This is a genomic window from Streptomyces marinisediminis (genome assembly GCF_026262575.1).
Taxonomy (GTDB): Bacteria; Actinomycetota; Actinomycetes; order Streptomycetales; family Streptomycetaceae; genus Streptomyces; species Streptomyces marinisediminis.
Window position 1 is genome coordinate 1 of record NZ_JAPKFL010000022.1, and the last position, 56228, is coordinate 56228.

Below are 56228 nucleotides of genomic sequence, written 5' to 3' on the forward strand. Positions count from 1 at the left end.
ACCTCGTCGTAGGTGAGCTCGATCTCGGCCCCGTACTTCTCGGCCAGCTCCCGGCCCGCCGGGGACTCGGCGTCCGGCGCGCCGTCCTTGAGGGTGACGATGTACTGGTTCTTGATCGTGCCCGGTGCGCCCGCGTTGGCGATCACGCCCACAGGCTCCTCGGCCGCGACCGCCGGGTAGGCGGCGCCGGCGCCCAGCGCGACTGCCACCGCGGAGGTGACCGCGACGGCGGACCATCTGCGCTTGGGGGAACGCATCACTGCCATGGAGAGATCCTTCTCTTGGTGGTGCGCGGAGTGGGGAAACGGTGGTCGCGAACATGACATTGGCAACCACTGGCCGAAACCCTTCACCGCGGAATCGGATGAGCGCAAGAGGTCTGCGGGAATTTCCTGAACTCCCGTACCACACCCATCACCTGGTGTCCGGACGGCCCTTGGCCCCGGATGAGCCATCCCTACGGATACGCAGAAAACAGGAACACGGAGCACCCGAGAGAAAAGTCTCCGCGCGTTGACCCGTTGCCCATGGCCGGTTTTCCCTTTTCCTCCTCCGGGAAAACGCGACGACGCCTCATGTCACCCGCGTCACGGATACGCAACTAACTCCGCACACGCCCCTGTTGCCCGCCCCGGGCGCGAGCGGACCCGCGCGCTCCCCCCGGCGCCGCACCCGCGCCCCGCGGCCGTCCGCCCGGCGGGCGCCGCGGGGTCTCAGTCGGCGGCTGAGGGCGACGGGGAGTCGGAGGGCGAGGGCTCCGGCTCGGTCGGGGTGGGCGCGGGCTCCTCGGGGGGCTCGGTGGGGCCCGGCTCCGGGGTGCGGCCCTGGCCCTCGACGGTGATGACCGCGCCGGCGGGGGCGAGGTGGATGTGGGCCGTCCACGGCCCGCTGGGCTCGGTGTCCGCGTCCACGGTGACCGTGATCGTCGTCGACTCGCCCGGGGCGAGCGTGCCGGACGCGTGACTGAGCCGCAGCCACGGCGCGTCGGCGGCCGCGGACCAGGTGACGGGCGAACCGCCCGAGGCGGTGAGCGTGACGTGGGTCGCGTCACCGCTCGTCGCGGCCTCCACCTCCACGCGGCCGGGGGCCGGGGCGGTGGTGGCGCCGCCGGCGGGCGGCGGCGTGACCGTCCGGTCGGCGGGCGGCCGGCCGGGGCGCTCGTCGTCCCGGCCGGGCTCCGCCTGGGCCGTCACCGAGACGCCGACGCGGCTCTCGGCATCCTCCCCGGACACCGGGCCGTGGTCCCCGTGGGAGCGCTGGCCGCCCTCGGGGGCGGCGCCGTCGGGCGTGCCGTCGGCGTCCTCGGACTCCACGGCGGCCACCGAGGCGCCCTCGCGCGCCTCACCGGTCAGCGGCGCGCCCCGGTAGGCCGCCCACACGGCGAGGACGGGCGCCGCGATGACGGTGGCGACGACGGTGGTGGTGACGGCGCGGCTGCGCAGGCGCTCGCGGCGCGCGGCCCGGTCGCGGTCGGTGACCGGGAAACCCCGCCGGTCGAAGCGCGGGGTGTGCAGCATGCGGGCGCGCAGCGCGCCGCGCAGGGCGGCGTGGACGGCCGCCCGGGGCGCGGCCAGCACGGGCAGCGTGCCGGAGCCCGTGGGCGCGGTGCCGGGCCAGGGCTGCCCGGCCGTGGAGCGCTCGGCGGCACGGCGGCACAGCGGGCACGCGTCGACGTGCCGGACGAGCTCGCGGCACAGCGCGGTGCCCAGCAGCACCTCGTGGTCCGCGGCGATGCGGGCGACGGTGGGGCAGCCGCCGGTGGCGACGACGGCGAGCGCGGCCCGGGTGCGCTCGACCTCGCAGGCGCCGCTGGACAGCAGGGCGCGGGCGGCGTCCTCGCTCTTGCCCAGCACGGCGGCCACCTCGTGCACGGGAAGCTGGTGGCGCACGGCCAGCTCCAGCGCCTCGCGCTGCTCGGGCGCGGTGCCCGCGGCCTCCGGCCAGGCCAGCGCGCCCAGTTCGCGGCGGCGCTGGTCGGCGGCGGGCCCGGACAGCGGCGGCCCCTCGGCACGCGGCGGAGTACCCGCGGACAGCCGGCGCAGGCACGACCAGCGGGTCAGCGCGTACAGCCAGGGCCGGTGGGCGGCCGGGTCGGCGGGGGCGCGGTCGCGCAGCCGCTGCCGCTCGGCGACGGCCAGTGCCTCGCCGAGCGCGGCGATGGCGGCGTCGTGGTCGCACATGACCGACAGACAGTAGGAGAACAGCCCGTCGAGGTAGGCGTCGAAGTGGGCGGGCGGGCGCTCCTCGGAGTGCCCGGGACGCCGGCCGCTCCCGCCGGAGCGGCCGGAGGCGCGGTGCATGCCGGTGCCGGAGCCCGCGCCGTGCCGTGCGGAGTGCTTGGCGGAGTGCTTCGCCGGCTGCCTCGCCGTCTGTTTCGCCGCCTGTTTCGCCGCCTGCTTCTTCGCCGCCTGCTTCGCGGATCGTTTCGCCTGGCCGGCGGCCCGGCGGTCACCGCCGGGCTCGCCCGCGGCGGCAGCCTGCGTGCCGGCGCGCGGCGCGGCCCGGCGCGCTCGGTGGGCGCCGGTGCGGTCGGGGAGCTGCTCGCGCCTGGTCATCACTGGGTGACGGTAGGCGGCACACCGACGCGATCCACCGGTCACCGACCCGGGTTAACCCGGACGGGTGACGCCTTCTCACTCGGAAGAGGACACGTCGGAGCGCGCCGCTGCCGTCGGCGCCTCACCCGCGCGGGGCGCCGACGCCCCGGTGGTGGCGAGGCGCCCGTCACCCCGCGGGGGCGAGGCGCCGCCCGTGCTGTCGGCGCCCGCCGCTACCGTGAGCGCCATGGCTGCCCGCAAGTCGTCCGCGAAGGACCGTCCCTCCTACCGCTGCTCCGACTGCGGTTGGTCCACCCCCAAGTGGCTGGGCCGCTGCTCCGAGTGCCACGCGTGGAACACCATCGAGGAGCAGGGCGGCCCCGGCGTGCGGACGACGGCGCCGGGCCGGGTGACGGCCCCCGCCCTGCCGATCGGCCAGGTGGACGCCCGGCAGGCGGCCGCCCGCCCCACCGGCGTCCCCGAGCTGGACCGGGTGCTCGGCGGGGGCCTGGTGCCCGGCGCCGTGGTGCTGCTGGCCGGGGAGCCGGGCGTGGGCAAGTCCACCCTGCTGCTGGACGTGGCGGCGAAGGCGGCCGACGAGGCCCGGCCGACGCTCTACATCACCGGGGAGGAGTCGGCCGGCCAGGTGCGCATGCGGGCCGACCGCATCGGCGCGCTCAGCGAGCACCTCTACCTCGCGGCCGAGACGGACCTCGCGGCGGTGCTCGGCCACCTCGACGACATCAAGCCCGCCCTGCTGGTGCTGGACTCGGTGCAGACGGTCGCCTCCCCGGAGATCGACGGCGCGCCCGGGGGCATGGCGCAGGTGCGCGAGGTGGCCGGGGCGCTGATCCGGGCGTCCAAGGAGCGCGGCATGTCCACGCTGCTGGTCGGCCACGTCACCAAGGACGGCGCCATCGCCGGGCCGCGCCTGCTGGAGCATTTGGTGGACGTGGTGCTGCACTTCGAGGGGGACCGGCACGCCCGGCTGCGCCTGGTGCGCGGCGTGAAGAACCGCTACGGCGCGACGGACGAGGTGGGCTGCTTCGAGCTGCACGACGAGGGGATCACGGGCCTGGCCGACCCGTCGGGCCTCTTCCTCACCCGGCGTGACGCGCCGGTGCCCGGCACCTGCCTGACGGTGACGCTGGAGGGGCGGCGCCCGCTCGTGGCCGAGGTGCAGGCGCTCACCGTCGACACGCAGATCCCCTCGCCCCGGCGCACCACCTCCGGCCTGGAGACCTCGCGGGTGTCGATGATGCTGGCGGTGCTGGAGCAGCGCGGCCGGATCAACGCGCTGGGCAAGCGCGACATCTACAGCGCCACGGTCGGCGGGGTGCGGCTGTCGGAGCCGGCCGCCGACCTGGCCGTGGCCCTGGCCCTGGCCAGCGCCGCGATCGACACCCCGCTGCCGAAGAACCTGGTGGCGATCGGCGAGGTGGGGCTGGCCGGCGAGGTGCGCCGGGTGACCGGCGTGCAGCGGCGGCTGAGCGAGGCCGCGCGCCTGGGATTCACCCACGCCCTGGTGCCCACGGACCCGGGCCGGGTGCCCGACGGCATGCGCGTACTGGAGGTCGCCGACATAGGGGACGCGCTGCGCGCGCTGCCCCCGCGCAGCGCGCGGGCCTGAGCCCCGGCGCCGCCGGTAGACTTTGCCCTGGTCTCGCCCGTACGTACGCACGACCCCTCGCCGGAACCAGGCACGACCGAAGGAGCGCCGTGGCACCCATCGACCGGGCAGGAGCCGCTGACAAGCTGATGCGCGCCTCACTCAGCGCGGTCGCCCCCGGCACCGCGCTGCGCGACGGCCTGGAGCGCGTCCTGCGCGGGAACACCGGTGGGCTGATCGTCCTCGGCATGGACCGCACGGTGGAGCCGCTGTGCAGCGGCGGCTTCGTGCTGGACGTCGAGTTCAGCGCGACGCGCCTGCGTGAGCTGTGCAAGCTCGACGGCGCGCTCGTGCTGGACAAGGACATCACCAAGATCGTGCGCGCCGGCGTACAACTGGTGCCCGACGCCTCGATCCCCACGGAGGAGACCGGCACCCGGCACCGCACCGCGCAGCGGGTGTCCATCCAGACCGGCTTCCCGGTCGTCTCCGTCAGCCAGTCGATGCGGCTGATCGCCCTGTACGTCAACGGCCACCGGCGGGTGCTGGAGGACTCCGCGGCGATCCTCTCCCGCGCGAACCAGGCCCTGGCCACCCTGGAGCGGTACAAGCTGCGCCTGGACGAAGTGGCGGGAACGCTCTCCGCGCTGGAGATCGAGGACCTCGTCACGGTGCGCGACGTCTCGGCGGTGGCGCAGCGCCTGGAGATGGTGCGCCGCATCGCCACGGAGATCGCCGAGTACGTGGTGGAGCTGGGCACCGACGGGCGGCTGCTCTCGCTCCAGCTCGACGAGCTGATCGCGGGCGTGGAGCCGGAGCGGGAGCTGGTCGCGCGGGACTACGTGCCGCAGCCCTCGGGCAAGCGCGGCCGCACGGTGGGCAGCGCCCTCACCGAGCTGGACCGGCTCAGCCACTCCGAACTCCTGGAACTGGCCACCGTGGCACGGGCCCTGGGCTACAGCGGCGCCCCCGAGACGCTCGACTCGGCCGTCTCCCCGCGCGGGTTCCGGCTGCTGGCCAAGGTACCGCGGCTGCCGAACACGGTCATCGAGCGGCTGGTCGAGCACTTCGGCGGGCTGCAGAAGCTGCTCGCCGCCAGCGTGGACGACCTCCAGACGGTCGACGGCGTCGGCGAGGCCCGCGCCCGCTCGGTCCGCGAGGGCCTGTCCCGCCTGGCGGAGTCCTCGATCCTGGAACGCTACGTCTGACCCTCCCCCGCCCCGCCACGGCGCGCGGCGCCACGCGACGCCCCGGGCACCGCGACGGCTCACCGCCCCGCGTCCCGCACCGCGCGCGACGGCGCCACCCACCGGCGACCCGTGCGCCACGGCCCCGTGACGCGCGGCGGACGACGGCCCGGGGCACCCCCACGGCGCGCCGCGGCGGACGACGCCGCCCGGGCGTGCCCGGCCCCGGGGCGCAGCGTCCGGCGGGCTCGCGCGCGGTGGTTCCGGCCGGAGTGCGGCGCCGCACCGGCCCCGGCCGGCCGCGCGCGCCGGGGGACGAGCCGTCAGTCCTTGGCGAGCACGAAGGAGATCTGCGCGGTGCCGAGCCCGGGGACGGCGACCTCGGCCAGATACGTGCCCGGGGCGGCGGCGTCGCGCGCGCTCTTCGGGCAGTCGGGGGCGCTGCCCTGCCGGTCCCACCGGACGGTGTGCGTGGCGGTGCCGCCCGCGGGGACCGCCAGGGCGGCCGCGTCGCCCGGCTCGGCGCAGTGCTCGGAGGACCACACGGTGTCGTCGTCCGCCTCCGAGATGGTCAGGACCGCCTGGCGGGGGCCCACGCCCACCCGGCAGGCCGCGTCCCCGGTGTTCTCCACGGTGATCCGCAGCTCGGGCCGCTCGCCGGGGGCGTAGGTGTTCTCCGCGCTCTCCAGCCGCAGTTCCGCCGCGCCGGACGCGCACGCGGGCAGCCCGTCCGGGTCACCGCCGCCGGGCCCGCCCGAGCCCCCGGAGGCGCCCGCCGCGCCGCCGGAGCCGGACGCGCCGCCTCCCCCGGCACCGCCTGACCGGCCGTCGCCGGCGTCCGAACCGCCGTCACCGCCGTCACCGCCGCCCGCGCCGGCACCGCCGGTGTCGTCGCCCGCCCCGCCCGCGTCCGCGTCGCCCTCCGCGCCCGCGTCGGCCTCCTCGCGGCCTCCGGGGCGGTCGTCGGGCAGCGAGCCGGTCGGGGTGGGGCCCGGCGTGATGGGGCTCGACGCCCCCCGGCCGTCGTCCGGGCCGTCGCCCGCCTGGCCGCGCCGGTCGCCGTCACCGCCGAAGCCGGTGAACAGCCACACCACGAGCGCGGTCAGGAGCAGGAGGAAGCCCAGCGCAACGGCCCTCCGACGCCAGTAGATGGAGGAGGGAAGCGGCCCGATCGGATTGCGCAGTGATCCCACGCGGAAACCTTACGAGACTTCGGCCACTCGTCCGGCCTCACCCGCCGGGCCGAACGTCAACTTTTCCGATCTAAGACCGCCGTGCGCCCCGTTCGCGCTCCGCCGCCTGCCGCAACGGCACCGCGCGGGCGACGGTAACCCAGCGCGGCGTTTCCGCCTCACCGCCCGGCGTGCCAGGATCGTAGGGCCATGACTGTCACGACCGAAACCGCGATCCGGGAGCACGACGCCTCCGCGCTCCACGGCCCCGTCATCGACTGGTTCGACGCCCACGCCAGGGATCTGCCCTGGCGCCGCCCCGAGGCGGGCGCGTGGGGCGTCATGGTCAGCGAGTTCATGCTCCAGCAGACGCCGGTCAACCGCGTGCTGCCGGTGTACGAGGCGTGGTTGGCCCGCTGGCCGCGCCCCGCCGACCTGGCCGCCGAGCCGCCCGGTGAGGCGGTCCGCGCCTGGGGCCGGCTCGGCTACCCGCGCCGCGCGCTGCGGCTGCACGGGGCGGCCGTCGCCATAGCGGAACGGCACGGCGGTGACGTCCCGGCCGAGCACGCGCAGCTCCTGGCGCTGCCGGGGGTCGGCGAGTACACGGCCGCCGCGGTGGCCTCCTTCGCCTACGGCAAGCGCCACGCGGTGCTCGACACCAACGTGCGCCGCGTCTTCGCCCGCGCCCTGACCGGCACCCAGTACCCGCCGAACGCGACGACGGCGGCCGAACGCCGCCTGGCGCGGGCGGTCCTGCCCGCGGGCGAGGCCACGGCGGCCCGCTGGGCGGCGGCGACGATGGAGCTGGGCGCCCTGGTGTGCACGGCCCGCTCGCCGGAGTGCGCACGCTGTCCGATCGCCGCGCGGTGCGCCTGGCGGCTGGCCGGGTCCCCGCCGCACGCGGGCCCGCCGCGCCGGGGCCAGACGTACGCGGGCACCGACCGCCAGGTGCGCGGCAAGCTGCTCGCCGTCCTGCGGGACGCCGAAGGGCCGGTGCCGCGCACCGCGCTGGACGCCGTCTGGGGTGACGCGGTGCAGCGGGCCCGGGCGCTGGACGGCCTGGTGGCGGACGGGCTGGTCGAGCCGCTCCCCGACGCCCACTACCGCTTGCCGGGATGACCGCCTTGCCGGGCGAGCGCGTCCGGCGGGACGGCGCGGCACCCCGGGCGCGCTGAGCGCCCGGGGCCGCCCGGCGGCTCCCGCGCCGGCGCCGGTACGGAGCGCGGCGACCGGCGAGCACCACGCCCCGGGCCCGCGGCCGGACCGGACGACGCACCGCCGCCCCGGGCGCGCGGTGCGATCCGGCGCCCGCGGCCACCCCGGCGCGCGGCGCAGCCGGGGCGGACGCCGCCGAGGGGGCGTGCGCCGGGCGGGCCGGGCGTGCGCGGGGCGGCCTGTTACACAACCGATGGCATTCCGCCGGACGGCCGTGCCGTCCGCGCCGGTGTCGCCGCAACACCGCGTCCCTACCGTCGTCGGCGTACGGACGAGGCCGCATCGGCGAGCCAAGGGGAGGCGAACCAGTGACGCCGCACGAGAACCTGACCAGTTTCGAGTCCTTCGAAACCTACGTGCGCAGCCGCCAGGAGGCGCTGCTGCGCAGTGCGCGGCGCCTGGTCCCCGATCCCACCGACGCCCAGGACCTCCTGCAGACGGCACTCGTGCGCACGTATGGAAAATGGGACGGTATCGAGGACAAGTCGCTGGCCGACGCCTACCTCCGGCGCGTGATGATCAACACGCGCACCGAGTGGTGGCGCTCGCGGCGCCTCCAGGAGCTGCCGACCGACACACTGCCCGAGGTGGCCAGCGAGGAGGACCGCTTCGGCCAGTACGCCGACCGCGCCCTCCTGGTCGACGTCCTGAGCGTGCTCGCGCCCAAGCAGCGCAGCGTGGTCGTGCTGCGCCACTGGGAGCAGATGAGCACCGAGGAGACGGCCGAGGCGCTCGGCATGTCCACGGGCACCGTGAAGAGCACGCTGCACCGGGCGCTGGCCCGGCTGCGGGAGGAGCTGGAGAGCAGGGAGCTGTGCGAGCAGTCAGCGGAGCGCGGGCGCGGGCCCACCGGCGGCCCGCGCCCGGGCGTGCCGCGCACCCGGGCCGCCGCGCCGCGGACCACCGCGCCGCGGACCACCGCGCCGCGGACCACCGCGCCGGGGGCCGCCGCGCCGGGGGCGAGCGCGCCGCGCGCCGGCGCACCGCGCGCGGGTGGCCGGCGGCCGGAGCGGAACCCCGCGGCGTGCGCCGTGTGACGCTGCCGGGGGCCCGCCTGGCGGCGCCGGCGCTCTGGGCGCTCGTCACGCTCGTGCTCCTGGCGTTCGTGCTGAGCGGCTGCTCGGCCGGGGACGGCGTGCGGGTCGAGCAGTCGGCCGGCGCCGCCGAGGACCCCGGCGCCCGGGCCACGCCGCTGCCCGCCGCCACGCCCTCGCCCGAGTCCGGGCACGAGGGCGTCGCGGGGGGCGCCGCCCCGGCCGAGCCGAGGCCGCCGACCGAGGGCGGCCGGTCGATGACGGCCGCGGCTCCCGTCTCCCCGCCCGGCGCGGCGAAGGAGGTGGAGGTCGTCTCGCTGCTCAAGGGCGACCCGGCGGTCAGCCAGGACGTGAAGGAGGGCCTGAGCCCGTGCGTGCGCGACGCCTGGCCCGTGCACGTCGCGTACGGCCGCCTGACCGGCAACGGCGGCACGGCCGACCTGGTGGTCAACGTCTCCGCCTGCGCCGACGGCAACGGGCTCGGCTCCTACGTGTACCGGCAGCGGGCACCGGGCGAGTGGGAGAGCGTCTTCGCCCACGAGGGCTCCGCCGTCTACGCGGAGGTCGGGCGGGACGCGCTGCTGCTGCACCAGCAGATCTACCTGCCGGGCGACGCCGTGTGCTGCCCCTCCGGCGAGGACGTGGTGACCTACTCCTGGCGGGACGGCGGCTTCCGCGAGCGGGACCGCGTCTACCAGGAGTACCCCGAGCCCACGGAGACCGAGCCCGGGTCCGCGGACCCGGGCGGGGAGGACTGAGCAGGCCGTGGCCGAGACACACGTGCTGTTCGTCGAGGACGACGACGTCATCCGCGAGGCGCTGCAACTGACCCTGGAGCGGGACGGCTTCGCGGTGACGGCCGCCCCGGACGGCCTGGCGGGCCTGGCGGCGTTCCGCGCCGACCGCCCGGACGTGGCGCTGCTGGACGTCATGGTGCCGGGGCTGGACGGGGTGAGCCTGTGCCGCCGCATCCGGGACGAGTCGACCGTGCCCGTCATCATGCTCTCCGCGCGTGCCGACCCCATCGACGTGGTGCTCGGTCTGGAGGCGGGCGCCGACGACTACGTCACCAAGCCGTTCGACGGCGCGGTGCTCGTCGCCCGCATCCGGGCCGTGCTGCGCCGCTTCGAGCACTCCCGGGCCGCCGCCGGGCCCGACCCCGGTCCGGGCGCGGAAGCGCCGGCCGGGCCGGGGGCGTCCGGTTCCGTGCTGCGCTTCGGGGACCTGGAGGTGGACACCGACGGCATGGAGGTGCGCCGCGACGGGGCGCCGGTGCCGCTGACGCCCACCGAGATGCGGCTGCTGCTGGAGTTCTCCGCCGCGCCCGGCAGCGTGCTCTCGCGCGACCGGCTGCTGGAGCGGGTGTGGGACTACGGCTGGGGCGGCGACACCCGCGTCGTGGACGTCCACGTCCAGCGGCTGCGCACCAAGATCGGGCAGCACCGGATCGAGACGGTCCGCGGGTTCGGCTACAAGCTGAGGGGCTGAGCGGCGGCGGTGCGAGCGTTCCGGGTCGGGCTGCGGTGGAAGCTGAGCTGCGCCATCGCCGCCGTCAGCGCGCTGGTGGCGCTGCTGCTGAGCCTCATCGTGCACAACGCCGCCCGGGTGACGATGATCAGCAACAGCCGCGACGTGCAGGACGAGCGGCTGCGCTCGGCCGAGCGGATCTACGAGTCCAACGAGCGGCTGGCGCTGGGCGCGGCGCTCGACGACCCCGAGCTGCCCGAGCCGCTGCGGGAGGCCGTCGCCGCGGGCGAGCGGGCCACCTACGTCAGCGAGAACGCCGACCACGCCCCGGACGTGTGGGCCGCCGCCCCGCTGCCCGGCGGCGGCGTCCTCTCCCTGCACGCGCGCTTCACCGACCGCTACTCGGTCCTGGCCGACCTCGACCGCACGCTGGTGATCGGCTCCGGCTCCGTCGTCGTGGGCAGCTCGGCGCTGGGCGTGCTCATCGGCGGGCGGCTGTCGCGGCGGCTGCGCAAGGCGGCCGCGGCCGCCGGGCGGGTCGCGGCGGGCGACGCGGACGTGCGGGTGCGCGAGGCCATCGGCGGCCGCGCCCAGGACGAGGCCGACGAGCTGGCCCGGGCCATCGACGCCATGGCCGACGCGCTCCAGGCCCGCCTGGACGCCGAGCGCCGCGTGACCGCCGACATCGCGCACGAGCTGCGCACCCCGGTCACCGGCCTGGTGACGGCGGCCGGGCTGCTGCCCGACGGACGCCCGGCGGAGCTGGTGCGCGACCGGGCGCAGGTGCTGTGCACGCTGGTGGAGGACATCCTGGAGGTCGCCCGGCTGGACGGCGCGGCCGAGCGCGCGGAGCTCCAGGAGGTGGCGCTCGGCGAGTTCGTCGCCCGCCGGGTGCGGGCGCTGGACCCGGCGGCCACCGTCCGCGTCAGCGGAGCCGACGCCCTGGTCACCACCGACCCGCGCCGGCTGGAGCGCATCCTCGGCAACCTGCTGGCGAACGCGGCCCGGCACGGCGCGCCGCCGATCGAGGTCACCGTCGCCGAGCGCGAGCTGAGCGTGCGCGACCACGGCCCCGGCTTCCCCGCCGCCCTGCTGGCCGAGGGTCCCAGCCGCTTCCGCACCGGCTCCGCCGACCGCGCCGGACGGGGACACGGGCTGGGCCTGACCATCGCCGTCGGCCAGGCCCGCGTGCTGGGCGCCGCCCTCACCTTCACCAACGCCGACCCCGGCGCCACCGCCACCCTCCGCCTGCCCCCCTCGGCCCCCTCCGCGTGAGCCGTGCCGGCCGCCAACTCCCGGGTGGGTGCGGGCGCTTAGGCTGAGGGCATGGAACCGAGCGCGCTGGGGATGCGGTTGGCGGCGGGCGCGGTGCGGCCGCTGGTGCAGAAGGTCCTGGTGAGCCGGGGGCCCGGCGCGGGGCTGGTGGACGCGCCGGTGCGGGTGGGCGGCTGGCTGAGCTTCCGCGGGGAGAAGCGCACGCTGCACGAGGGCGACCTGCACCGCCTGGCCACCGAGACCGTCGCCCGGTACGCGCGGGCGCTCGGGCCCCACGAGGCGCCCACCGGACCCGTCCGCGCCGAGGTCGCCGACGCCCTGGTGCGCGCCCTGCGCCACCTGGGCGAGCTGGACATGGACGACGTCCAGGCCGTCCGCCTGGGCCCCGAGCGGCTGGCCGCGCGGCTGCCCCGGCCCACCGCGCTCTCCGCGGACGCCGACGCCGCGTACACCACCCTGCTGCGCACCCTGTGCCTGCACGTGCTGAACTTCTTCACCCAGCACTCCACCTTCGTCGCCCGCACGCTGCTGGAGCAGTCGTCGGAGCTGGAGCGGGTGCTGACCACCGTCACCCTGCTCGCCGAGCGCGTGCCCTCGCGCACCGCCCTGGACGCCCGCTTCGAGGAGTCCTACGCGGCCCACGTCGCCCGGCGGCACAGCGAGCTGACGATCTACGGGCTGGACGTGCACCACGCCCGGGAGTGGCCGCTGGACACCGCCTACGTCTCCCTGGAGGCCGAGGCGGGCGGCGTGCCGGTGCCCGCCGAGCGGGCACTGCGGGGCAACGAGCGCGTGCTGCTGCGCGGCGGGGCGGGGTCGGGGAAGACGACCCTGGTGCAGTGGCTCGCCGTCACCACCGCGCGCCAGACCTACGACGAGCGGCTGACCCACCTCATCGGCCGGGTGCCGTTCGTGCTGCCGCTGCGCCGCGTGCTGCGCGACGGCGAGCCGCCCACCCCGGACCGGTTCCTGCACGCCGCCGGCTCCGTGCTCGCCGGCGAGCAGCCCGAGGGCTGGGCGACACGGGTGCTGCGCGCCGGGCGCGCCCTGCTGCTCGTGGACGGCATCGACGAGGTGCCCGAGCGCGACCGGGACGCCACCCGGCGCTGGCTGCGCGACCTCATGGGCGACTTCCCCGGCAACCTGTGGCTCGTCACCTCCCGGCCGTCCGCCGTGCGCGGCGACTGGCTGGCCCGCGAGGGGTTCACCGAGCTGACCCTCTCCCCGATGGGCCGCGCGGACGTCGCCGCGTTCGTCCGCCGCTGGCACGCGGCCGCCGAGGCCGGCACCGAGCTGGCCGACGCCCTGCTGGAGCAGCTCCGCTCCGTCGGCGACCTCTCCCGGCTGGCGGTCAACCCGCTCATGTGCGGCCTGCTGTGCGCGCTGCACCGCGAGCGGCACGGCTTCCTGCCGCACAGCCGCAGGGATCTCTACGAGGCGGCCCTGGCCATGCTGCTGGAACGCCGCGACGTCGAACGGGCCGTGCTGGACACGGGGCTGCGGCTGTCCAAGGAGACCTCCGTCACCCTGCTGCAGAAGCTCGCGCACTGGATGCTCCGCAACGACCGCGCGGAGATGGACCGCACCGACGCGGTGGCCCAGCTCGCCCGCGCCCTGCCGCTGATGGCCCACATCCCGGCGGACCCGGAGGGGGTCTACCGCCACCTGCGCGACCGCTCCGGGCTGCTCCTGGAGCCCGCCGAGGGCCGCGTCGCCTTCGTCCACCGCACCTTCCAGGACTACCTGGCCGCCAAGGCCGCCGTCGAGGAGGGCGACTTCCCGCTGCTGACCGACCACGCGGAGCAGACCCAGTGGGAGGACGTGCTGCGCATGGCCGTGGCGCACGCCCGGCCCGCCGAGCGGGCGCGCCTGCTGCGCGGCGTGCTGGGGGACGACGCGGACGGCGTCTCCTACCGGCGCGTGCTGGTGGCCGCGTCCTGCCTGGCCCACGCCACCGAGCTGGACCCGGCGCTGCGGCGGGACATCGAGACGCTGCTCACCTCCCTCGTGCCGCCGGGCAGCGCCTCCCGGGCCCGGGAGCTGGCGGCGGTCGGCGGCACCCTGGTGCTCGGGCTGCTGCCCGGTCCCGAGGGGCTGAGCGACGAGACCGCCCGCCACGTCGTCCTCACCGCCACGCAGATCCCCGACGACGCGGCCGTGCCGCTGCTCGCCCGCTACCGCGACCACCCCTCGCTCGGCGTGCGGCGGCAGCTCAGCTGGGCCTGGCACCGCTTCGACACCGCGCTGTACGCCGAGGAGATCATCGCGCATCTGCGGCAGGACAAGCTGTACTTCACCGTCGCGGACACCGAGCACCTGCGCGCCCTGCGGGCCCTGGGCGGCCGCGACCGGGTGCACGTCGCCCACCCCTGCGACCCGGCGGAGCTGCTGGCGCTCCTGCCGGCCGAGCGCCTGACGCACCTGTGGCTGGCCGACGGCTACCGCACGCACCGCGGGCGGTCCTGGCTGGAGGCGTTCCCGAACCTGCGCACCCTGATCCTCCCCGACCGCCACGCCGTCACCGGGGCGGACACGATCCCGGCCCACCTGAAGATCAAGACGGCGTACAACGAGTCCCCCGTGACCCGCGGGCAGGCGTCCGTGTGACAGTGGAGGGGCAGCACGACGGTTGGAGGCGCGTCGCATGGACAGTCGTACCGGGCTGGTCGAGGACCTGATGGACCGGTTCCCGCAGGTACCGCGGGAGGCGGTGATCAAGGAGGACCTGCTGCGCGGCGGGATCGCGTTCGACGACTCCGCCCTCAGCGGCAACGAGGGCGGCGACGTCAAGCCGAAGTCGTACTTCATCTTCTCCTTCGACCACCGCACGCTCCCCGAGCTGGGGGAGGCTGCGCTGCGGCGCCCGCCGGAGGAGATCGTGCTCACCGGAGGCCCCTACGAGCTGCGCCGCACGGTGGTCTCGGTGCGCGTCAACCCCGCCTCGCCCTACCGCGTGCGGTCCGGCGACGACGGCACCCTCGGCCTCTACCTCGACGGCGCGCGCATCGCCGACGTGGGCCTGCCCCCGATGCCGGACTACTACCGGCACACCCTCGCGAACGGCAAGTCGGTGATGGAGGTGGCGCCCACCATCCAGTGGGGCTACCTGATCTACCTGACCGTCTTCCGGGTGTGCCAGTACTTCGGCGCCAAGGAGGAGTGCCAGTACTGCGACATCAACCACAACTGGCGCCAGCACAAGGCCGCGGGCCGCCCCTACACGGGCGTCAAGCCGGTCGAGGAGGTGCTGGAGGCGCTGGAGATCATCGACCGGCACGACACCGCGCGCGCCTCCACCGCCTACACCCTCACCGGCGGGTCGATCACCTCCCACGTCGGCGGCCGCGACGAGGCCGACTTCTACGGCCGGTACGCGCAGGCCATCGAGGAGCGCTTCCCCGGCCGCTGGATCGGCAAGGTGGTGGCGCAGGCCCTGCCCCGGGCGGACGTGCAGCGCTTCCACGACTACGGCGTGCGCATCTACCACCCCAACTACGAGGTGTGGGACGAGCGGCTGTTCCAGCTCTACTGCCCGGGCAAGGAGCGCTACGTCGGCCGGGACGAGTGGCACCGCCGCATCCTGGACTCCGCCGAGGTGTTCGGCCCCCGCAACGTCATCCCCAACTTCGTCGCCGGGGTGGAGATGGCCGAACCGTTCGGCTTCACCACGGTCGACGCGGCGATCGACTCCACGGCCGAGGGCCTGCACTACTTCATGTCCCGCGGCATCACGCCCCGGTTCACCACCTGGTGCCCGGAGCCCACGACGCCGCTGGGCAAGGCCAACCCGCTCGGCGCCCCGCTGGAGTACCACATCCGCCTGCTCCAGACCTACCGGGCGACGATGGAGGAGTACGGCCTGACCTCCCCACCCGGCTACGGCCCGCCCGGCCCCGGCCGCGCCGTCTTCTCCGTCAGCTCCTTCATGGACAGCCTCCCCCTGGAGGACACCCCCGCCCCCGTCCCCACCCACACCCCCTGACCCCACCCACGCGCCCCGGCGGGCGGCGACCGGGCCACACCGGCGGGCGGCACACCCCGCCCGCCGGTGCCCGCGGCGCTGCCCCCGGCGCCCGGAGCCGCCCCGGGCCCGACGCGCCGCACGACCTGCTCGACGCCGCCCGCCCCCCGCCGTGACGCTCCCCACCGGAGTGGCGGTCAGGTTCACGGTGACGGAGGGGGAAGGGCGGCCAGCGCACGGTGCCAGGGGTAGGCGCTCGCGTCCCCCTGTTTCGGGGGGTGCGGTGGGTAGCCGTCGGGGCCATCCAGCACACGGACGCCCTGTTCCCGCAGCGTCGCGAGCGCACGGCCGACGGCGGGCTGCGCTCCCAACGCGGTGCTCCAGAACGGCATGGCCGCCACCGGCACCCCCAAGTGCACGCCCTCGGCAGGCACCCCGAGCGCCACGGTGTCCGTGATGCCGGCGGCCCACTTGCACGCACTCGTCGTCGTCATCGGCGCCACCAGCATCGCCGTGGCCCGGGGCAGCGCGTCCCGCTCGCCGGGAAGCTTGTACCGGTGGCGGACGACGCGCCCGGTCAGGCGCTCCAGTTCGGCCATGCGCGGCTCCCACCATCGGGCCGCCGTGGGGGTGAGGAGCAGGCAGACGTCCCACCCCGCGTCCTGTGCGGCGCGCACGCCCGCGTCGACGTACTGCGTAGGCCCCGCGGCGCAGGCGATCAGGTACAGCACGGATCGCGTCATGCGCGCAGTCCACACCGCCCGGCGAGCGCGCGCAACGGGCCGCTGGGCACGGGGCTTACGACCAGCAGGTCCCCGACAAGTGCAAGCACGGAGGGACGGCTCCTCACTTCCTCCGGCGCCAACCGCTCGGCGTTGAGTACAGCGCTTACAGCAGCCTCTTTGCGACGTGTCAAGAGGCTGGCGCGCGCCACTGTAATGAGGTGCTGTGCCTGTCGTTCGCGTGGGAGAACAGCGACTGCCTGGGGCGCCAGGGCGGTGTGCGCGTCGAGCGCGGACCAGCCGTCCTCGACCCGGACCAGGGCATCGACGCGGTGTAGCCCAACGTTGGTGGGGCCGAAGCTTGTCCAGTCGGCGTTCAGGTCCGCTCCCTGCTGCTCCGCCGCGTCCTGCGCCGCAGCGATCAGCGAGTCCATGGCTTGGATGCCGTCGCGGGAACGACCGTTGCCGGTCACTGCGATCGCAGCGGTCAGATAGAGCATGCCAAGCGTGGAAAGGCCCTCCGCGCCGCGCTGCTCAAGCTCAGAGCGAAGCCGATTGGCCGTGTTGACAGCTAACGTGACCGCCGTGTCGGTGCGCCCCTGTTGGGCGAGGCTCTTGGCCACGCGGCGCGAAGCGGCGGCAACGGCTACGGGGTCGGCCGCCAACTCGGCGGTAGCCAGCGCGCGGTCGGCGGCGACGGCCGCTTCAGAGACGGTGGCGGCCCCGAACTTCTGCAAGTAAGAGGCAGCGAGCTGGTAAGTGCGAGAAAGGGTGCCGTACGCCTCACAGCGTGTTTCCAGGCTCGCTGCGGCGGCAGCAGCGCGGGCGCCGATCAGGAGCCCAGGCAACTCACGGGCCAGCGCGGTGTAGTGGCAGGCCTGGAACGTCGTGCAGCAGTAATCGAGTCGTCGCTTCAGTCGCTCGGGCGCGGGGGTCTCTTGAGAAACGACCTCGTGGAAGGCGTCGAGAACAGCCACGGCTTCCTGGGGTGGCCCATCTGGGGGAGAGCCAGGTCGGGGCTCCGACATGAGCTGTTCCAAAGGAATGCGTAGGACATCGGCGGCACGCTCCAGCACGGAAAGCCGAGGGTCGGTCTGCCGTTGGCCCCCTTCTAGGTCCTGTACCCAGCGGCGGCTCTGCCCCATCAGCCGGCCAAAATCCGCTTGCGTGAGGCCTCGTCGCTCACGCCAATAGGCGAGGCGCCGCCCGATACCACCGGCCTGCATGATCACCTCTCGTAACAATGCACGCACTTTGCGTGCGCTACGACCGTTGTACCCCTCCTACGGTGCTCACGACCAGCCGGAAGCAGAGGAAGGACTCGCTCATCGTGGGCATCATCAGCAGTGTGGACGGGCAGACCACCAGGGGGCCCCGCACAGCCCCCCTCCACACGTCCCCCGCCTCGGTAGAAAGTACGCCTGCGGCCCCAAGCGCCACGAACCTGTTCCGCCCGCCGTTCGAGCGGCCAACCGCCATGGACGCCGGAGTGCACTGGGACGCCGTTCGTGTCACGGCCGGTGTCGCCGCGCTCGCGTTGCCAGAGCTGGACGAGCAGGAGTGCGGGGCGGTCATCTGTGACGGCTACAACGCGGTCGTCTACTGGCTGGTCCCGGTCCACGCGGCGGACGGGTGGAACCTGGCCGCCGTACGCGTACTGGGCGCTCGGAGCTGTCTCGTCGTGCCCGCCCCGCAGCGCGTTGCGCCTCCCGGAAACTTCTGGTTGCGGCCCTACGACCGCGAGCGGTACCTGACCGATGCCGACGCCCTCCACCGCGCCCTGGCGGCAGCGAGCGTCACCCTCCGGCCGGAGGCGTCGGGTGGGTAGGCCGCTGACGCAGGGATGTTGCTGGCTGTGGTGTGGCCGCATCGGCGTTCCCGTGCTGTGGCTCGGCCCGATCCAGTGGGACGGGCAGACCGTGCCCCTGATGGCGTGCGAACCCTGTGTCGAACGCCTCAGCGGCATGGCGCTGGCGCAACTGCTGGAACACGACCGTACGCCCGTCACGTAGGACGGCATCGCGGGGATCGGCGCCCCGGTACCCAAACTGGAGTGCAACCCCAACGGCCAATGGGCGTGGCTCGAAGACGCGGCCGGACTGCCGATCACACACGCGATCGCAGACCTGTTGGAGAACGGAGCGAGTCGGCATGAGTGACCCCCTGTCGTCGGAACACCTACGCGCCGGCCTCGCGCGGCGCCTGTCCGATACCGGCGCTTTGCACAGCCGGGAGTGGGAAGCCGCCGTGTCGTCGGTTCCCCGCGAGTCGTTCCTCTCGCGCGGCTGGTTCGAGTACGAAGACGGCGGGTGGTACCGGCCCGCGGCCGGAGATTCCCCGGGCGGACTCGCGCGGGTCTACGAAGACGAAACCCTTGTGACGCAGGTGGCCGGGGGCGTCTTCCCCGATCAGGTTGATGGGCGCATCGCGGCGGCCCCCTCTTCGTCGTCCACCATGCCGGGTCTGGTCGTGCGGATGCTCGAAGACCTGCGGGCGGGCGAGGGGACGCGCGTTCTGGAGATCGGCACGGGGACGGGCTACTCGACGGCGCTGCTGTGCCATGTCGTCGGCGAGGACAACGTGACCACGGTCGAGGTCGACGCTGAGGTGTCCGCCCGTGCCGGAATCGCGCTGGCGGGCACTGGGTACTGGCCTGCCCGCGTGGTCGGTGACGGACTGGCGGGCCACAAGGAGGGCGGCCCGTATGACCGCGTGATCGCCACGTGCGGCGTGCACACCGTGCCGGCCGACTGGCTCGCCCAGACCCGTCCCGGGGGTGAGGTCCTGGTCACGGTCGGCGGATGGATGCACGCGTCCGAACTCGTGCGGCTCACGGTCGCCGACGACGGCACGGCCTGCGGCCCGGTCCTCGGCGGACAGGTCTCGTTCATGCTGGCCCGGCCCCACCTTCCGCCCCCGCTGGGCATCCTGCCGAACCTCGGCGAGGGGGACGCGGTGCCCGCCGAGCTGGGCGCGGACGTGCTCGACGACTGGACCGCCCGGTTCGTCGCGCAGTTCGCCGCGCCGCGCGCACAGCGGCTCACGCTGGAACGTGAGGGCCGGACGGAACACGTCGTGATCGACGTGGACGCCGAGGCGTGGGCGGTCGTCTTCCAGGACGGCGGCCGGTGGATGGTCCGGCAGGGCGGCACGGCGCGCCTGTGGGACGGGATCACCGAGCGCGTCACGCGCTGGCAGGCGGACGGGCGTCCGCCAGCCGACCGTATGCGGCTGCATGTCGGCGCCGACGGGCAACGCCTCGCCTGGGCGTAGCCGCGGACTGCAGCCTCCGTGACGCCCCGTCCGTCGTTTCCCCACCGCGGACGGGCGGGGCTTGCTTGCGCACTCGGGGCGCGCTCCTGCGATACCCGCTCGGGCTTCTGCTCGGCCAGGTACGTACCGTGCCCGTGCACCGCGGGCGTTATCGCCGGGCCATGCGCGGCCACGTGGCCAGTCGTCGTGCGCCACGCGTGCGCGCGGGAAGCACGATCGCGTCATGCGCGCGCGTCCACACCGCCCACCGTGCGCGCAACGGGCCGCTGGGCGCACGGTGGCTCGTCCGTCGGAGGCAGGGGCGCGCGGCGGGAAGGGGCGAGGACGACGAACGGCCCCGGTGTCCGGGGGACACCGGGGCCGCTGGCCGACGGGGGTTCGCGCCCCGGTGTCAGCCTTCCTTCGTCATGTTGGGGCCGCCCGCGGCCTCGACCGGCGGGGCGTCCGGCAGGGGGGCCTTCTCCTCGCCGCGGAAGGTGAACTTGGCCGTGTCGCCCTCGCCCTCGGTGTCGACGACGACGATGTGGCCCGGGCGCAGCTCGCCGAAGAGGATCTTCTCCGAGAGCGCGTCCTCGATCTCCCGCTGGATCGTCCGGCGCAGCGGCCGGGCGCCCATGACCGGGTCGTAGCCGCGCTTGGCCAGGAGCTGCTTGGCCTCGCCGCTGAGCTCGATGCCCATGTCGCGGTCCCGCAGCCGGTCGTCCACCTGGTTGATCATCAGGTCGACGATGCGGATGATGTCCTCCTGCGAGAGCTGGTGGAAGACCACCGTGTCGTCGACACGGTTGAGGAACTCCGGGCGGAAGTGCTGCTTCAGCTCGTCGTTGACCTTGGCCTTCATCCGCTCGTACCCGGTCTTCACGTCGTCCTTGGCGGCGAAGCCGAGGTTGAAGCCCTTGGAGATGTCCCGGGTGCCGAGGTTCGTCGTCATGATGATGACGGTGTTCTTGAAGTCCACGACCCGGCCCTGGGAGTCGGTCAGGCGACCGTCCTCCAGGATCTGCAGCAGGGAGTTGAAGATGTCCGGGTGGGCCTTCTCGACCTCGTCGAACAGGACGACGGAGAACGGCTTGCGGCGCACCTTCTCGGTGAGCTGGCCGCCCTCCTCGTAGCCGACGTAGCCGGGAGGCGAGCCGAACAGCCGGGAGACGGTGTGCTTCTCGCTGAACTCCGACATGTCCAGGGAGATCAGCGCCTCCTCGTCACCGAAGAGGAACTCCGCGAGCGTCTTGGACAGCTCCGTCTTCCCGACCCCGGACGGGCCGGCGAAGATGAACGAGCCGCCGGGGCGCTTGGGGTCCTTCAGGCCCGCACGCGTGCGCCGGATGGCCTGGGAGAGCGCCTTGATGGCGTCCTCCTGGCCGATGACGCGCTTGTGCAGCTCGTCCTCCATGCGCAGCAGCCGCGAGGACTCCTCCTCGGTCAGCTTGAAGACCGGGATGCCGGTGGACGCGGCGAGGACCTCGGCGATCAGCTCCTCGTCGACCTCGGCCACGACGTCCATGTCGCCGGCCTTCCACTCCTTCTCCCGCTTGGCCTTCTGCGCCAGCAACTGCTTCTCGCTGTCCCGCAGGTTGGCGGCCTTCTCGAAGTCCTGCGAGTCGATCGCGGACTCCTTCTCCCGGCGGACGTTCGCGATCTTCTCGTCGAACTCGCGCAGGTCCGGCGGAGCGGTCATACGGCGGATGCGCATCCGCGACCCGGCCTCGTCGATGAGGTCGATCGCCTTGTCCGGCAGGAACCGGTCGGAGATGTAGCGGTCCGCCAGCGTGGCCGCGCCGACCAGGGCGGCGTCGGTGATGGAGACGCGGTGGTGCGCCTCGTAGCGGTCCCGCAGGCCCTTGAGGATCTCGATGGTGTGCGAGAGCGAGGGCTCGGCGACCTGGATCGGCTGGAAGCGGCGCTCCAGGGCGGCGTCCTTCTCCAGGTGCTTGCGGTACTCGTCCAGCGTCGTCGCACCGATGGTCTGCAGCTCGCCGCGCGCCAGCATCGGCTTGAGGATGCTCGCCGCGTCGATCGCGCCCTCGGCCGCGCCCGCGCCGACCAGGGTGTGCAGCTCGTCGATGAACAGGATGATGTCGCCGCGGGTGCGGATCTCCTTGAGCACCTTCTTCAGACGCTCCTCGAAGTCACCGCGGTAGCGCGAGCCGGCGACCAGCGCGCCCAGGTCGAGGGTGTAGAGGTGCTTGTCCTTGAGGGTCTCGGGCACCTCGCCCTTGACGATGGCCTGCGCCAGCCCCTCGACGACGGCCGTCTTGCCGACGCCGGGTTCGCCGATGAGCACCGGGTTGTTCTTGGTGCGGCGCGACAGCACCTGCATGACGCGCTCGATCTCCTTCTCGCGCCCGATCACCGGGTCGAGCTTGGACTCGCGCGCGGCCTGCGTCAGATTGCGGCCGAACTGGTCGAGGACGAGCGACGTCGAGGGGGTGCCCTCGGCGGGGCCGCCCGCGGCGGCCGTCTCCTTGCCACCCGAGTAACCGGAAAGCAACTGGATGACCTGCTGGCGCACGCGGTTCAGATCGGCGCCCAGCTTCACCAGGACCTGGGCGGCCACGCCCTCGCCCTCGCGGATCAGGCCGAGCAGGATGTGCTCGGTGCCGATGTAGTTGTGGCCGAGCTGCAGGGCCTCGCGGAGCGAGAGCTCCAGCACCTTCTTGGCCCGGGGAGTGAAGGGGATGTGGCCGGACGGGGCCTGCTGGCCCTGGCCGATGATCTCCTCCACCTGCTGGCGGACCGCCTCAAGAGAAATCCCGAGGCTCTCCAGTGCTTTGGCGGCGACACCCTCGCCCTCGTGGATCAGACCCAGGAGGATGTGCTCGGTGCCGATGTAGTTGTGGTTGAGCATCCGGGCCTCTTCCTGAGCCAGGACGACAACCCGCCGCGCGCGGTCGGTGAACCTCTCGAACATCGTTAATCGCTCCTCAGAGCGGTCAGTCAGTAAGGGGTAGGTCCCCTCCCTGTCCTTCCGCAGCTTAGTCCCGCAACGGGGGACCGCTCATTCCTACTGCCGACACCCACACCCGGGCTCCTGCCCCGGGCGGGCGACACCAGTGCCAACCCGATGGTGCGAGACGATGTTCCCGCAGGCCAAGCGGATGCACCCGCTTTCAGTACGCCGACGGCGAACGCCTCCCCGTCGACACGCCCGCCCCCGGACGGCGCCCTCCGGAGCCACACCGCCGTGACCACTAGTGATGTCTTACCCCCGGCGGGTGCGGGTCCATGCCCGGGGCGGGGAGGTCATCCGCTATGGGCGAACACCGGCCGGACACCGAGCGGACACCGGCGCGCCCGGACGCGGGCGGTGGGAGCGGCACCCCGTACACGTCTCGTGTGCACGCGTCAACCCTGGGTTACCCGGAGGGGCGACGCGGCGTTGCTCACGGCATGGACGCACGATGCGCGGGAAGCGCCTACGACTACCTGGAGCTGCCGCTCGACGCCGGGGTGGCGCTGCTGCGGCGCGGGGTGCCCAGCGGCGCCGTGGAGTGGGATGCGCCGGGGGCCCGGCTGCGGGTCCGGGTGCCGCCGGGCAGCGCCGAGGAGCTGCCCGGGCTGCTGGAGTGGCTGCAGTGGGGCGGGGTGCGGCTGGAGCTCACCGCCCGGCCCGGGCCGCGCTGCGCGCGGTGCGCCGCCACCGGCGCCGACGCGAGGGCGGGGGGCGCCGGGTGCGGCTCCCGGGGGGCCACCGTGTCGCTGCGGCCCCCCGAGGGAGATGCGGGACGGGACGGCGTCGAGGCCGACCTCGTCCGGCTGGTCAGCGCGGCGGCGACGGAGTGCCACCGGGCCGTGCTGCACCGGAGTGCCTCCGGTCAGCCGTTCGCCTTCTCGTACGCCTCACGGATCTCGGCCGGCACGCGGCCGCGGTCGTTGACGCTGTAGCCGTTCTCCTTGGCCCACGCCCGGATCTTCGCGGTGTCCTGGGTGCCCCCCGAGGAGGACGCCCGGGCCTTTCCGCGACCGCCGCCGGAGGCCTTACCGGTGCGGCGACCGGCCTTGACGAATTCGGCCAGGGATTCCCGGAGCTTCTCCGCGTTCGCGGTGTTGAGGTCGATCTCGTAGGTCTTGCCGTCCAGGGCGAACGTCACCGTCTCGTCCGCCTCGCCGCCGTCGAGGTCGTCGACAAGAAGTACTTGAACCTTCTGTGCCACCAGTCTGCTCCCCATCGCACTTCCGCGCCTGATCACACGGACTGGGCGCGATAACCGAATACTGATATCGACAACGACAGCAAACAGCTTTTCCGGGGAAAACACAAACCCTCGGCCGAGTTTGCCCGCGGGAGCGCGTGGATTGCCGGGAGGATTCGGACATAGGGGCCACGGTCGTGACGGCGTCGTGATGCCTTCGTGACAAGGCCGACGGCCACCCGCTGAGTACCGCCGACTACGCGGAAGCACCCGGCGGGACACGCGGGGCCGGTTACCCCGCCGCGCGGAAACCCGGTTACCCGGACCGCGGCACTCCGGCGGCGGTCGTCACCACAGGTGCAGCAGCATGCGGCTGTTGCCCAGGGTGTTCGGCTTGACGCGTTCCAGGCCGAGGAACTCCGCGACGCCCTCGTCATAGGAGCGCAGCAGCTCGCTGTAGACATCGCCGTCGACGGGCGTGTCCCCGATCTCGGCGAATCCGTGCTTGGCGAAGAAGTCGACTTCGAACGTCAGGCAGAAAATGCGCCGCACGCCCAGCCGCCGGGCGGTTTCCAGCAGCTTCTCCAGGAGCAGCCTGCCGACGCCGGTGCCGCGCGCGGCCGGGTCCACCGCCAGGGTGCGCACTTCCGCCAGGTCCTCCCACATCACGTGCAGGGCGCCGCAGCCGACCACCGCGCCGTCCCCGGCCCGCTCGGCCACCCAGAACTCCTGGATGTCCTCGTAAAGCGTCACGGTGGCTTTGTCGAGCAGGATCCGGTCGCGGGCGTAGGCGTCGATCAGGCGGCGCACGGTACGCACATCGCCCGTCCGCGCGCGCCGGATCGTGACGGCGTTCTTCCCGCTTATCTCTTCTGCCATGCCCGCACGCTATCGCTCGTCGGCGTCGGTCAGCCGCACGCCATTGAGTTGCACCACGCGCAGGGCGTCGCGCAGGGCGTCGGCCTGTTCCGGCGACAACATGCCGAAGAAGGCGACGAGAGTGGCGGCGGCGTTGTCACTGCGCGACCACGCCTCGTTCATGAGGGCCGCCGCGTAGGCCGCCCGGGTGGAGACGGGCTCATAACGATAGGCGCGGCCCTCCTGCGCGCGCCGGAGCCAACCCTTCTGGTGAAGGTTGTCCATTACCGTCATGACGGTCGTGTAGGCGATCCGCCGTTCCCGCTGCAGATCCTCGAGAACTTCCCGCACGGTGACCGGGCGGTTCCACCGCCATACCCGGGTCATGACGGCGTCTTCCAGCTCACCCAAAGGTCGGGGCACGTCTCGATGATAGTCACGGGCACGAAAAAGAGGCGGAGCCATGGGCTCCGCCTGGTGTGTTCCGCCGTATCGCGATGGCCGGCGCCGCCGCGCTGCGCGGCCCCGGGCTCAGGCGCGGGCGTCCGGCTCGGCGGTCTCCGCGCGGGCGTACGCCGCGTCCACCGCGGCGTCTTCCTTGGCTTTGTTGGCCCCGCCCTGGCTCTTGACGATCGTCACGATGAGGGCGGTGAAGGCCACAGCCATCACCGCGGAGGGGGTCAGTGCGGCGATGTACTCCATACCTGGCTCCTCGATCTTCTGCACGTTCCTCCAGAGTAGAGCCTGCCCCCTTATCAGATTCGTCCCCGCCGCCTCCACCCCGTGTGGTCTTCCCCACGTCGCGCCGGGAGCCACCGCTCGCACCGGACGCCGGGGCCCGCGCCGCGGGGGCCCGGCGCGCCCGCGGTGGCTCCCGGGCGCGTCAGGCCGTCAGGGCGTGGGACTCCTCGGGGCGCCGGGGCCCGCGGCGCGGCGGGAAGACCTCGCCGGGAGTGGGGACGGGGCGGCGGGCGGGGCGCTCGCGTGCGGGCTCGGGTGACGCGGGCGGCGGCGCCGGCACCGGTCCGGGCGCGGGCTTCTTGCGCGGCTCCCGCTCCTCCTCGGCCTCGGCCTCGGCCAGCCCGCCCGGCAGGGCCAGCAGACGCCGCCGGGCCACGGGCAGGGCCGCGCGGACGAGCAGCTCCATGCGGCGCGCGGACTCCTGGGCGCCGGTGCGGTCGGCGCACAGGCGGCGCAGCGCGGTGACGTCCTCGTCGGCCGGGACGTAGCCGGCGTCCAGCGCGCCGCGCAGCCGGGCGAGGTAGCCGGTGGCCGAGCCGGGCAGCGCGTCGCGGTAGCGGGCCACGTCGTCGAAGAGGAAGTCGCGCAGGCGCCGCCCCTCGCGGGTCGCGTCGTCCACGGCCAGGGCGAGGTGGAGGCACTCCCGGATCTCCTGGGCCGGGAGTGCGGCGGACTGGAGGGCACAGGCGAGGGCACGGCGGAGCACGCACAGCTCCTCCGCGCTGAACGCCATGCCGCCTCGGGAACCATGTGGCGTGGGCATAGTGCGACTTTAAGTGCTAAACGGACGAAATGCCCCGACGGCGCGCCCGTGCGGCCCCACTCCGCCCCGGCCACCTCGCCCGGAGCCGCGCCGAGCCCCGTTCCGGGCCGGCGCCCGCCGCGCCCAAGGCCGCGTCCGCCCGGACGGGGCCCGGCTCACAGGCGGGAGGCGTTGCGCTCGTAGACCAGCCGCAGGCCGACGAGGGTGAGCCAGGGCTCGTGCTCGTCGATGACCGAGGACTCCCCCAGCACCATGGGCGCGAGCCCGCCGGTGGCGATGACGGTGACGTCGTCCGGGTCGCCGCCGGGCGCCGTCAGCTCCCGGGCCATGCGCTCGGCGACGGCGTCCACCTGGCCCGCGAAGCCGTACAGGATGCCGGACTGCATCGCCTCGACCGTGTTCTTGCCGATCACCGAGCGCGGGCGGGCCAGCTCGATCTTGCGCAGTTGCGCCCCGCGCACGCCGAGCGCCTCGACGCTGATCTCGATGCCGGGGGCGATGACGCCGCCGACGTACTCGCCGCGCGCGGAGACCGCGTCGAACGTCGTCGCGGTGCCGAAGTCCACCACCACGCACGGGCCGCCGTACAGCTCCACGGCGGCGACGGAGTTGACGATGCGGTCGGCGCCGACCTCCTTGGGGTGGTCGGTGAGCACCGGCACGCCGGTCTTCACGCCGGGCTCGACCAGGACGGCGGGGATGTCGCCGTAGTAGCGCCGGGTGACCTCGCGCAGCTCGTGCAGCACCGAGGGGACGGTGGAGCAGATGGCGATGCCCTCGATGCCCTCGCCCAGCTCCATGCCCAGCAGCGGGTGCATGCCCATCAGTCCCTGGAGCAGCACCGCCAGCTCGTCCGCGGTGCGGCGGGCGTCGGTGGAGATGCGCCAGTGCTCGACGATCTCCTCACCGTCGAAGAGGCCGAGGACGGTGTGGGTGTTCCCGACGTCGATCGTCAGCAGCATGGCTCACTCCCCGGTTCCGTCGCGCAGGTCCAGGCCGATGTCGAGGATGGGGGCGGAGTGGGTGAGCGCGCCGACGGCCAGGTAGTCCACGCCCGTGGCGGCGTAGGCGGCGGCGTTGTCCAGCGTCAGCCGCCCGGAGGACTCCAGCGCGGCCCGGCCCGCGACGAGGGCGACGGCCTCGGCGGTCCGCTCGGGGTCGAAGTTGTCCAGCAGGATCAGGTCGGCGCCCTCGGCGAGCACCGGTTCGAGCTGGTCCAGGCGGTCGACCTCGACCTCGATCGGCAGGTTGGGGAACTCCTCGCGCACGGCCCGGAAGGCGGCGGCGACGCCGCCCGCCGCGACGACGTGGTTGTCCTTGATCAGCGCGGCGTCCGACAGCGAGAACCGGTGGTTGACGCCGCCGCCGCAGCGCACGGCGTACTTCTCCAGCGCGCGCAGCCCCGGCGTCGTCTTGCGGGTGTCGCGGACCCGGGCCCGCGTGCCGGCCAGCGCGTCGGCCCACGCGCGGGTGGCGGTGGCGATGCCCGAGAGCCGGCACAGCAGGTTCAGCGCGCTGCGCTCGCCGGTGAGCAGGTCGCGGGTGCGGGTGCGCACCGTCAGCAGCTTCGTGCCCGCCGCCACCCGGTCGCCGTCCTCGACGTGCCGCTCGACCTCGAACGCGTCGGTGCAGACCACCGAGAGCACCGCCTCGGCGACCCGCAGGCCCGCGACGACGCCCGCCTCGCGCGCGGTGAAGTCGCCCGCGGCCACCGCGTCCTCGGGGATGGTGGCGACGGTGGTGACGTCCACACCGTGGTCGAGGTCCTCCTCGATGGCCAGGTGCGCGATGTCCTCCACCTGCACGGGGTCGAGGCCGGCGGCGGTCAGCAGCGCGGCGAGGTCGGGGTCCAGGCCGCACTCCAGCGGGTCGAGTCCGGCCTCCCCGGCGGACTCGTCGGACTCGGCGAAGGACGCGTCGCCGCAGCCGCAGCCGTCTCCGCAGCCGCCGCCGGCGTCGGGGCCGCCGATCTGGAGGAGCGGCAGGTCTACGGTCGTGCGGGGGTCGTCGGGGGCTGTCACGGCTACTCCTGGAGGGCGGCGGGGTCGACCGGCGGGAAACCGGTCGTGTCGGTGGGGCGGAGGGTGAGGGCGGGCGCGGCGTCGGCTCCGGCGGCGCCGGGGCGGGCGTCGGGGTCGAGGGTGACGACGAGGTGGCGGGCCCAGTGGGCGTCGTCGCGGTCGGGGTGGTCCTCGCGCCAGTGACAGCCGCGGGTCTCCGCGCGCCGCCGGGCGGCCGCGACGAGCACGGAGGCCACCAGGTGGAGGTTGGTGGCCTCCCACGCCTCCGTGCCCGGGGCGGCGGGCTCGTCGGCGGCGGCGCGGGGCAGCGCGGCCAGCGCGTCGGCGGCCTCCGCGAGACTGGCCGCCGAGCGCAGGACGCCCGCGCCGCGGGTCATGACGCGCTGCACCGCGGTGCGGGCGCCGGGCGGCAGCAGCGGCGTCGTGCGGTGGGCGACGGTCAGCGGACCCGGGTGCCCGTCCCCGGCGGCGCCGCCCGCGGGAGCCGCCGCGGGAGCCGCCGTGTCGGGGGCCGTGATCGCCTCCGCGATGCGCTCGGCGAAGACCAGGCCCTCCAGCAGCGAGTTGGACGCGAGCCGGTTGGCGCCGTGCACGCCGGTGCAGGCGGCCTCCCCGCACGCGTACAGGCCCGGCACCGTGGTGCGCCCGCGCAGGTCGGTGCGGACGCCGCCGGAGGCGTAGTGCGCGGCCGGGGCGACCGGGATCGGCCGCGTCACCGGGTCGATGCCGTGGGCGCGGCAGGCGGCGAGGATGGTGGGGAAGCGCTCGCCCCACATCGCCGCGCCGAAGTGCCGGGCGTCGAGGAACACGTGGTCGGTGCCGCGCTCCCGGCAGCGGCGCATGATGCCCTTGGCGACGATGTCGCGCGGCGCGAGCTCGCCCAGCTCGTGCTGCCCGGTCATGAACCGCACGCCGTCGGCGTCCACCAGGTGGGCGCCCTCGCCGCGCACCGCCTCCGAGATCAGCGGCTGCTGGCCGCGCGCGCCCGGCCCCAGGTAGAGCACGGTGGGGTGGAACTGGACGAACTCCAGGTCGCTGACCTCCGCGCCGGCGCGCAGCGCGAGGGCCACGCCGTCGCCGGTGGAGACGGCCGGGTTGGTGGTGGCCGAGAAGACCTGGCCCATGCCCCCGGTGGCGAGCACCACGGCCGGGGCGTGCACGGCGCCGACCCCGTCGTGCCGGCCCTCGCCCATCACGTGCAGGGTGACGCCGGCGGCGCGCCCCGCGGCGTCCCGCAGCAGGTCCAGCACGAGCGCGTGGTCGACGGTGCGGATGCCGGCGGCGCGGACGGCGTCCAGCAGGGCGCGGGAGATCTCCGCGCCGGTGGCGTCGCCGCCCGCGTGCGCGATGCGGCGCCGGTGGTGGCCGCCCTCGCGGGTCAGCGCGATCCGCCCGGTCTCCGGCGCGGTGTCGAAGACGGCTCCGGCGGCGATGAGGCGGCGCACGGCGGCCGGGCCCTCGGTGACCAGGGTGCGCACGGCGTCCTCGTCGCACAGCCCGGCGCCCGCGGTGAGCGTGTCGGTCAGGTGCTGCTCGGGGCTGTCGCCCTCGCCCAGCGCGGCGGCGATGCCGCCCTGGGCCCACCGGGTGGAGCCTTCGCCCAGGTCGGTCTTGGTGACGATGACGGCGGTGCGGCCCGCGGCGGCGCAGCGCAGGGCCGCCGTCAGTCCGGCCACGCCGGAGCCGACCACGACGACGTCCGCCTCGATCGCCCAGCTCGGCAGCGGGGCGGCCAGGCGTATGCCGGGGGCGTGGGTGGCGGGCGCGAGGTTCATGGGGTCGCTCCGGTAGGGCCCCCGAAGCAGAGGCGGATGTTGTCGATGAGCCGGGTGGTGCCGACCCGGGCGGCGACGGCGAGCACCGCCTCGCCGGTGTGGCCGTCGCCGACGTCGGTGAAGTCCACCGGGTCGACGAGGGCGAGGTAGTCCACCTCCAGCCGGCGGCCGGCCTCCTCCAGCACCGTCCGCGCGGCGGCCAGGGCGGCCGACGGGCGGCCGTGCGCGTGGGCGAGCGCGTGCGCGTCCGCCGACGCGCGCGACTCGCCCACCTTCGCCAGCGCCGCCGCCCGGCCCTGGTGGGCCCCGGCGGCCTCGGCACGGGCCCGCAGCGCGGACTCGGCCGTCATCCGGTCGCGGGCGGCGAACAGCGCGCGCGAGAGCGCCAGCGCGGTGCGGCGCTCGTGCGGGGCGAGGTAGCGGTTGCGGCTGGAGAGCGCCAGCCCGTCCGGCTCGCGCACGGTCGGCACGCCGGCGATCTCCACGGGGAAGTTCAGGTCCCGCACCATGCGGGTGATGAGCGCGAGCTGCTGCGCGTCCTTCTCCCCGTACAGCGCGACGTCGGGCGCGGTCAGGTGCAGCAGCTTCGCGACGACGGTGAGCATGCCGTCGAAGTGGCCGGGCCGGTGCGCGCCCTCCAGCCGCTCCCCCGTCGGGCCCGCGGAGATCCGCACCCGCGGCTCCCCGCCGGGGTAGACCTCGGCCACGGACGGGGCGAAGACCACGTCGGCGCCCGCCGCCGCCGCGACCTCCAGGTCGGCGTCCAGGGTGCGCGGGTAGCGGTCCAGGTCCTCGCCCGCGCCGAACTGCAGCGGGTTGACGAACACCGTCACCACCACCTGCCCGGCCGGGCCCACCCGCGCCCGCGCGGCGCGGACGAGCTCGGCGTGCCCGGCGTGCAGGGCGCCCATCGTCATGACGACGGCGCGCCGGGCGCCCGGGCGGGGCTCGGCGCCCGGGCGGGGCTCGGCGCGCAGCTCGGCGGCGGTGCGCAGTAGGCGGGGCCCGGCGGGCGGGGGGCTGGGCGTCATCGGGGTCCTCCGTCGGTTCCGGCCGCTCCCGGCGCGGCGTCCGACAGGACGTCCAGCAGGTCCTCGGCCAGCTCCGGCCTGAGCAGCCCGTGGGCCAGCGCCCGGTCGGCGGTGGTGCGGGCCATCGCCACGTAGCCGGAGACCATGTGCGGGGCGTGGCGGCGCAGCTCGGCCAGGTGGGCGGCCACGGTCCGCGCGTCGCCCCGGGCGACGGGCCCGGTGAGCGCGGCGTCCCCGGAGCGCAGCGCGTTGTCCAGCGCGGCGCCCAGCAGCGGCCCGAGCATCCGGTCGGGGGCGGCGACGCCGGACGCGCGCAGCAGCTCCTCGGCCTGCGCGACCAGCGTCACCAGGTAGTTCGCGCCCAGGGCCAGCCCCGCGTGGTACAGCGGCCGAGCCTCCTCGGCCACCCACTCCGGCTCGCCGCCCATCTCGATCACCAGCGCCTCGGCCGCCAGCCGCAGCTCCTCGGGCGCCGTCACGCCGAACGCGCACCCCGCCAGCCGCTGCACGTCCACGCCGGTGCCGGTGAACGTCATCACCGGGTGCAGCGCGAGCGGCAGGGCGCCCGCGCGCAGCGCCGGGTCCAGCACGGCCGTGCCGTACCGCCCGGAGGTGTGCACGAGGAGCTGGCCGGGGCGGACGGCGCCGGTCTCCGCGAGCCCCGCGACGAGGCCGGGGAGGGCGTCGTCCGGGACGGTGAGCAGCACCAGTTCGGCGCGGGCGAGCACGTCGGCCGGGTCGAGCAGGGGCACGCCGGGCAGCAGTTCGGCGGCGCGACGCCGGGAGGCGTCCGACACCCCGGAGGCGGCGACCGGGCGGTGTCCGGCCAGCGCGAGGGCGGCGGCGAGCGCGGGGCCCACGCGGCCGGCGCCGACCACGCCCACGCGCAGTCGCGCGGGGCGCTCCTGGGCGCCGCGCGGAGCGGGCTGTTCGTTCACGGGCTTTCGTGCCTTCCGTTCCAGTCCGCGGGTTCGGTACCGGACGTCGCCTCTCATGCTAGACGCTGGCGCCGCGCGCCCCGGCGGAAGCGCCCGGATCGTGGACCGGAGCCCCGTCGCGCCGAGGGGCGGACGGCGGCGGCGGGCGGGTGTGAGGATGCCGGGATGAGTGACGACGCGAGCGACGACAGCGCGAGGGCCGACGAGGCGAGGGCCGACGAGGCGGTGGATGCCGGGACGGACGCCGGGACGGACGCCGGGACGGATGCCGGGACGGACGCCGGGACGGATGCCGAAGCGATGGCCGAGCGGCGGCTGGCGGCCTGGCGGGCGGCGGGGCGCAAGCTGTCCGCCGGGCTGGTGCGGCCGCTGGCGGAGCGGCTGGCGGACGTGGGCGCCGCGCTGGAGGCCGCCGGGGTGGCCGAGGGGTGGACGGACCTCTACGGGAACGGGGTGGTCGAAGCCGTCGAGGAGCGGGTCGCCGGTCTGCTGGGCAAGCCCGCCGCCGTCTGGTTCCCCACGGGGACGATGGCCCAGCAGGCGGTGCTGCGCTGCTGGGCGGGCCGGACCGGCAGCCTCGCCGTCGGCCTGCACCCGCTGGCCCACCCGGTGCGGCACGAGCGGGACGCGCTGAGCCGGCTGAGCGGCCTGCACCCCGTGCCGGTGGGCGGCGGCGAGCGGCCGGTCACGGCGGAGGACGTGCGGGCGGTGCCGGAGCCCTTCGGCACGCTCGCGCTGGAGCTCCCGCTGCGCGACGCCGGGTTCCGGCTGCCGACGTGGGAGGAGCTGACGGACACGGTGGCCGCCGCCCGCGAGCGGGACGCCGTGGTGCACGTCGACGGGGCGCGGCTGTGGGAGTGCGCGACGTGGTTCGGGCGTCCGCTGGCGGAGATCGCGGAGCTCGCCGACTCGGTGTACGTGTCGTTCTACAAGTCGCTGGGCGGCCTGTCCGGGGCCGCCGTCGCCGGGCCGGAGGACGTCGCCGCCGAGGCCCGGGTGTGGCGGCACCGGTACGGCGGCCAGCTCTTCCAGCAGTGGCCGGCCGCCGTCACCGCGCTGGCCGGGCTGGAGCGCGAGCTGCCGCGGCTGCCCGCGTACGTGGCGCAGGCCAGACGGGTGGCGGCCGCGCTGCACACCGCGTTCGGGGCGGCCGGTGGACCGCCCTGGTACGCGGTGCTGCCCGAGGAGCCGCACACCCACCAGTTCCAGGTGTGGCTGCCCTACCCGGCCGACGTGCTCGACGAGGCCTCGGTGCGCCAGGCCGAGGAGAGCGGCACGGCCCTGTTCGGCCGCTGGCGGGACCGGGACGGCGTGCCCGGCGCGGCGATGACCGAGTGCACCGTCGACGCCCCCGGCCTCGCCTGGACGGAGGCCGACGTCCACTCCGCCGTCACCGACTTCCTCACCCGCCTGTGACCCGCCCCCCGTCCTGACCGGCCCGGCCCGCGCCCCGCGCACCCGGGGCGCCGGGTCCGGCCAGGGGGTCGGGGATGGCGACGGGCTCGCTCAGCCAGTGGTGGGCGCCCAGGCCCGTGGCGTCCAGCAGCTCGGCCGCCTCGCCGGCGCGGGCGAGCGCCCGCACGTACCCGGCCGGGTCGGTGCGGGCCAGCGCGAGCGGCGGACGCCCGGCGGCCACCCCCAGCCGGGTGAGCGCCGTGCGCTGGGACAGCAGCAGCGCGCCGGGGCCCGCGCAGGCGTCGAGCGCGACGTGGGCGGTGACGTCGCGGGAGCCGTCCGGCACCGGGGGCACCGCCCGCCCGGCGCGGTAGCCGGTGAGCGTGCCGAACGGCGGCCGGTCGGCGGCGGTGTGCGCGTAGTCGACGGCGACGGCGAGCCCGGCGTCGAGCGCGCCGACCGCGCGGCGCCAGGCGGCGTCCCGGGGCCGTCCGATCTCCGCGCGCAGCCCCGGCTCCGGGCCCGCGGGCCACCAGCGCGCCAGCCACCGCGCGTCCGCCCCGGCCACCGGCGGCCCGAGCCGCTCGGCGCCGTCGGCGCGGACGAGCACACGGCGCCAGCGCCCGTCGGAGTCGGTCTCGGCCACCTCGCAGGCCACGTTGTCCAGCCACTCGTTGGCGAAGAGCAGCCCGCGCAGGCCCCGGGGCACCCGCGCGCGCCACCGCACCCGGGGGTCGAGTCCGGCCGGGCGGGCCGCGCGCTCGACGGCGACCGGGCGGACCCGCCGGGCGACGTCGGCGGGCAGGGCGGCCAGCACACCGGTCAGCAGCTCGCCGCGGCCCGCGCCGACGTCCACCAGCGCCAGCGGCGCGGGGCGGCCGAGCGCGGCGTCCACCCGGCACAGCAGTGCGGCGACGGCCTCGGCGTACCGCGGCGAGGCGTGCACGGAGGTGCGGAAGTGCGCGCCGGGCGCCTCATGCACGAAGAAGCCGTCCGGCCCGTACAGCGCGCGCTCGGTGGCCTCCCGCCAGCCGGTGAAGCCGCCGGGGGCCGGGCCGCAGCGGCCGGCCCCACCGCCGGTCCCGCCGCCGTGGCCGCCGCCCGGGCCGCCGCCGTGGCCGCCGTCCGGGCCGCCGTCGTGGCCGCCGTCCGGGCCGCCGTCGAAGTGCTCGCTCACGCCGCCCACGGTAGGCCCGTCGCGACCTGGTCCCACCCCGCGTCCACCCTGGGGACTAGGCGGACCGCGCACGGATCGGCCCTCCGGTTGACCCGAAGGGCGCAACATCTGTTTACGCTGGGTTACGTGCACCGGCTCTACGAGTTCCTCCGCAGACATCCCATGTGGGTGGACGGCTTCTGGGCCGCCTGCCTGCTGCTGATGTCCGCGCTGTGGCTGGTGAGCGAGGCGTCGGCGGGCCCGTACACCCGCCTGGAGCGCTGGCAGGTGCTCTCCGCCGTGCCGATCTCGATGACCCTGTGCGCGGTGGTGTGGCTGCGGCGGCGCTGGCCGGAGTGGATGCTGGTGGCGGCCGGGGCCGCGGGCGTGGCCCAGCTCGCCGTGGGCGTCTTCGCGGTCGTCCCGGACTTCGCGATGCTCGTGATCGTCTTCACCGCCGCCTCCGGGCGGGTGCGCTGGGCGTCGCGCTCGGCCCTGGTGGGCGCCTTCGTCGCGCCGACGCTCGCCACGCTCTTCCTCTTCCCCGGCGGCGAGGGGTCCAGCACCTTCAGCGACGTGGTCGGCACCGTCTTCCTGACCGTCTGCTTCCTGCTGGCCTGGGTGCTGGGCGACTCGCTGCGCACCCGGCGCGCCTACTACGTGCAGTTGGAGGAGCGCGCGGCCCGGCTGGAGCGGGAGCGGGAGGCGCAGGCGAAGGTGGCCGTCGCCGCCGAGCGGGCCCGCATCGCGCGCGAGCTGCACGACGTGGTGGCGCACAACGTGTCCGTCATGGTGGTGCAGGCGGACGGCGCCGCCTACGTGCTGGACACCGCGCCGGAGCAGACCCGGCAGGCGCTGGAGACGATCTCCGGCACCGGCCGGCAGGCGCTGGCCGAGATGCGCCGCCTGCTGGGCGTGCTGCGCAGCAGCGAGGACGGGGACGGGGGCGAGTACGTGCCGCAGCCGGGCGTGGAGCAGCTCGCCGAGCTGGTCGAGCAGGTGCGCGGCACCGGCCTGACGGTGGACTTCCACGTCGAGGGCACCCCGCGGCCGCTGCCCAGCGGCGTGGAGCTGACCGCCTACCGCATCGTGCAGGAGGCGCTGACCAACACCCGCAAGCACGGCGGTCCGGAGGCCGGGGCCCGGGTGCTGCTCACCTACGGCTCCGACGAGCTGGACCTGCTGGCCGAGGACGACGGGCGCGGCGCGCAGGCGGAGCTGTACGAGGAGGGCGGTGCCGACGGGCTCGGGCACGGGCTGATCGGCATGCGCGAGCGCGTCGGCATGGTCGGGGGGCGGCTGGAGGCCGGCCCGCGGCCCGGCGGCGGCTTCCGGATCAGCGCCCGCCTTCCGCTGGCCGGCCGGACCTGACCCCGGTGGCCGGAGCGGCACCGCCCAGCCCCGCCCACCCGCACCACAAGCACCACACACACCACACGCACCATCCGCACGATCCACGACCGTTCGAGAAGAGGGCCCCATGACCGTCCGCCTGATGCTCGTCGACGACCAGGCGTTGCTGCGCACCGGCTTCCGCATGGTGCTCGACGCCCAGCCCGACATGGCCGTCGCCGCCGAGGCCGGGGACGGCGCGGAGGCGCTGGAGACGCTGCGGAGCACCGCCGTCGACGTGGTGCTGATGGACATCCGCATGCCGGTCATGGACGGCGTCGAGGCGACCCGGCGCATCTGCCAGGAGGGCGCGGGCGGCCCCGGCGACCCCCGCGTGCTCATCCTGACCACCTTCGACCTGGACGAGTACGCGTTCGCCGCGCTCAAGGCCGGGGCCGGCGGCTTCCTGCTGAAAGACGTGCCGCCCGCCGAGCTGCTGTCCGCGATCCGGGCGGTGCACAGCGGGGACGCCGTCGTCGCGCCGTCCACCACCAAGCGGCTCATCGACCGCTTCTCGCCGATGCTGCCCAGCGCGCAGGAGCCGGAGCGCCACCCGGAGCTGGACCGGCTCACCGACCGCGAGCGGCAGGTGCTGCTGCTGGTGGCGCAGGGCATGTCGAACGGAGAGATCGCCGCCCACCTGGTGCTCTCGGAGGCGACGGTCAAGACCCACGTCGGCCGCATCCTCACCAAGCTGGGCCTGCGCGACCGCGTCCAGGCGGTCGTCCTGGCCTACGAGACGGGGCTGGTGCGCGCCGGCGGAGCGTGAGCCCGCACGGCCCCGCCCGGGCGGCGGGTCAGCGGAGCACGGCCTCCAGGAAGTCGCTGCCCAGCCGCGCGGTGCGGGCCACGTCGAGCTGGTGCTGCACGTAGCGGCCGTGGCGGCGCGTGGTGAGCAGACCGGCCGCCCGCAGCGTCCGCAGGTGCCGCGAGACCTCCGGCGCGGTGATCGCCAGCCCCGCGGCCAGCTCCCCCGTCGTGTACGGCGCCCGGGCCAGGAAGCGGCACATGCGCACCCGCACCGGGTGGGCGAGCGCCTCCAGCCGCCGCTCCATCAGCTCGGCCGACTCCGGCCCCGGCCGCACGTCCGACCCGGCCGCCGAGTACTGGATCACCGGACGCCAGCCGGGCGCGTGCAGCACCAGCAGGTGCGGCCAGCCGAGCGCCGTGGGCACCAGCGTGACGCCGGGGCCGACGGCCGGGTCCGTCGCCGTCGTCCGCCCATCGGCCAGCTTGTCGACGACGATGCTCTCGCCGTGGGCGTCCTGCCGCAGCGCCACCACCGGGGAGACGGCGGCGAGCGCGGCGGCCAGCCCCTTGTGCCGCAGCAGCTCGCCCTTGTGCCGCGCGTCGGCCGCGAGCTGGCCGCGCACGCGCTGCCAGAGGTCGGCGAAGAACGCCTGCTCGCAGTCTTCCAGCAGGCACCGGATCCAGGCTCGCACCGCCGGCGGGTCGGCCAGCAGGTGCTGGACGAAGTCGAGCTGGCGCGGTCCGCGGGCGGCGGCCCGCTCCAGGGCCCGTTCCCCGGCGGCCGCGTCCACCAGCGGCGAGGGTCCGCCGCGGCCGTAGTCGACGGAGCAACTGATCTCCAGCGCGGCGGACACGTACCGCTCGTCGTCCATCTCGTCGACCGCGTCCAGCTCCTCGGTGAGCGTCGCGCCGGGCACGCTCTGGTGGGGCAGCAGGATGTCCGAGATCGTGGAGCGCCACAGGAAGTCCGCCTCGGCCAGCCGCCCGGCGAGGTCGGGCTTGAGCGCGGCGGCGGTCGTCGTCGTCCAGCCGTGCAGGCCGGGGTGGTGCGCGGGCTCGGCGAGCGCGTGCAGGGCCACGCCGAGCTCGGCCAGCGGGGAGGGCGCGAACAGCACGCGTTCGCGCGGCAGCGAGGTGATGTCGATGACGACGCTCATGGACCCATCGTGCCCGCCGCGGGGCGCGGGCCCGGCGTCGATTGAGCGGTTCCGTCAATCGGCGTGCCGCCGGGTCCGCAGGCGGCGCACCGTCGAGTCCATGAGCTTCCACGCCGAGTACACATTGGCCCTGTACCGCGCCGCCCAGCGGGGCGACGTCGACTCCTGGCCGCCCGCACCCGGCGCGCACGACTGGCGCGCCCTGCGCGAGCTGGCCGACGCCGCCCGGGAGACGCGCCGCCCGGAGTGGGGGCGGCGCGCGCCCCGGGCCCGGTGGCGGCGGCGGCTGCGTCCCCGGCGGCGCCCGGCTGCCTGCCGGTGAGCGCCCGGCGAGCGCCGCCGCCCGCGGTGGCCGCGCCGGTCAGGTGAGCCAGCGCTCCGGGCGGGCCGCGTGCCGACCGGTGCGGGAGCGGTCCGCCTGGGCGGCGACGACGTCGCGCGCCTCGTCGGCGTCGCGTAGGCGGGCGGCCGTGGAGCCGTTCGCACCGTGGTCGACGTGCACGTCGGCCAGGCGCAGGCGGCGCTGCCAGGGGCCCTGGGTGAGCCGCACGCTCTGCACCTTGGCGTGCGGCACCAGCTCGTGCACCCGGGTGAGACGGCCGTGCCGGGTGACGAAGGCCGACGCCGTCACCCCGTGCCCGTAGCCGCGCCACCACACCGGCACCGCGAACCGGCCGCGCCGGGGCACGCCCGCCGCGACGCGCACCGCCTCGGCCACGTCCACCCCGGGCAGCACGCGCGCCAGCACCCGGGCCGCCACGGCCCGCTCGGCCACCGGCAGCAGCACCGTCGGCGTCTCCCCGGCGCCGCCGCCCGCCACCGCCAGCTCCACGCGCACCCAGCCCCGGCGCCGCCACAGCAGCGGCTCGCGCAGCCGCACGCTCTGCACCCGCCCCGGCGGGACGGTGGCGTGCTCGCGGTTGAGCAGCCCGTGGTCGACCCGGACGCCGTCGGGGGACTCGGCCACCTTCCAGTCGTACTCGTTCAGGTAGCGGCCGACCGTCGACTTCCAGGCGGCGCCGGCCATCGGCAGCCCCGTGGCCACGGCGGCCGCCAGGCTGCCGCTGAACCACCACAGCGCCAGCGGGCCGACCAGGAGCGCCAGCAGGAAGCCCCAGCCGGTGCCCATGAGCAGCAGGCCGACGGTCAGCATGCCCGGCGGTACCCGCAGCAGCTCCCGCTCCGGCGCCTCGCCCGCCCGGGGCGCGGCCTCCGGGGCGATCCCGGCCGCCCGGGCCAGCAGCTCCGCGCGCAGCGCGACGGCGTCGGCCTCGCCGAGAAAGGCCAGCTCGTCCTTGGCGCTGGTGCCGACGACGTCCAGCTTGAGCTTGGCCACGCCCACCACGCGGGCCAGCAGCGGACGCGAGACGTCCACCGCCTGGATGCGGTCCAGCCGCAGGTGCGCCACGCGCCGGAACACCAGCCCGGTGCGGATGCGCAGCTCGGTGTCGGTGACCGCGTAGTACGTCGCCCACCAGGACAGGAACCCGTACGCGGCGGCCAGGGGCACGACCACGGCGAACGCGGCCAGCAGCCAGCCGAGCGTCAGGTGCTCGAACCACTCGCGGGTGCGCTGGTAGTCCTGGGCGGAGAAGACGACCATGGCCGCGATGGGCGCCCACGCGCGCCGCCACGGCGTGACCGGGTGCAGCCGCCGCCCCTCGGCCGGGGCGACCCGCTCCCGCTCCAGCGGACCCGGCTGCGGCCCCGCCCCCGCGTCCTCGGGCGCCTCCGCCGGCGTCCGCCGCTCCGGCTCCGGCTGCGGCTGCGGGCGCCCCTCGTGCCGCGGCTCCGGGCCCGGCCCCGGCGCGGACGTCACAGGCCCGCCGAGCGGGCTTCGCCCAGCTCCGTGAGCCGGTCGCGCAGCCGCTCCGCCTCGGCGGGGAGGAGCCCGGGAATGGCCGCGTCCGTGGTGGCGGCGGCGGTGTGGAGCTGGAGCCGGGCCAGCCCGTACCGGCGCTCCAGCGGCCCGGAGGTGACCTCCACCAGTTGCATGCGCCCGTACGGGACGACGGTCAGCTCCCGCCACAGCACGCCGCGGCTGATGAGCAGGTCGTCGTCGCGTTCGACGTAGCGCCACGAGCGCCAGTTGCGGCCCAGCGCGAACCAGCCCCAGGCGGCCGTCGCGGGCCACACCAGAGCGGGCAGCGCCCACCCCGGGCCGAGCGGCAGCCCCAGCGCGGCGGCCGTGCCGAGCGTCAGCACGCCCGTCGTCGTCAGCAGGACCGTGCGCCGCATGCGCAGCAACCCCCGCTCCACGCCCCGCCAGTGCTCCGGCGCGTCCGCTGCCGGTCCGTCCGCGGCGTCCGGCCCGCCCCCTGATCGCTGCTGCATGCGTCCAGGGTAGGCGGACGGCACCGGGGCGGCCCGAAGCTGTCAGACTTGGCCCATGACTGAGACGACCGTCGGCATCGGAGGCGCGGCCGAGAGCACGGACATGGTGCTCAACATCGGGCCGCAGCACCCCTCGACCCACGGTGTCCTGCGGCTGCGCCTGGTGCTGGACGGCGAGCGGATCAGCGCCGCCGAGCCCGTCGTCGGCTACATGCACCGCGGGGCGGAGAAGCTGTTCGAGGCCCGCGACTACCGGCAGATCATCGTGCTGGCCAACCGGCACGACTGGCTGTCGGCCTTCTCCAACGAACTGGGCGTCGTCCTGGCCGTCGAGCGCATGCTCGGCATGGAGGTGCCCGAGCGCGCGGTGTGGCTGCGCACGCTCCTCGCCGAGCTGAACCGGGTCCTCAACCACCTGATGTTCCTCGGCTCCTACCCGCTGGAGCTGGGCGGCATCACGCCCATGTTCTACGCGTTCCGCGAGCGCGAGGACCTCCAGCACGTCATGGAGGAGCTGTCCGGCGGGCGGATGCACTACATGTTCAACCGCGTCGGCGGGCTCAAGGAGGACCTGCCCGCGGGCTGGCTCGGGCGGACGCGGGCGGCCGTCGCGGCGGTGCGTTCGCGCATGCACGTCTACGACGACCTCGTGCTCGGCAACGAGATCTTCCGCGCCCGCACCCGCGGGGTCGGCGTGCTGCGCCCGGAGGCGGTGCACGCCTACGGCGTCAGCGGCCCGATCGCGCGCGCCTCCGGCGTCGACTTCGACCTGCGGCGCGACGAGCCCTACCTCGCCTACCCGGAGCTGGCCGGGACCCTGCGCGTCGTCACCCGCGAGGCCGGTGACTGCCTCGCCCGGTTCGAGGTCCTGCTCGGCCAGACCCACAACGCGCTCGACCTCGCCGACGCCTGCCTGGACCGCCTCGCGGAGCTGCCGCCCGGGCCGGTCAACCAGCGTCTGCCCAAGGTGCTCAAGGCCCCGGAGGGCGCGACGTACGCGTGGACCGAGAACCCGCTCGGGCTCAACGGCTACTACCTGGTCTCCAAGGGCGAGAAGACCCCGTACCGGCTCAAGCTGCGCTCGGCGTCGTACAACAACATCCAGGCCCTCACCGAGCTCCTGCCGGGCACGCTCGTCGCCGACATGGTGGCCGTCCTCGGCTCGTTCTTCTTCGTCGTCGGCGACATCGACAAGTAGGCGCGGGCCGCGCGCCGCCGGACGGGGCTCAGGAGATCCGGCGGTCGCGGGCGGGCCCGGCGGCCTCCCCGCGCTCGGCGAGCTCGATGACCGGCGCGGCGCGGCGGGGCCCCGGCGCGCCGGACGGGGCGGCGGGGCCGGACGGGGCGGCGGGGCCGGACGGGGCGGCGGGGCCGGACGGGGCGGCGGGGCCGGACGGGGCCTCTGCGCCCGACGGGGCGGGCGGGGCGCCGGCGGCGAAGTAGTCGAAGCCGCGCCCGCGCTCCCCGGCGGCCTGGTCGCCCCCGGCCGCGCCCAGCCGGTCCAGCGCCGCGTTGGCCCGGCGGAACGCCTCCGCGCTCAGTGCGGCGGGCCGCCCCGGGGGCAGCGCCCGGGCCGGCTCGGCCGCGGCGAGGGCGAGCTGGCGGCGCCCCTCCAGCGCGGAGGCGCGGTCGGTCTCGGCGTGCGCGTAGCGGCGCAGCAGCGCGGCGTGCTCGGTGCGCAGCCGCTCGAACGCCTCGCGCTGGGCACGCAGCGCGCCCTGGAGCGCGCCCCGGGACTCGCGGACCTCCTCCAGCTCGCCCTCCAGCTCGGCGTAGCGCTCCTCCACCCGCCACTCCAGGCCGCGGCGCTCGGCCTGGGCCTCGCCGAGCCGGCGCCCGGCCTCGCGGTCCCAGCGGCGCAGCAGCACGGCGCCCGCCGCCGCGGCGAGCGCGGCGCCGGTCGCCAGGGCCGGGGGCCAGCTCTCGTCACCGGTCAGCCAGGCGCCGCCCGCGCAGGCCAGCGCGGTGACGGCCAGCGCCGCCGGTGCGAGCATCCGGTGCAGGGGTGGGGCCTGCCGGTGACGTCCTTGTGGCATGGCCCGGAATTTACCGTGCGTGGCGTGCCGCCGGGAGGCCCCGGCCCGCTTTGGCCCCGTCCCGGGGGCCGGTCGGGGCGCGCTCCCCCGCCCCGACCGCGCTGGCCGAGGGGCGTTCTCCGGACACGCACGTGCCCGCGACCGACCGGGCGCGCCGCGCCCCCGCACCGCCGCGCCCGGCGTCCTCCGGCCCCCCGCACGCCCCGTGTCCGGGGCCGCGCGACCACCGCGCCGACCGGCCCGCCGCGAGCGCGCGCCCCGCGCCGTCCGGCCGCACGGGCCGCGTGCCTCCGCGCCCGGCCACCGGTCCGGCGGCGCGGGGCCGTGGGACCCGCGCCGGGCGCGTGCCGGTCTCCGGGCGCGCGGCTCAGCCCACCAGGTCGTGCTCCTCCAGGTAGTCGCGGGCGACGTCGGCCGCCTTGCGGCGCTCCGCGTCGACCTGCCCGTTCAGTGCCGTGAGGTCCTCCGTCGTCAGCTCCCGGGTCAGCCGGTCGAGCGCCTCGGTGACCGCCTCGTCCCCGGCGTCCTCGGTGTTGAGGACCGGCAGCACGTTGTCCGCGTTCTGCAACCCCTTGTCGTCCTCCAGCAGCACCAGGCCGAACCGCTCCAGGGTGGCGTCCGTGGTCGTGGTGAGCACCATGTCGTTCCCGCCGTCGGCGACGGACTGCTTGGCGGGGACGGTGCCCACGCCCTTGGGGTCCAGCGCGGTGACGTCGATGCCGTAGGTGTCCTCCAGGCCCGGCTGGCAGTAGGGACGCTCGGGGCACTCGTCACCGGCCGCGAGGCGGATCTCCAGCCCGGCCTCGCCGACGTCGCTCAGCGTGGCCAGGTCGTGCCGCCGGGCGAAGTCCGCGGTGACGGCGAAGGCGTTCTGGTTCACCGCGTCGCCGGGCGGGAGCACCGTGAGGCCGCGCGGCTCGGCCAGCTCGCGCAGCTCCGCGACGGTCTCCTGCGCGTCGTTGGACGCCACCGGGTTCTCGGCGGCGGCCTCGGCCCCGTTGACCCGGGCGTTGAGGAACTCCGCGAGGGTGGCCGCGTACTCGGGGACGACGTCGATGTCCCCGGCCTCCAGCGCCGGCTCGTACAGCTCGCGGTTGGCGAGCTGCTGCACGCGCGTGTCGTATCCGGCGTCGGCGAGTACCTGGGCGTAGAGCTGGGCCAGCACCTCGGACTCGGTGAAGTTCGCCGAGCCGATGACGAGGCTGCCCTTGCCGCCGTCCCCGGAGGGCCCGCCGCCCTGCTCCTCCAGGCTCTCCCCGCCGCCGCAGGCGGTCAGCGCGGCGGCCAGGACGGCGGCGGCGGCCAGCGCGGTGCCGCGCGGGCGGGTGGTACGGCGCAGGTGTCTCACGCTCATCGGAATGCTCCTCGAAGTCGGCGGCGAACAGGGGGGAAGCTCACAGGGCGGCCTTGAGCGGCGGCGCGGACGGCGACGCCGCGCGGGCGGCCCGGGTCCGGCCGCGCATCGGGTCGCAGACGCGGTCGAGCAGGACCAGCAGCCCCTCGACGGCGAGCGCCAGCGACGCGACCAGGACGGCGCCGGCCACCACCTGCGCCGTGTCGTACAGCCGGAACCCCGCGGTGATGAGGCGGCCGAGCCCGCCACCGCCGGGCAGCGCGGCCAGCGTCGCGGTGGCCACGATCTGCACGGCGGCCGAGCGCAGGCCGGTCATGATGAACGGGTAGGCCAGCGGCAGCTCGGTGCGCCACAGCAGTTGGCCGGCCGACATGCCCATGCCCCGCGCGGCCTCCACGACGTCCCGGTCGGCCTCGCGCATGCCGACGTAGGCGTTGGTGAGCAGCGGCGGCACCGCGAACAGCACGAGCGCGATGACGGTCGGCAGCATGCCGTACTCGCTCAGCGGGGTGAGGGTGAGCAGGACGAGCACCGCGAACGTGGGCACGGCCCGCCCGGCGTTGGAGAGGTTGACGGCCAGCGCGCCGCCGCGGCCGATGTGCCCGAGCCACAGCGCGAGCGGCAGCGCGACGGCGCAGGCGACGGCCAGGCACAGCCCGGTCAGCACCAGGTGCTCGCCCAGGCGCTGCCACACCCCGCCGGCGCCGCTCCAGTGGGCGCCGTCGGTCAGCCAGGCCCAGGTCTCGGCCAGCACGCCCATGTCAGGCCACCTCTCCCACGGTCAGGCCGCCTTCCCCAGCCGGGCGCGGCCACGCAGGCGCGCGCGCAGTCCGCCCGGGCGCCGCGGCCGGCCCGGCGTCCACGGTGTCAGCAGCCGCTGGAGCGCCAGCAGGGCCACGTCGAAGCCCACGGCGAGCACCACGCACAGCGCGGACGCCGTGAGCACCTCCGGCTTGAACAGGGAGTTCATGCCGCTGTAGATGAGGTTGCCGAGCCCGCCGTAGCCGACGATCGCGCCGACCGTCGTCAGCGAGACGGCCGAGACGGTGGCGATGCGCACGCCCGCCAGAATGCCGGGGAGCGCGAGCGGCAGTTCCACGCCGAACAGCAGCCGGGCCGGCCCGTACCCCATGCCGCGGGCGGCCTCGCGGGCCTCCCCGGGCACGCCCGCGAGCCCGGCGAGGATGTTGCGCACCAGCAGCGTGAGCGAGTACAGCACCAGGCCGGTGACGACGACGGCGGCCGACAGCCCGAGCACGGGCAGCAGCAGCGCGAACATGGCCAGGGAGGGGATGGTGTAGAGCACCGTCGTCAGCCCCAGCACGGGGCCGGCGGCCGCGCGCCAGCGGCGGGCGGCGAGCGCCAGCGGGAAGGCGACGAGCAGCGCGATGCCCACCGAGGTGACGGTGATCCACACGTGCTGCACCGTGGCCTCGGCCAACTCCGGACCGCGCGTCCGCACGTACTCCGCGCAGATCCACTCGTTGGCGGCCACACAGTCCGCCGGCTCCGCCGCACCGCTCGTCACCCCGCGACCCTAACCCCGGGCGGTGACACAATGGCGGGCGAGGGAAGGGTGCGGATGATCCGATTCGAGCACGTGGCCAAGCGCTACCCGGACGGCACGATCGCCGTGGACGACCTGTCCTTCGAGGTCGGCGACGGCGAGCTGGTCACCCTCGTGGGCCCGTCCGGCTGCGGCAAGACGACGACGATGAAGATGGTCAACCGGCTGATCGAGCCCACCTCGGGCCGCATCCTGCTGGACGGCCGGGACATCGCGGAGAGTGACCCGGTGAAGCTGCGCCGGCGCATCGGCTACGTCATCCAGCAGGTCGGCCTCTTCCCGCACAAGACGGTGCTGGACAACACCGCGACGGTGCCGGTGCTGCTGGGCCGCTCGCGGGCCGCCGCCCGGCGCCGGGCGGCGGAGCTGCTGGAGCTGGTGGGGCTGGACCCGCGCACGTTCGGCCACCGCTACCCCGACCAGCTCTCCGGCGGCCAGCGGCAGCGCGTCGGCGTGGCCCGCGCGCTGGCGGCCGACCCGCCGGTGCTGCTGATGGACGAGCCGTTCGGCGCGGTCGACCCGGTGGTGCGCGAGCACCTGCAGAACGAGTTCCTGCGGTTGCAGTCCGAGATGCGCAAGACGGTGCTGTTCGTCACGCACGACATCGAGGAGGCCGTCCGCCTCGGCGACCGCATCGCCGTCTACGGCGAGGGCCGCATCGAGCAGCTCGACTCGCCCGCCCGCCTCCTGGGCGCCCCCGCGACGCCCTACGTCGCCGAGTTCGTCGGTGCCGACCGGGGCCTGAAGCGGCTGTCGGTCACGCCCATCGGGCGCGCCGACCTGGTGGAACCGCCGGTGGTGTCGCTGGACGACCCGCTGGAGGCGGCGGCCGCCCGGCTGCGCGCCTGTGACGCCCGCTGGGCCGTCGTCCTGGACGACGCGGACGGGCTGCACGGCTGGGTCGGCGCCGACGCGCTGGCGGCCGGGACGACCGCCGCGGCCGCGCGCCACGGCACCGTGCGGGACCACGCCCGGCGCATGGACGCCTGGCTGCCGCTGGGCGCTTCGCTCAAACAGGCGTTCGCCACGATGCTCCAGTACGACGCGGGCTGGATAGCGGTCCTGGACGGCGACCGCTTCGCCGGGGTGCTCACGCCCACCGCGCTGCACGAGGCGCTGCGCCGCTCGATCGCCAGCGACGACGGCGACCGCGCCGGGGTGCGCCTGGAGACGGTGGCCGGGGCGTAGCCCGTCCGGGTGGCCGGGCCGCGACGCTCATGTCCGAAACCCGCCAGCCCCGGGCCCGCGCCGGTGCCAGGGTGGACCCGTGAACCTCACTTCCGAGCGCACGCACACCGTGGTGGACACCCCCATCGGCCCCCTCACCCTGGTGGCCGCGGACGGCGTCCTGTGCGGCCTGTACGTGCACGACCAACGCCACCGCCCACCCCAGGAGACCTTCGGCGTCCCCGACCCGGCCGGCTTCGCCGGGGCCCGGGAGCAGCTCGCCGAGTACTTCGCGGGGGAACGCACCGATTTCACCGTGCCGCTGGCGCTGTCCGGCACCCCGTTCCAGCGCACCGTCTGGGCGGCGCTGTGCGCCATCCCCTACGGCGAGACCGTCGGCTACGGGGAGCTGGCCGCCCGCCTCGGCCGCCCCCGGGCCGCCCGCGCGGTCGGGCTGGCCAACGGGCGCAACCCGGTGTCGATCATCGTCCCGTGCCACCGCGTCGTCGGCGCGGGCGGCGCCCTCACCGGCTACGGCGGCGGCCTGGACCGCAAGCGCCTGCTGCTGGACCTCGAACGCCGCACGGCCGCCGCCCGCGCCTAGCGGCGCCCCGGCCCCGGCCCCCCTGGGGGCGTCCCACGTGGGGCGCCCCCAGGGCCGCCCCGCGCCGGGTCACCGCGCCGGGGACGGGGCGGCGGGGTCCTCGTCGTCCGGGAGGCGGCAGACGCGCTGGAGCCACAGGGCGACGGCGACGAGCGCCGCGGCGGCCAGGACGGACAGGCCCGCGTACAGGGCCTGCCCGCGCCGCGCGGAGACCAGGAAGAGGTCGGAGGTGACCAGGAACAGCCCCATCCCCCCGTACACGCCCGCCGCCAGCGCGCCGACGAGCGCGCTGGCCTGGCCGAACAGCACGGCCCTGGCCGCCATCATCGGCTCCACGCCCCGGGCGCCCGCACGCCGCTCGCGCTGCGCCCTCAGCCGTGCGCGCAGCGACAGGACGGTGGCGAGCAGCACGGCGGCGATGCCGGCCAGCACGACGGGCGCCAGCGCCGGGACGGCCGGCAGCGAGCCGAGCGCGTACCACAGCCGGGACCCGGCCCAGGCCAGCACCCCGGCGACCAGGAAGACGCCGAGGAGCACGCGGACGCGGAGCTGCCTCACTCCGGAAGGACCAGTTCCAGGTCGGCGCGGACGGTGACGCCCTCGCCCGGCAGGTCCTCCAGCAGCTCCGCCACGGCGCCCACGCCCGGCACCTCGGCGGCCGGGTCGACGTCGTGCCAGGGCACCAGGACGAAGGCGCGCTCGTGGGCGCGCGGGTGCGGCAGGGTCAGCCCGGGGTCGGTGGAGACCACGTCCTGGTAGGTGACGATGTCCACGTCGATGGTGCGCGGACCCCACTGCTCGCTGCGCTCCCGCTGGAACGCCTCCTCGATCGCGTGCCCGCGCTCCAGCAGGGAGGCCGGGGGCAGCGTGGTCTTGATCAGCACCACGGCGTTGAGGTAGGCGGGCTGCGAGTCCGGCTCCACCCCCCACGGCTGGGTCTCGTAGACGGGCGAGACGGCCTTCACCCGCACGCCCGGGGTGTCCTCCAGCGCGTCGACGGCGCCCTGCAGCGTCTCCAGGCGGTTGCCCAGGTTGCTGCCGAGCGAGATCACGGCGTGCCGCGGGTTGGCCAGCGTCGAGTCGGCGGCGTCCACCTGCCGGACCACGGAGGCCGGCACCGGCTGCACGGTCGGGTCACTGTTCGGCGTCATGAGCGGCTCCGCTTGATGGTGATGGTCACGTCGTCGAAGGGCACGGTGATCGGGGCGCCCGGCTTGTGGACGACCACCTCCACCTCGTGCACGGCCGCGTGGGTGAGGCACTGGTCGGCGATCCGCTGGGCGAGGGTCTCGATGAGGTCGACCGGCTCGCCCGTGACGATCGCGTGGACCTCCTCGGCGACGACGCCGTAGTGCACCGTCTTCGCCAGCTCGTCACCGGCCGCGGCGGCGCGCGTGTCCACGCCCATGTCCACGTCCACGACGAAGAGCTGCCCCTCGGCCCGCTCGTGCGGGAAGACCCCGTGCCGGCCGTGCGCCCGCAGGCCGCGCACGGCCACGCGGTCGAGGACACGGTCCACGGTGCATCACGCCCCTTCCGGGTCGGTCGGCCCTGATCGGGAGGGCTTGGTCGGCCGGGGCTGGTCGGACCCCGGTGCTGGTGTGCCGGCCCCTGCCGCGCGTCACCGCGCGGGGGTGCCGCGTCGAATCTACCTGCGAGCGCCGACGGGCCGTGGCCGAGGGGCCGCATCCACGCCGGGCGCGCCCTGCGGTGGCGGGGCGCGCCTACCCCTCAGCGGTGCTCGTCACGCCGCTATTCCCGGTACGGCACTCCCACGGGTGTTCCCGGTACGGCACTCCCACGGGTGACGGGCGTCCCGGCGCCGCGGGCGGGGCCGCTCAGCCCCCGGCCCCCGGCTCCTCCGGCGGCCCCTCCTCGGCGTCCTCGTCCACCATGACCGGCGAGCCGTGGTGGGCCCACACGCGCCAGGCGCCGTCGACGTCCCGGCGGAACACGTTCGTGGCCACCACCAGGCCGCCGACCAACGGTCCGGCCGAGCCGTCCGCCTCCGCCGGGCCGCCGCTGAGGATGTTCTCGGTACAGGTCACCAGCGCGGTGTCCCCGATGACGGAGGTCTCGACGTCGGTGAGGAAGAACTGCACGTACTCGGTGTTCGCCATGATCAGCGCGTACGAGCGCAGCACCTCGCCGCGCCCGCGCAGCACCGGCCACCCCGGGTGGACGACGCTCACGTCACCGTCCAGCCACTGTCCGGCCAGCGCCTCGTAGTCGCCGCTCTCCAGCGCGTCGTAGAAGGCCGTGTTCGCCGCCTCGACGGCCTCGGCCTCGGCCTCCGGTCCCCGGGGCCCGGTGCCGCTCACCGGCCGGCCCGCTCGACGGCACGGACCAGCCGGACGGCGTCGGCGCTGGCCCGCACCTCGTGCACCCGCACGGCCCAGGCGCCGTCCCGGGCGGCGAGGGCGGAGACGGCGGCCGTGGCGGCGTCCCGCTCCCGGGCCGGTGGCGGCGCCGCCTGCGGACCGGCGGCCAGTACGCGTCCCAGGAACCGCTTGCGGGAGGCGGCGACCAGCAGCGGCCGGTTCAGCGCGGCACCCAGCTCGCGCAGCGCGGCGACCAGGGCGAGGTCGTGCTCGGCCTGTTTGGCGAAGCCCAGGCCCGGGTCGACGACGACGCGCTCGGCCGCGATGCCGTCGGCCACCGCCGCCTCCAGCGAGGCGCGCAGCTCGTCGACGACCTCGCGGACCACGTCGGTGTAGACGGCGCGCGCGTTCATGTCGGCGGACTGGCCGCGCCAGTGCATCACCACGAACGGCACCCCGGCGTCCGCGACGGCCGGGACCATGCGCGGGTCCGCGCGCCCGCCGCTGACGTCGTTGACCAGCCGGGCGCCCGCGGCGACCGCCTGCTCGGCGACGGAGGCCCGCATGGTGTCCACGGAGACGAGCACGCCCTCGCTGGCCAGCCCCCGCACCACCGGGACGACGCGGCGCAGCTCCTCCGCCTCGTCCACGCGCTGCGCGCCGGGGCGGGTGGACTCACCGCCGACGTCGACGAGGTCGGCGCCCTCGGCGACCAGGGCCAGCCCGCGCTTGACGGCGGCTCCGGTGTCGAAGAAGCGGCCGCCGTCGGAGAAGGAGTCCGGCGTGACGTTGACCACGCCCATCACCGCGCAGCGCCCCCACGCGGGCAACCCGGCGACCGTTGGCAAGGGCTCAGCGTTCATGCCCCCAGCCTAGAGGTGCCGCCCGTCCGTCCCGCCCCGGTCTCGCCGCCCCCTCACCGAGCGGAGCCGACGGCCGTGCCACCGCCCGAGCGCGGCCGAAGGCGGACCTCGTCGACGGCGGCGCGGCCGCCGGCGCCCGCCGCGCCGCCCGCGCCCCGCACGCGGGCCCACGGCGGCCGGGCCACGGCCCGTCAGCGCGCCATGATCAGGCTCATCGCCTCCGAGCGGGTGGCCGCGTCGCGGAGCTGGCCGCGCACCGCCGAGGTGAGCGTCTTGGCGCCGGGCTTGCGCACCCCGCGCATCGTCATGCACATGTGCTCGCACTCGATGACGACGACCACGCCGCGCGGCTCCAGGATGCGCATCATCGAGTCCGCGATCTGCGTCGTCAGCCGCTCCTGCACCTGCGGGCGGCGGGCGTACACGTCCACCAGCCGGGCCAGCTTGGACAGGCCGGTGATCTTGCCCTCCGTGGAGGGGATGTAGCCGATGTGCGCGAAGCCGACGAAGGGCACCAGGTGGTGCTCGCAGGTGCTGAGCACCTCGATGTCGCGCACCAGCACCAGCTCGTCGTGGCCCAGGTCGAACGTGGTGGTCAGCACGTCCTCCGGGCGTTGCCGCAGGCCGGCGAATATCTCCCGGTAGGCCCGCGCGACCCGGGCCGGGGTCTCGCGCAGGCCCTCGCGGTCCGGGTTCTCCCCGATGGCGATGAGCAGCTCGCGCACGGCGCTCTCGGCCCGCTTGTCGTCGAACTCGCCGATCTCGCCCTCACCGGCCAGATTCACCGGATCGATCATGGGTGTCCTCGTTTTCGTCAAAGGTCCGCGCGCACGACTCGCGCCCCACAGGTGAGAACCCGAGGGGCGCGGTGCGCATTCCGGCCGCTGCGGCCGGGACGGTTCCGGCTACGCGCCGGGGCCGTCCGCCGGCGTCTCGACCGGGCCGATCTCCTTGCCCTTCTCCAGCGCCGGGGAGCCGTTGGTGACCGCGATCTCCTTGGGTGTGGAGACGGGCGGCCGGGTGGAGGGCGTGCGGCGCGTGGAGCCCGTCCAGGCCGGGCGCGCGGGACGCCTGACCACGTGCTGGAAGATCTCCGCGATCTCCTCCTTGCCCAGCGTCTCCTTCTCCAGCAGCGCCAGCACCAGGTTGTCCAGCACGTCGCGGTTCTCGACCAGGATCTCCCACGCCTCGTTGTGCGCGGTCTCGATCAGCTTCTTGACCTCCTCGTCCACCAGCCCCGCGACCTCCTCGGAGTAGTCGCGCTGGTGGGCCATCTCCTTGCCCAGGAAGGGCTCGGACTGGTCGGAGCCGAACTTGATCGCGCCCAGCCGCTCGGTCATGCCGTACTTGGTGACCATCGCGCGGGCCGTGGCGGTGGCCTTCTCGATGTCGTTGGCCGCGCCCGTGGTGGGGTCGTGGAAGACGAGCTCCTCGGCCGCCCGGCCGCCGAGCATGTAGGCGAGCTGGTCGAGCATCTCGTTGCGGGTGGTGGAGTACTTGTCCTCGTCCGGCAGCACCATGGTGTAGCCGAGCGCCCGCCCCCGGGACAGGATGGTGATCTTGTGCACCGGGTCGGAGTTGGGCGAGGCCGCCGCGACCAGGGCGTGGCCGCCCTCGTGGTACGCGGTGATCTTCTTCTCCTTGTCGCTCATGATCCGCGTGCGCTTCTGCGGACCGGCCACGACACGGTCGATCGCCTCGTCGAGGTACTTGTTGTCGATCATCTTGGCGTTGGACCGGGCGGCGAGCAGGGCGGCCTCGTTGAGCACGTTGTTGAGGTCCGCGCCGGTGAAGCCCGGGGTGCGCCGGGCCACCGCGCCGAGGTCCACGTCCTGGGCGATCGGCTTGCCCTTCTGGTGCACCTTGAGGATCTCCAGGCGGCCCTGCATGTCCGGCCGGTCGACGGCGATCTGCCGGTCGAAGCGGCCCGGGCGCAGCAGCGCCGGGTCCAGGATGTCCGGGCGGTTGGTCGCCGCGATGAGGATGACGCCGCCCTTGACGTCGAAGCCGTCCATCTCCACCAGGAGCTGGTTCAGCGTCTGCTCGCGCTCGTCGTGACCGCCGCCCATGCCGGCGCCGCGGTGCCGGCCGACGGCGTCGATCTCGTCGACGAAGACGATGGCGGGGGCGTTGGCCTTGGCCTGCTCGAACAGGTCGCGCACGCGGCTGGCGCCGACGCCGACGAACATCTCGACGAAGTCGGAGCCGGAGATGGAGTAGAAGGGCACGCCCGCCTCGCCGGCCACGGCGCGGGCCAGCAGCGTCTTGCCGGTGCCGGGCGGGCCGTACAGCAGCACGCCCTTGGGGATCTTGGCGCCGACGGCCTGGAACTTGGCCGGCTCCTGGAGGAACTCCTTGATCTCCTGGAGTTCCTCGACCGCCTCGTCCGAGCCCGCGACGTCGGTGAACGTCGTCTTCGGGGTGTCCTTGGTGATGAGCTTGGCCTTGGACTTCCCGAAGTTCATCACCCGGGAGCCGCCGCCCTGCATCTGGTTCATCAGGAACAGGAAGATGACGATGATCAGCAGGAACGGCAGGAAGGACAGCAGCATGCCCAGGAAGGCGTTCTGCTCCTTCGGAGTGACGGTGTAGCCCTCGGGGAGCTGCCCGTCCTGGTACTTGGCCTGCAGGTTCTTGACGATCTCGACGCCCTGCGAGTCGATGTAGCTCGCCTTGACCTTGTCGCTCTCGTCGATCTCGACGCCGTCCTTGAGCTGCAGCTCGACGGTCTGTTCGTCACCGGTCGACACCTTGGCCGACTTGACCTGGTTCTCGCTGATCGCTGTGACCACGTCGCCGGTGTCGACCGTCTTGTAGCCCTCGGATGACCCGACGACCTGCATCAACACGACCACGGCGAGGACGGCCAGCACGATCCACATGACCGGCCCACGGAAGTATCGCTTCACGTCCATCCATACGAGGCGGTGACGCCCCGTCCCTCCTGCCATCGTGAGTGGAAAAGACCGTCCCTCGGACGGTACCCCAGCATGGTCCCCCGGCGCTCGCGGGCGTGAGGGGCGGGGCCGCCCTCCCCCGCTCCAACGGTGGGCGGCGGCGCCGTGTTCCCGAGGCCGGTGCCGATGCGCTCAGCCGCCGTAGACGTGCGGGGCCAGCGTGCCGACGAACGGCAGGTTGCGGTACTTCTCGGCGTAGTCGAGCCCGTAGCCGACGACGAACTCGTTGGGGATGTCGAAGCCCACCCAGGCGACGTCGATGTCCACCTTGGCCGCCTCGGGCTTGCGCAGCAGCGTGCACACCCTCAGCGACGCCGGCTCGCGCGAGCCCAGGTTGGACAGCAGCCAGGAGAGCGTCAGCCCGGAGTCGATGATGTCCTCGACGATCAGGACGTCGCGCCCCTTGATGTCGGTGTCGAGGTCCTTGAGGATGCGCACCACGCCCGAGGACTGGGTCCCGGCGCCGTAGGAGGACACCGCCATCCAGTCCATCGTCACCGGGGTGCGCAGGGCCCGGGCCAGGTCGGCCATCACCATGACGGCGCCCTTGAGGACGCCGACGATGAGCAGGTCCCTGCCCGCGTACTCCGCGTCGATGCGCTCGGCCAGCTCGGCCAGCTTCGCGTCGATCTCTTCCTTGGTGATGAGCACCGACTCCAGGTCGGCGCCCATGTCCTTGTCGTCCACCCTGCTGCTCTCGCTCGTCGCTCAGCTCTCGCTCCGCCGGAGGACCAGTGTGCCACCCTGCCGCAGCGCCTCGACGCGCCCGGGCAGGTTCAGCGCCCGCTGGCCGCGCCAGGCGGTCAGCAGCCGGTCGGCCTCCTCGATGTGCCGGGCGAACAGCGACCCGGCCGGGGCGCCCGCCGCGATGGCCGCCCGGCGCAGCACCCGGCGGCGCACCGCGGGCGGCAGGGCGTGCAGCGGCGCGACCTCCAGGGCGACGGCGCCCGGGGGCCCGGCGGCGGGCGCGCGGCGGACGGCGCGCTCGGCGTCCGCGGCCCAGGCGTCCAGGGCGTCGGCGTCGTCACGGGAGAGCCGCGCGGTGCGGGCCAGGGCCTCGGTGACGCCCTTGCCGAGCGCCTTCTCCAGCGTGGGCATGGCCTCGTGCCGCACCCGGGAGCGGGTGAAGGCGGGGTCGGTGTTGTGCGGGTCGTCCCACACCGGCAGCGACTGCGCCAGGCACGCGGTGCGCGTCGTCTGCCGGTCGACGGCCAGGAACGGGCGGCGGTAGCGGCGCTCGGTGCCGGGCGCGCCGGTGAGCGAGCCGGAGACGCCTGCCATCCCGGCCAGCGAGCGGGTGCCGGAGCCGCGGGCGAGGCCGAGGAGCACCGTCTCGGCCTGGTCGTCGCGGGTGTGGCCGAGCAGCACGGCGGCGGCTCCGGTGCGCTCGGCGGCGGCGTCCAGCGCCGCGTAGCGGGCGTCGCGGGCGGCGGCCTCCGGGCCGGCGCCGGGGCCCACGGTGACGGACACCGCCTCGACGGGCGCGAGGCCGAGGGCGCTCAGCCGCTCGGCGACCTCGTGGGCGCGGGCGGCGGAGCCGTCCTGGAGGCCGTGGTCGACGGTGACGGCGCCGGCGCGGACGCCGAGCTTGGGCGCCTCGAAGGCCAGGGCGGAGGCGAGCGCCATGGAGTCGGCGCCGCCGGAGCACGCCACGAGCACGAGCGGCCCGTCCGGCTCGGCGGCGGTGGCGGCCCGGGCGGCGGCCGTGGCGGTCGGCGCGGCGGCGGTCGGCGCGGTGGTGACCGGCGCGGCGGCGGCCGTGGCGGCCGGAACCGGGGCGGCGGTGGTGCGGGGCGACGTCTCGGTGAGCACGTCGGCGAGGGTGCGGCGAACCGCCAGGCGTATCGCGGCGACCGCGGGATGAGGACCCATGTCCGTTCACTTCCTCGAATGCTGCTGGGGGGTGGGGCGCGGGACGCCGGGGCGGCCACCGGGGCCGCCGGAGCGCCGACGCCGTCCGCCCGCCGCCCCGACCGTCACGCTGGGTGGGTCGATGGTGACAGAGCAGGACGATGGCTTTGAGCATCGCACGCGGCCACACCCGGCAACGGTCCCTCGGACGGGTGATTTCGGCGCCCGGCGGCATCCGGCCGACCGGGTTACGGCGTCCTGGCTGCGGCGCCCTGGCTGCGGCGCCCTCCCTGCCCTGGCTACGGCGCCCTCCCTGCGGCCTCCGCCCACGCCCGCCCCCGCGGGCGGCCCGGTGGAGGGCCGCCCGCCCCGGCGCGCCCCTACGACGCGGCCGGGCGGTGCACCCGCGCCACCCACCCGGCGGGGTCGGCGATCTCCGCCTTCGTCGGCAGCGTGTTGGGCGAGGTCCACACCCGGTTGAAGCCGTCCATGCCGACCTCGTCCACGACGGCCCGCACGAACCGCGCCCCGTCGCGGTACTGGCGCAGCTTGGCGTCCAGCCCCAGCAGCCGGCGCAGCACCTGGTCGAGCCGGCCGGCCCCGGCCTGGCGGCGCTTTTGGAACTTCTCCCGGATCTCGCCCACCGAGGGCACGACCTCCGGGCCGACCCCGTCCATCACCACGTCGGCGTGGCCCTCCAGCAAGGACATGACGGCGGTCAGCCGCTCCAGCACCTCGCGCTGCCCCGGCGTCTGCACCAGGTCGACCAGGCTGCGCCCGCCCCCGTCGCCCCGGTCCGCCGCGTCCTGCGCGCCGTCCGGGCGGTTGCCGGTGAACGCCTGCGCGGCCTCGCGCAGCCGCTCCAGCAGCGTCGAGGGGTCGACGTCGGTCTCCGCGAGGAAGGCGTGGACCTCGCCCTCCAGGTGGTCGCGCAGCCAGGGCACGGCCGTGAACTGGGTGCGGTGGGTCTCTTCGTGGAGGCTCACCCACAGGCGGAAGTCGTGCGGGTCCACCTCCAGCTCGCGCTCGACGTGCACGATGTTGGGCGCCACCAGCAGCAGGCGGCCACCCTCCGTGCCGGGCAGGTCCCGGCTGGGCGGGGCGAACGTCTCGTACTGGCCGAGGACGCGCGAGGCCATGAAGGACAGCAGCATGCCCACCTCGACGCCGGCGAGCTTGCCGCCCACGGCGCCGAGCACCGCGCCGCCGGGGGCGGCGCCGCGCCGCTCGCGCACCTTCTCCAGCAGCGGGGACAAAAGCTGGCGGAACCCGGCCACGTTCGCCTTGATCCAGCCGGGCCGGTCGACGACGAGGACGGGGGTGTCCGCCGCCGCGTCCGGCGGGGTGAGCCCGGTGTAGGAGCGCACGTGCTCCTCGGCGGCCAGCGCGTGGCGCCGCAGCTCGGCGACGATGGCGCGCGCCTCGTCCCGGCTCACCTCCGGGCCCGGCCGTACCAGGCGGGTCGCGGTCGCGACCGCGAGGTTCCAGTCGACCATGCTGTCGTGGCTGCCAAGGCTGAGCGGGCTCACAGGCTCTCCACCGTTCGAACGCCGGGGCTGGTCATGCCTTCACCGTACGGCGTCCCCGGTGACGGGCACAGTCCGCTGGGCGT

General features: G+C 75.3%; 52 protein-coding genes and 3 pseudogenes. 20 read left to right on the forward strand and 35 right to left on the reverse strand.

The genetic code is table 11. The features are described 5' to 3' along the window. A pseudogene (locus OSB71_RS17855) lies at window positions 1-266 on the reverse strand (S8 family peptidase); the annotation flags it as partial. A gap of 447 nt (window positions 267-713) precedes the next feature. Further along, window positions 714-2555, reverse strand: a complete 1842-nt coding sequence (locus OSB71_RS17860; protein WP_265949353.1) for a BACON domain-containing protein — start codon at window positions 2553-2555, stop codon at window positions 714-716. 229 nt (window positions 2556-2784) lie between these two features. On the opposite strand from OSB71_RS17860, the gene radA reads away from it, so the two are divergent. Then, the gene (radA, locus tag OSB71_RS17865; RefSeq protein WP_265949226.1) at window positions 2785-4167 is read left to right on the forward strand and encodes a DNA repair protein RadA; all 1383 of its coding nucleotides are present in this window, start codon (window positions 2785-2787) and stop codon (window positions 4165-4167) included. Window positions 4168-4295: 128 nt separating this feature from the next. Then, a complete protein-coding gene (gene disA, locus OSB71_RS17870; RefSeq protein WP_265949355.1) occupies window positions 4296-5354 on the forward strand; it encodes a DNA integrity scanning diadenylate cyclase DisA in 1059 nt (352 codons plus the stop codon). A gap of 302 nt (window positions 5355-5656) precedes the next feature. Here disA and OSB71_RS17875 read toward each other — a convergent pair whose 3' ends face one another. Continuing rightward, complete coding sequence (locus OSB71_RS17875) at window positions 5657-6526, reverse strand: hypothetical protein (RefSeq protein ID WP_265949228.1); 870 nt, start codon at window positions 6524-6526, stop codon at window positions 5657-5659. A gap of 189 nt (window positions 6527-6715) precedes the next feature. Here OSB71_RS17875 and OSB71_RS17880 point away from each other — a divergent pair, with 189 nt between their 5' ends. The 7 genes from OSB71_RS17880 to OSB71_RS17910 all read left to right on the forward strand — a co-directional run bounded on the left by OSB71_RS17880 (window position 6716) and on the right by OSB71_RS17910 (window position 15478). Beyond that, complete coding sequence (locus OSB71_RS17880; RefSeq protein ID WP_265949229.1) at window positions 6716-7624, forward strand: iron-sulfur binding domain-containing protein; 909 nt, start codon at window positions 6716-6718, stop codon at window positions 7622-7624. 404 nt (window positions 7625-8028) lie between these two features. Then, window positions 8029-8757, forward strand: a complete 729-nt coding sequence (locus tag OSB71_RS17885; protein WP_416237287.1) for a SigE family RNA polymerase sigma factor — start codon at window positions 8029-8031, stop codon at window positions 8755-8757. Further along, window positions 8745-9512, forward strand: coding sequence for a hypothetical protein (locus tag OSB71_RS17890; RefSeq protein ID WP_265949231.1), 768 nt, complete (start codon window positions 8745-8747; stop codon window positions 9510-9512). The genes OSB71_RS17885 and OSB71_RS17890 overlap by 13 nt, the downstream gene beginning before the upstream one ends. Before the next feature lie 7 nt (window positions 9513-9519). After that, window positions 9520-10242 carry a two-component system response regulator CseB gene (gene cseB, locus OSB71_RS17895; protein WP_265949232.1) on the forward strand — a complete coding sequence of 241 codons (723 nt, stop codon included), beginning with the start codon at window positions 9520-9522 and terminating at the stop codon, window positions 10240-10242. Between the two features lie 9 nt (window positions 10243-10251). Continuing rightward, a complete protein-coding gene (locus tag OSB71_RS17900) occupies window positions 10252-11496 on the forward strand; it encodes a sensor histidine kinase (RefSeq protein WP_265949234.1) in 1245 nt (414 codons plus the stop codon). Between the two features lie 51 nt (window positions 11497-11547). After that, window positions 11548-14103, forward strand: a complete 2556-nt coding sequence (locus OSB71_RS17905) for an NACHT domain-containing protein (protein WP_265949235.1) — start codon at window positions 11548-11550, stop codon at window positions 14101-14103. Window positions 14104-14140: 37 nt separating this feature from the next. Continuing rightward, window positions 14141-15478: a radical SAM protein gene (locus tag OSB71_RS17910; protein WP_265949237.1), complete on the forward strand. Its 1338-nt coding sequence runs from the start codon at window positions 14141-14143 to the stop codon at window positions 15476-15478. Window positions 15479-15660: 182 nt separating this feature from the next. Here the strand turns inward: OSB71_RS17910 and OSB71_RS17915 are convergent, their stop codons facing one another. From OSB71_RS17915 to OSB71_RS17925, 3 genes and pseudogenes are all read right to left on the reverse strand, one after another. After that, window positions 15661-16200, reverse strand: coding sequence for a flavoprotein (locus OSB71_RS17915; RefSeq protein WP_265949239.1), 540 nt, complete (start codon window positions 16198-16200; stop codon window positions 15661-15663). Next, on the reverse strand, window positions 16197-17156 hold the full coding sequence (locus tag OSB71_RS17920; RefSeq protein WP_265949370.1) for a DNA-binding protein: 960 nt from the start codon (window positions 17154-17156) through the stop codon (window positions 16197-16199). The genes OSB71_RS17915 and OSB71_RS17920 overlap by 4 nt, the downstream gene beginning before the upstream one ends. Window positions 17157-17267: 111 nt before the next feature. Then, window positions 17268-17405: pseudogene (locus OSB71_RS17925) on the reverse strand (helix-turn-helix domain-containing protein); the annotation flags it as partial. A gap of 263 nt (window positions 17406-17668) precedes the next feature. Between OSB71_RS17925 and OSB71_RS17930 the strand changes: the two are divergent. The 3 genes and pseudogenes from OSB71_RS17930 to tgmC all read left to right on the forward strand — a co-directional run bounded on the left by OSB71_RS17930 (window position 17669) and on the right by tgmC (window position 19452). Beyond that, window positions 17669-18007, forward strand: a complete 339-nt coding sequence (locus OSB71_RS17930) for a hypothetical protein (RefSeq protein ID WP_265949241.1) — start codon at window positions 17669-17671, stop codon at window positions 18005-18007. Between the two features lie 220 nt (window positions 18008-18227). Beyond that, a pseudogene (locus OSB71_RS17940) lies at window positions 18228-18338 on the forward strand (ATP-grasp ribosomal peptide maturase); the annotation flags it as partial. After that, the gene (tgmC, locus tag OSB71_RS17945; RefSeq protein ID WP_265949245.1) at window positions 18331-19452 is read left to right on the forward strand and encodes an ATP-grasp peptide maturase system methyltransferase; all 1122 of its coding nucleotides are present in this window, start codon (window positions 18331-18333) and stop codon (window positions 19450-19452) included. The pseudogene OSB71_RS17940 and the gene tgmC, both read left to right, overlap by 8 nt. Window positions 19453-19843: 391 nt before the next feature. Here tgmC and OSB71_RS17950 read toward each other — a convergent pair whose 3' ends face one another. Then, entirely contained in the window at window positions 19844-22363 is a 2520-nt protein-coding gene (locus tag OSB71_RS17950; protein ID WP_265949246.1) for an ATP-dependent Clp protease ATP-binding subunit, read from the reverse strand. Between the two features lie 479 nt (window positions 22364-22842). On the opposite strand from OSB71_RS17950, the gene OSB71_RS17955 reads away from it, so the two are divergent. Further along, window positions 22843-23337, forward strand: coding sequence for a hypothetical protein (locus OSB71_RS17955; protein WP_265949248.1), 495 nt, complete (start codon window positions 22843-22845; stop codon window positions 23335-23337). Here the strand turns inward: OSB71_RS17955 and OSB71_RS17960 are convergent. The 10 genes from OSB71_RS17960 to OSB71_RS18005 all read right to left on the reverse strand — a co-directional run bounded on the left by OSB71_RS17960 (window position 23268) and on the right by OSB71_RS18005 (window position 31712). After that, the gene (locus OSB71_RS17960) at window positions 23268-23606 is read right to left on the reverse strand and encodes a histone-like nucleoid-structuring protein Lsr2 (RefSeq protein WP_265949250.1); all 339 of its coding nucleotides are present in this window, start codon (window positions 23604-23606) and stop codon (window positions 23268-23270) included. The two genes, OSB71_RS17955 and OSB71_RS17960, sit on opposite strands and share 70 nt — an antisense overlap. Before the next feature lie 327 nt (window positions 23607-23933). After that, entirely contained in the window at window positions 23934-24464 is a 531-nt protein-coding gene (locus OSB71_RS17965) for an amino-acid N-acetyltransferase (protein WP_265949251.1), read from the reverse strand. Window positions 24465-24473: 9 nt separating this feature from the next. After that, on the reverse strand, window positions 24474-24866 hold the full coding sequence (locus OSB71_RS17970) for a BlaI/MecI/CopY family transcriptional regulator (protein WP_265949253.1): 393 nt from the start codon (window positions 24864-24866) through the stop codon (window positions 24474-24476). A gap of 108 nt (window positions 24867-24974) precedes the next feature. Then, window positions 24975-25169, reverse strand: a complete 195-nt coding sequence (locus tag OSB71_RS17975; protein ID WP_265949372.1) for a hypothetical protein — start codon at window positions 25167-25169, stop codon at window positions 24975-24977. 157 nt (window positions 25170-25326) lie between these two features. Beyond that, window positions 25327-25947: a hypothetical protein gene (locus OSB71_RS17980; protein ID WP_265949254.1), complete on the reverse strand. Its 621-nt coding sequence runs from the start codon at window positions 25945-25947 to the stop codon at window positions 25327-25329. A 155-nt stretch (window positions 25948-26102) separates the two neighbouring features. After that, window positions 26103-26909 carry a type III pantothenate kinase gene (locus OSB71_RS17985; protein WP_265949256.1) on the reverse strand — a complete coding sequence of 269 codons (807 nt, stop codon included), beginning with the start codon at window positions 26907-26909 and terminating at the stop codon, window positions 26103-26105. A gap of 3 nt (window positions 26910-26912) precedes the next feature. Further along, window positions 26913-27968, reverse strand: a complete 1056-nt coding sequence (gene nadC / locus OSB71_RS17990; protein ID WP_265949257.1) for a carboxylating nicotinate-nucleotide diphosphorylase — start codon at window positions 27966-27968, stop codon at window positions 26913-26915. A 2-nt stretch (window positions 27969-27970) separates the two neighbouring features. Beyond that, window positions 27971-29743, reverse strand: coding sequence for an L-aspartate oxidase (locus tag OSB71_RS17995; protein ID WP_265949259.1), 1773 nt, complete (start codon window positions 29741-29743; stop codon window positions 27971-27973). After that, window positions 29740-30774: a pantoate--beta-alanine ligase gene (panC, locus tag OSB71_RS18000; protein ID WP_265949261.1), complete on the reverse strand. Its 1035-nt coding sequence runs from the start codon at window positions 30772-30774 to the stop codon at window positions 29740-29742. Before panC ends, OSB71_RS17995 begins: the two co-directional genes overlap by 4 nt. After that, window positions 30771-31712: a Rossmann-like and DUF2520 domain-containing protein gene (locus OSB71_RS18005; protein WP_265949262.1), complete on the reverse strand. Its 942-nt coding sequence runs from the start codon at window positions 31710-31712 to the stop codon at window positions 30771-30773. Before OSB71_RS18005 ends, panC begins: the two co-directional genes overlap by 4 nt. A gap of 165 nt (window positions 31713-31877) precedes the next feature. On the opposite strand from OSB71_RS18005, the gene OSB71_RS18010 reads away from it, so the two are divergent. Next, window positions 31878-33128 carry a threonine aldolase family protein gene (locus OSB71_RS18010; RefSeq protein WP_416237288.1) on the forward strand — a complete coding sequence of 417 codons (1251 nt, stop codon included), beginning with the start codon at window positions 31878-31880 and terminating at the stop codon, window positions 33126-33128. On the opposite strand, the gene OSB71_RS18015 is transcribed toward OSB71_RS18010, so the two are convergent. Next, window positions 33115-34284 (reverse strand): SAM-dependent methyltransferase, encoded by a 1170-nt coding sequence (locus OSB71_RS18015; RefSeq protein ID WP_416237289.1) that lies wholly within the window; start codon window positions 34282-34284, stop codon window positions 33115-33117. The two genes, OSB71_RS18010 and OSB71_RS18015, sit on opposite strands and share 14 nt — an antisense overlap. Window positions 34285-34410: 126 nt before the next feature. Here OSB71_RS18015 and OSB71_RS18020 point away from each other — a divergent pair, with 126 nt between their 5' ends. Together OSB71_RS18020 and OSB71_RS18025 are read left to right on the forward strand one after the other, a co-directional pair. After that, window positions 34411-35634: a sensor histidine kinase gene (locus tag OSB71_RS18020; protein WP_265949264.1), complete on the forward strand. Its 1224-nt coding sequence runs from the start codon at window positions 34411-34413 to the stop codon at window positions 35632-35634. 109 nt (window positions 35635-35743) lie between these two features. Continuing rightward, a complete protein-coding gene (locus OSB71_RS18025) occupies window positions 35744-36424 on the forward strand; it encodes a response regulator (protein WP_265949265.1) in 681 nt (226 codons plus the stop codon). A gap of 28 nt (window positions 36425-36452) precedes the next feature. Here OSB71_RS18025 and OSB71_RS18030 read toward each other — a convergent pair whose 3' ends face one another. Beyond that, a complete protein-coding gene (locus OSB71_RS18030) occupies window positions 36453-37562 on the reverse strand; it encodes a DUF5937 family protein (RefSeq protein ID WP_265949267.1) in 1110 nt (369 codons plus the stop codon). 100 nt (window positions 37563-37662) lie between these two features. Between OSB71_RS18030 and OSB71_RS18035 the strand changes: the two genes are divergently transcribed. After that, a complete protein-coding gene (locus tag OSB71_RS18035) occupies window positions 37663-37884 on the forward strand; it encodes a hypothetical protein (RefSeq protein WP_265949269.1) in 222 nt (73 codons plus the stop codon). Window positions 37885-37923: 39 nt separating this feature from the next. Here OSB71_RS18035 and OSB71_RS18040 read toward each other — a convergent pair whose 3' ends face one another. Together OSB71_RS18040 and OSB71_RS18045 are read right to left on the reverse strand one after the other, a co-directional pair. Further along, window positions 37924-39381 (reverse strand): PH domain-containing protein, encoded by a 1458-nt coding sequence (locus OSB71_RS18040; RefSeq protein ID WP_416237290.1) that lies wholly within the window; start codon window positions 39379-39381, stop codon window positions 37924-37926. Further along, window positions 39378-39896 (reverse strand): PH domain-containing protein, encoded by a 519-nt coding sequence (locus OSB71_RS18045; protein ID WP_416237291.1) that lies wholly within the window; start codon window positions 39894-39896, stop codon window positions 39378-39380. The genes OSB71_RS18040 and OSB71_RS18045 overlap by 4 nt, the downstream gene beginning before the upstream one ends. A 55-nt stretch (window positions 39897-39951) precedes the next feature. Between OSB71_RS18045 and OSB71_RS18050 the strand changes: the two genes are divergently transcribed. Continuing rightward, window positions 39952-41094 carry an NADH-quinone oxidoreductase subunit D gene (locus OSB71_RS18050; protein WP_265949271.1) on the forward strand — a complete coding sequence of 381 codons (1143 nt, stop codon included), beginning with the start codon at window positions 39952-39954 and terminating at the stop codon, window positions 41092-41094. Between the two features lie 28 nt (window positions 41095-41122). On the opposite strand, the gene OSB71_RS18055 is transcribed toward OSB71_RS18050, so the two are convergent. The 4 genes from OSB71_RS18055 to OSB71_RS18070 form a co-directional block, all read right to left on the reverse strand. Next, window positions 41123-41932: a hypothetical protein gene (locus OSB71_RS18055; RefSeq protein ID WP_265949272.1), complete on the reverse strand. Its 810-nt coding sequence runs from the start codon at window positions 41930-41932 to the stop codon at window positions 41123-41125. Window positions 41933-42299: 367 nt separating this feature from the next. Further along, window positions 42300-43286: an ABC transporter substrate-binding protein gene (locus OSB71_RS18060; RefSeq protein ID WP_265949274.1), complete on the reverse strand. Its 987-nt coding sequence runs from the start codon at window positions 43284-43286 to the stop codon at window positions 42300-42302. A gap of 40 nt (window positions 43287-43326) precedes the next feature. After that, window positions 43327-44046 carry an ABC transporter permease gene (locus OSB71_RS18065; RefSeq protein ID WP_265949275.1) on the reverse strand — a complete coding sequence of 240 codons (720 nt, stop codon included), beginning with the start codon at window positions 44044-44046 and terminating at the stop codon, window positions 43327-43329. A 21-nt stretch (window positions 44047-44067) separates the two neighbouring features. After that, entirely contained in the window at window positions 44068-44814 is a 747-nt protein-coding gene (locus OSB71_RS18070) for an ABC transporter permease (protein ID WP_265949277.1), read from the reverse strand. 54 nt (window positions 44815-44868) lie between these two features. Here OSB71_RS18070 and OSB71_RS18075 point away from each other — a divergent pair, with 54 nt between their 5' ends. Continuing rightward, window positions 44869-46041: an ABC transporter ATP-binding protein gene (locus OSB71_RS18075; protein WP_265949278.1), complete on the forward strand. Its 1173-nt coding sequence runs from the start codon at window positions 44869-44871 to the stop codon at window positions 46039-46041. A 79-nt stretch (window positions 46042-46120) separates the two neighbouring features. Then, the gene (locus OSB71_RS18080) at window positions 46121-46624 is read left to right on the forward strand and encodes a methylated-DNA--[protein]-cysteine S-methyltransferase (protein ID WP_265949280.1); all 504 of its coding nucleotides are present in this window, start codon (window positions 46121-46123) and stop codon (window positions 46622-46624) included. Between the two features lie 69 nt (window positions 46625-46693). Here the strand turns inward: OSB71_RS18080 and OSB71_RS18085 are convergent, their stop codons facing one another. From OSB71_RS18085 to OSB71_RS18130, 10 genes are all read right to left on the reverse strand, one after another. Then, complete coding sequence (locus tag OSB71_RS18085; RefSeq protein WP_265949281.1) at window positions 46694-47182, reverse strand: DUF3180 domain-containing protein; 489 nt, start codon at window positions 47180-47182, stop codon at window positions 46694-46696. After that, window positions 47179-47775 carry a 2-amino-4-hydroxy-6-hydroxymethyldihydropteridine diphosphokinase gene (gene folK, locus OSB71_RS18090; protein WP_265949283.1) on the reverse strand — a complete coding sequence of 199 codons (597 nt, stop codon included), beginning with the start codon at window positions 47773-47775 and terminating at the stop codon, window positions 47179-47181. Before folK ends, OSB71_RS18085 begins: the two co-directional genes overlap by 4 nt. Next, a complete protein-coding gene (gene folB, locus OSB71_RS18095; RefSeq protein ID WP_265949285.1) occupies window positions 47772-48143 on the reverse strand; it encodes a dihydroneopterin aldolase in 372 nt (123 codons plus the stop codon). Before folB ends, folK begins: the two co-directional genes overlap by 4 nt. A 319-nt stretch (window positions 48144-48462) precedes the next feature. Further along, window positions 48463-48945, reverse strand: coding sequence for a nuclear transport factor 2 family protein (locus OSB71_RS18100; protein ID WP_265949286.1), 483 nt, complete (start codon window positions 48943-48945; stop codon window positions 48463-48465). Continuing rightward, a complete protein-coding gene (folP, locus tag OSB71_RS18105) occupies window positions 48942-49808 on the reverse strand; it encodes a dihydropteroate synthase (RefSeq protein ID WP_265949288.1) in 867 nt (288 codons plus the stop codon). The genes OSB71_RS18100 and folP overlap by 4 nt, the downstream gene beginning before the upstream one ends. A gap of 191 nt (window positions 49809-49999) precedes the next feature. Beyond that, window positions 50000-50605 carry a GTP cyclohydrolase I FolE gene (gene folE / locus OSB71_RS18110; protein WP_265949290.1) on the reverse strand — a complete coding sequence of 202 codons (606 nt, stop codon included), beginning with the start codon at window positions 50603-50605 and terminating at the stop codon, window positions 50000-50002. Window positions 50606-50713: 108 nt separating this feature from the next. Next, window positions 50714-52723: an ATP-dependent zinc metalloprotease FtsH gene (ftsH, locus tag OSB71_RS18115; protein WP_265949292.1), complete on the reverse strand. Its 2010-nt coding sequence runs from the start codon at window positions 52721-52723 to the stop codon at window positions 50714-50716. 174 nt (window positions 52724-52897) lie between these two features. Further along, window positions 52898-53437 (reverse strand): hypoxanthine phosphoribosyltransferase, encoded by a 540-nt coding sequence (gene hpt / locus OSB71_RS18120; RefSeq protein WP_265949365.1) that lies wholly within the window; start codon window positions 53435-53437, stop codon window positions 52898-52900. A 36-nt stretch (window positions 53438-53473) separates the two neighbouring features. Continuing rightward, on the reverse strand, window positions 53474-54637 hold the full coding sequence (gene tilS / locus OSB71_RS18125; RefSeq protein ID WP_265949293.1) for a tRNA lysidine(34) synthetase TilS: 1164 nt from the start codon (window positions 54635-54637) through the stop codon (window positions 53474-53476). Window positions 54638-54996: 359 nt separating this feature from the next. Continuing rightward, complete coding sequence (locus OSB71_RS18130; RefSeq protein ID WP_265949366.1) at window positions 54997-56112, reverse strand: Rv3626c family coenzyme F420 biosynthesis-associated protein; 1116 nt, start codon at window positions 56110-56112, stop codon at window positions 54997-54999. Window positions 56113-56228: the final 116 nt, after the last annotated feature.

Excerpts from the sequence above, each read along its gene's own strand:
- OSB71_RS17860 (WP_265949353.1), bottom strand. The coding sequence starts at position 2,555 with ATGACCAGGCGCGAGCAGCTCCCCGACCGCACCGGCGCCCACCGAGCG.
- radA (WP_265949226.1), top strand. The coding sequence starts at position 2,785 with ATGGCTGCCCGCAAGTCGTCCGCGAAGGACCGTCCCTCCTACCGCTGC.
- disA (WP_265949355.1), top strand. The coding sequence starts at position 4,296 with ATGCGCGCCTCACTCAGCGCGGTCGCCCCCGGCACCGCGCTGCGCGAC.
- OSB71_RS17880 (WP_265949229.1), top strand. The coding sequence starts at position 6,716 with ATGACTGTCACGACCGAAACCGCGATCCGGGAGCACGACGCCTCCGCG.
- OSB71_RS17905 (WP_265949235.1), top strand. The coding sequence starts at position 11,548 with ATGGAACCGAGCGCGCTGGGGATGCGGTTGGCGGCGGGCGCGGTGCGG.
- OSB71_RS17910 (WP_265949237.1), top strand. The coding sequence starts at position 14,141 with ATGGACAGTCGTACCGGGCTGGTCGAGGACCTGATGGACCGGTTCCCG.
- OSB71_RS17915 (WP_265949239.1), bottom strand. The coding sequence starts at position 16,200 with ATGACGCGATCCGTGCTGTACCTGATCGCCTGCGCCGCGGGGCCTACG.
- tgmC (WP_265949245.1), top strand. The coding sequence starts at position 18,331 with ATGAGTGACCCCCTGTCGTCGGAACACCTACGCGCCGGCCTCGCGCGG.
- OSB71_RS17950 (WP_265949246.1), bottom strand. The coding sequence starts at position 22,363 with ATGTTCGAGAGGTTCACCGACCGCGCGCGGCGGGTTGTCGTCCTGGCT.
- OSB71_RS17955 (WP_265949248.1), top strand. The coding sequence starts at position 22,843 with ATGGACGCACGATGCGCGGGAAGCGCCTACGACTACCTGGAGCTGCCG.
- OSB71_RS17965 (WP_265949251.1), bottom strand. The coding sequence starts at position 24,464 with ATGGCAGAAGAGATAAGCGGGAAGAACGCCGTCACGATCCGGCGCGCG.
- OSB71_RS17980 (WP_265949254.1), bottom strand. The coding sequence starts at position 25,947 with ATGCCCACGCCACATGGTTCCCGAGGCGGCATGGCGTTCAGCGCGGAG.
- OSB71_RS17985 (WP_265949256.1), bottom strand. The coding sequence starts at position 26,909 with ATGCTGCTGACGATCGACGTCGGGAACACCCACACCGTCCTCGGCCTC.
- OSB71_RS17995 (WP_265949259.1), bottom strand. The coding sequence starts at position 29,743 with ATGAACCTCGCGCCCGCCACCCACGCCCCCGGCATACGCCTGGCCGCC.
- panC (WP_265949261.1), bottom strand. The coding sequence starts at position 30,774 with ATGACGCCCAGCCCCCCGCCCGCCGGGCCCCGCCTACTGCGCACCGCC.
- OSB71_RS18010 (WP_416237288.1), top strand. The coding sequence starts at position 31,878 with ATGAGTGACGACGCGAGCGACGACAGCGCGAGGGCCGACGAGGCGAGG.
- OSB71_RS18025 (WP_265949265.1), top strand. The coding sequence starts at position 35,744 with ATGACCGTCCGCCTGATGCTCGTCGACGACCAGGCGTTGCTGCGCACC.
- OSB71_RS18030 (WP_265949267.1), bottom strand. The coding sequence starts at position 37,562 with ATGAGCGTCGTCATCGACATCACCTCGCTGCCGCGCGAACGCGTGCTG.
- OSB71_RS18035 (WP_265949269.1), top strand. The coding sequence starts at position 37,663 with ATGAGCTTCCACGCCGAGTACACATTGGCCCTGTACCGCGCCGCCCAG.
- OSB71_RS18045 (WP_416237291.1), bottom strand. The coding sequence starts at position 39,896 with ATGCAGCAGCGATCAGGGGGCGGGCCGGACGCCGCGGACGGACCGGCA.
- OSB71_RS18050 (WP_265949271.1), top strand. The coding sequence starts at position 39,952 with ATGACTGAGACGACCGTCGGCATCGGAGGCGCGGCCGAGAGCACGGAC.
- OSB71_RS18055 (WP_265949272.1), bottom strand. The coding sequence starts at position 41,932 with ATGCCACAAGGACGTCACCGGCAGGCCCCACCCCTGCACCGGATGCTC.
- OSB71_RS18060 (WP_265949274.1), bottom strand. The coding sequence starts at position 43,286 with ATGAGCGTGAGACACCTGCGCCGTACCACCCGCCCGCGCGGCACCGCG.
- OSB71_RS18065 (WP_265949275.1), bottom strand. The coding sequence starts at position 44,046 with ATGGGCGTGCTGGCCGAGACCTGGGCCTGGCTGACCGACGGCGCCCAC.
- OSB71_RS18075 (WP_265949278.1), top strand. The coding sequence starts at position 44,869 with ATGATCCGATTCGAGCACGTGGCCAAGCGCTACCCGGACGGCACGATC.
- folK (WP_265949283.1), bottom strand. The coding sequence starts at position 47,775 with ATGACGCCGAACAGTGACCCGACCGTGCAGCCGGTGCCGGCCTCCGTG.
- folP (WP_265949288.1), bottom strand. The coding sequence starts at position 49,808 with ATGAACGCTGAGCCCTTGCCAACGGTCGCCGGGTTGCCCGCGTGGGGG.
- folE (WP_265949290.1), bottom strand. The coding sequence starts at position 50,605 with ATGATCGATCCGGTGAATCTGGCCGGTGAGGGCGAGATCGGCGAGTTC.
- ftsH (WP_265949292.1), bottom strand. The coding sequence starts at position 52,723 with ATGGACGTGAAGCGATACTTCCGTGGGCCGGTCATGTGGATCGTGCTG.
- hpt (WP_265949365.1), bottom strand. The coding sequence starts at position 53,437 with ATGGGCGCCGACCTGGAGTCGGTGCTCATCACCAAGGAAGAGATCGAC.
- tilS (WP_265949293.1), bottom strand. The coding sequence starts at position 54,637 with ATGGGTCCTCATCCCGCGGTCGCCGCGATACGCCTGGCGGTTCGCCGC.
- OSB71_RS18130 (WP_265949366.1), bottom strand. The coding sequence starts at position 56,112 with ATGGTCGACTGGAACCTCGCGGTCGCGACCGCGACCCGCCTGGTACGG.